The 57,671-nt window shown below is 44.5% G+C and carries 48 protein-coding genes and 1 tRNA gene (1 of these 49 running past the window's edge); 26 read left to right on the forward strand and 23 right to left on the reverse strand.

Going from position 1 to position 57,671, the window contains the following annotated elements; all coding sequences use genetic code 11:
* The 8 genes from GVO62_RS02320 to purF all read left to right on the forward strand — a co-directional run.
* Nucleotides 1-1,359: FimV/HubP family polar landmark protein (locus GVO62_RS02320; RefSeq protein ID WP_308469230.1), on the forward strand; the 1,359-nt coding region annotated here is incomplete at its 5' end.
* A 179-nt stretch (nucleotides 1,360-1,538) separates the two neighbouring features.
* Complete coding sequence (gene truA / locus GVO62_RS02325) at nucleotides 1,539-2,327, forward strand: tRNA pseudouridine(38-40) synthase TruA (protein WP_159117570.1); 789 nt, start codon at nucleotides 1,539-1,541, stop codon at nucleotides 2,325-2,327.
* 169 nt (nucleotides 2,328-2,496) lie between these two features.
* A complete protein-coding gene (locus GVO62_RS02330; protein ID WP_159117571.1) occupies nucleotides 2,497-3,297 on the forward strand; it encodes a substrate-binding periplasmic protein in 801 nt (266 codons plus the stop codon).
* 295 nt (nucleotides 3,298-3,592) lie between these two features.
* A complete protein-coding gene (accD, locus tag GVO62_RS02335; protein ID WP_159117572.1) occupies nucleotides 3,593-4,438 on the forward strand; it encodes an acetyl-CoA carboxylase, carboxyltransferase subunit beta in 846 nt (281 codons plus the stop codon).
* Nucleotides 4,438-5,769 carry a bifunctional tetrahydrofolate synthase/dihydrofolate synthase gene (gene folC, locus GVO62_RS02340; RefSeq protein WP_159117573.1) on the forward strand — a complete coding sequence of 444 codons (1,332 nt, stop codon included), beginning with the start codon at nucleotides 4,438-4,440 and terminating at the stop codon, nucleotides 5,767-5,769. Before accD ends, folC begins: the two co-directional genes overlap by 1 nt.
* Nucleotides 5,770-5,814: 45 nt before the next feature.
* The gene (locus GVO62_RS02345) at nucleotides 5,815-6,429 is read left to right on the forward strand and encodes an SPOR domain-containing protein (protein ID WP_159117574.1); all 615 of its coding nucleotides are present in this window, start codon (nucleotides 5,815-5,817) and stop codon (nucleotides 6,427-6,429) included.
* A 130-nt stretch (nucleotides 6,430-6,559) separates the two neighbouring features.
* A complete protein-coding gene (locus GVO62_RS02350; protein WP_159117575.1) occupies nucleotides 6,560-7,048 on the forward strand; it encodes a CvpA family protein in 489 nt (162 codons plus the stop codon).
* Between the two features lie 14 nt (nucleotides 7,049-7,062).
* Nucleotides 7,063-8,586 (forward strand): amidophosphoribosyltransferase, encoded by a 1,524-nt coding sequence (gene purF, locus GVO62_RS02355; RefSeq protein ID WP_120958931.1) that lies wholly within the window; start codon nucleotides 7,063-7,065, stop codon nucleotides 8,584-8,586.
* An 88-nt stretch (nucleotides 8,587-8,674) separates the two neighbouring features.
* Here the strand turns inward: purF and GVO62_RS02360 are convergent, their stop codons facing one another.
* Together GVO62_RS02360 and miaE are read right to left on the reverse strand one after the other, a co-directional pair.
* Nucleotides 8,675-9,274, reverse strand: coding sequence for a Yip1 family protein (locus GVO62_RS02360; RefSeq protein ID WP_105929391.1), 600 nt, complete (start codon nucleotides 9,272-9,274; stop codon nucleotides 8,675-8,677).
* Nucleotides 9,275-9,481: 207 nt separating this feature from the next.
* Nucleotides 9,482-10,264: a tRNA isopentenyl-2-thiomethyl-A-37 hydroxylase MiaE gene (gene miaE / locus GVO62_RS02365; RefSeq protein ID WP_159117576.1), complete on the reverse strand. Its 783-nt coding sequence runs from the start codon at nucleotides 10,262-10,264 to the stop codon at nucleotides 9,482-9,484.
* Nucleotides 10,265-10,429: 165 nt separating this feature from the next.
* Here miaE and GVO62_RS02370 point away from each other — a divergent pair, with 165 nt between their 5' ends.
* From GVO62_RS02370 to GVO62_RS02385, 4 genes are all read left to right on the forward strand, one after another.
* Nucleotides 10,430-11,026 (forward strand): acyl carrier protein phosphodiesterase, encoded by a 597-nt coding sequence (locus GVO62_RS02370; RefSeq protein WP_159117577.1) that lies wholly within the window; start codon nucleotides 10,430-10,432, stop codon nucleotides 11,024-11,026.
* A gap of 271 nt (nucleotides 11,027-11,297) precedes the next feature.
* Nucleotides 11,298-12,806, forward strand: a complete 1,509-nt coding sequence (locus GVO62_RS02375; RefSeq protein ID WP_373995999.1) for a S10 family peptidase — start codon at nucleotides 11,298-11,300, stop codon at nucleotides 12,804-12,806.
* Nucleotides 12,807-12,979: 173 nt separating this feature from the next.
* Nucleotides 12,980-14,233 (forward strand): nidogen-like domain-containing protein, encoded by a 1,254-nt coding sequence (locus tag GVO62_RS02380; protein ID WP_159117579.1) that lies wholly within the window; start codon nucleotides 12,980-12,982, stop codon nucleotides 14,231-14,233.
* Nucleotides 14,234-14,289: 56 nt separating this feature from the next.
* Nucleotides 14,290-14,769, forward strand: a complete 480-nt coding sequence (locus GVO62_RS02385; protein ID WP_159117580.1) for an invasion associated locus B family protein — start codon at nucleotides 14,290-14,292, stop codon at nucleotides 14,767-14,769.
* Nucleotides 14,770-14,797: 28 nt separating this feature from the next.
* Here GVO62_RS02385 and GVO62_RS02390 read toward each other — a convergent pair whose 3' ends face one another.
* Nucleotides 14,798-15,715, reverse strand: coding sequence for a LysR family transcriptional regulator (locus GVO62_RS02390; protein ID WP_173360173.1), 918 nt, complete (start codon nucleotides 15,713-15,715; stop codon nucleotides 14,798-14,800).
* Between the two features lie 99 nt (nucleotides 15,716-15,814).
* Here GVO62_RS02390 and GVO62_RS02395 point away from each other — a divergent pair, with 99 nt between their 5' ends.
* A complete protein-coding gene (locus GVO62_RS02395; RefSeq protein WP_159117614.1) occupies nucleotides 15,815-16,825 on the forward strand; it encodes a zinc-binding alcohol dehydrogenase family protein in 1,011 nt (336 codons plus the stop codon).
* Nucleotides 16,826-16,906: 81 nt separating this feature from the next.
* Here GVO62_RS02395 and GVO62_RS02400 read toward each other — a convergent pair whose 3' ends face one another.
* Nucleotides 16,907-17,902 carry a YhdH/YhfP family quinone oxidoreductase gene (locus GVO62_RS02400; protein ID WP_159117582.1) on the reverse strand — a complete coding sequence of 332 codons (996 nt, stop codon included), beginning with the start codon at nucleotides 17,900-17,902 and terminating at the stop codon, nucleotides 16,907-16,909.
* Nucleotides 17,903-18,100: 198 nt separating this feature from the next.
* Here GVO62_RS02400 and GVO62_RS02405 point away from each other — a divergent pair, with 198 nt between their 5' ends.
* Nucleotides 18,101-18,520 (forward strand): winged helix-turn-helix transcriptional regulator, encoded by a 420-nt coding sequence (locus GVO62_RS02405; protein WP_159117583.1) that lies wholly within the window; start codon nucleotides 18,101-18,103, stop codon nucleotides 18,518-18,520.
* A gap of 145 nt (nucleotides 18,521-18,665) precedes the next feature.
* On the opposite strand, the gene gtfA is transcribed toward GVO62_RS02405, so the two are convergent.
* The 9 genes from gtfA to GVO62_RS02450 all read right to left on the reverse strand — a co-directional run bounded on the left by gtfA (nucleotide 18,666) and on the right by GVO62_RS02450 (nucleotide 29,578).
* Nucleotides 18,666-20,162 (reverse strand): sucrose phosphorylase, encoded by a 1,497-nt coding sequence (gene gtfA, locus GVO62_RS02410; RefSeq protein ID WP_159117584.1) that lies wholly within the window; start codon nucleotides 20,160-20,162, stop codon nucleotides 18,666-18,668.
* A 346-nt stretch (nucleotides 20,163-20,508) separates the two neighbouring features.
* Nucleotides 20,509-20,676 (reverse strand): oxidoreductase-like domain-containing protein, encoded by a 168-nt coding sequence (locus GVO62_RS02415; protein WP_159117585.1) that lies wholly within the window; start codon nucleotides 20,674-20,676, stop codon nucleotides 20,509-20,511.
* Between the two features lie 265 nt (nucleotides 20,677-20,941).
* Complete coding sequence (locus GVO62_RS02420; RefSeq protein ID WP_236547045.1) at nucleotides 20,942-22,711, reverse strand: flotillin family protein; 1,770 nt, start codon at nucleotides 22,709-22,711, stop codon at nucleotides 20,942-20,944.
* Nucleotides 22,712-22,730: 19 nt separating this feature from the next.
* Nucleotides 22,731-23,345: an OB-fold-containig protein gene (locus GVO62_RS02425; protein WP_159117586.1), complete on the reverse strand. Its 615-nt coding sequence runs from the start codon at nucleotides 23,343-23,345 to the stop codon at nucleotides 22,731-22,733.
* Between the two features lie 169 nt (nucleotides 23,346-23,514).
* Nucleotides 23,515-24,294, reverse strand: a complete 780-nt coding sequence (locus GVO62_RS02430; RefSeq protein ID WP_159117587.1) for a hypothetical protein — start codon at nucleotides 24,292-24,294, stop codon at nucleotides 23,515-23,517.
* An 85-nt stretch (nucleotides 24,295-24,379) separates the two neighbouring features.
* Nucleotides 24,380-26,302: an alkaline phosphatase gene (locus GVO62_RS02435; protein ID WP_159117588.1), complete on the reverse strand. Its 1,923-nt coding sequence runs from the start codon at nucleotides 26,300-26,302 to the stop codon at nucleotides 24,380-24,382.
* 14 nt (nucleotides 26,303-26,316) lie between these two features.
* A complete protein-coding gene (locus GVO62_RS02440; protein WP_159117589.1) occupies nucleotides 26,317-27,900 on the reverse strand; it encodes an alkaline phosphatase in 1,584 nt (527 codons plus the stop codon).
* 320 nt (nucleotides 27,901-28,220) lie between these two features.
* Nucleotides 28,221-28,946 carry a UDP-2,3-diacylglucosamine diphosphatase gene (lpxH, locus tag GVO62_RS02445; RefSeq protein ID WP_159117590.1) on the reverse strand — a complete coding sequence of 242 codons (726 nt, stop codon included), beginning with the start codon at nucleotides 28,944-28,946 and terminating at the stop codon, nucleotides 28,221-28,223.
* Between the two features lie 140 nt (nucleotides 28,947-29,086).
* A complete protein-coding gene (locus GVO62_RS02450) occupies nucleotides 29,087-29,578 on the reverse strand; it encodes a peptidylprolyl isomerase (RefSeq protein ID WP_159117591.1) in 492 nt (163 codons plus the stop codon).
* Nucleotides 29,579-29,743: 165 nt separating this feature from the next.
* Here GVO62_RS02450 and cysS point away from each other — a divergent pair, with 165 nt between their 5' ends.
* The gene (gene cysS, locus GVO62_RS02455; RefSeq protein WP_159117592.1) at nucleotides 29,744-31,126 is read left to right on the forward strand and encodes a cysteine--tRNA ligase; all 1,383 of its coding nucleotides are present in this window, start codon (nucleotides 29,744-29,746) and stop codon (nucleotides 31,124-31,126) included.
* Between the two features lie 79 nt (nucleotides 31,127-31,205).
* On the opposite strand, the gene GVO62_RS02460 is transcribed toward cysS, so the two are convergent.
* The 3 genes from GVO62_RS02460 to gloB all read right to left on the reverse strand — a co-directional run bounded on the left by GVO62_RS02460 (nucleotide 31,206) and on the right by gloB (nucleotide 34,791).
* Nucleotides 31,206-32,237 (reverse strand): ion transporter, encoded by a 1,032-nt coding sequence (locus GVO62_RS02460; RefSeq protein ID WP_159117593.1) that lies wholly within the window; start codon nucleotides 32,235-32,237, stop codon nucleotides 31,206-31,208.
* 33 nt (nucleotides 32,238-32,270) lie between these two features.
* The gene (locus tag GVO62_RS02465) at nucleotides 32,271-33,935 is read right to left on the reverse strand and encodes a lytic transglycosylase (protein ID WP_159117594.1); all 1,665 of its coding nucleotides are present in this window, start codon (nucleotides 33,933-33,935) and stop codon (nucleotides 32,271-32,273) included.
* Between the two features lie 64 nt (nucleotides 33,936-33,999).
* Nucleotides 34,000-34,791, reverse strand: a complete 792-nt coding sequence (gene gloB / locus GVO62_RS02470; RefSeq protein ID WP_159117595.1) for a hydroxyacylglutathione hydrolase — start codon at nucleotides 34,789-34,791, stop codon at nucleotides 34,000-34,002.
* An 84-nt stretch (nucleotides 34,792-34,875) separates the two neighbouring features.
* Here gloB and GVO62_RS02475 point away from each other — a divergent pair, with 84 nt between their 5' ends.
* Nucleotides 34,876-35,736, forward strand: coding sequence for a class I SAM-dependent methyltransferase (locus GVO62_RS02475; RefSeq protein WP_159117596.1), 861 nt, complete (start codon nucleotides 34,876-34,878; stop codon nucleotides 35,734-35,736).
* A gap of 197 nt (nucleotides 35,737-35,933) precedes the next feature.
* Here GVO62_RS02475 and metG read toward each other — a convergent pair whose 3' ends face one another.
* Entirely contained in the window at nucleotides 35,934-37,961 is a 2,028-nt protein-coding gene (metG, locus tag GVO62_RS02480; protein WP_159117597.1) for a methionine--tRNA ligase, read from the reverse strand.
* Between the two features lie 108 nt (nucleotides 37,962-38,069).
* Here metG and apbC point away from each other — a divergent pair, with 108 nt between their 5' ends.
* The 9 genes from apbC (at nucleotide 38,070) to GVO62_RS02530 (ending at nucleotide 48,992) form a co-directional block, all read left to right on the forward strand.
* Nucleotides 38,070-39,176: an iron-sulfur cluster carrier protein ApbC gene (gene apbC, locus GVO62_RS02485; protein WP_159117598.1), complete on the forward strand. Its 1,107-nt coding sequence runs from the start codon at nucleotides 38,070-38,072 to the stop codon at nucleotides 39,174-39,176.
* Nucleotides 39,177-39,371: 195 nt separating this feature from the next.
* Nucleotides 39,372-39,965: a dCTP deaminase gene (dcd, locus tag GVO62_RS02490; protein ID WP_105929416.1), complete on the forward strand. Its 594-nt coding sequence runs from the start codon at nucleotides 39,372-39,374 to the stop codon at nucleotides 39,963-39,965.
* Nucleotides 39,966-40,104: 139 nt separating this feature from the next.
* Nucleotides 40,105-41,541, forward strand: coding sequence for an SLC13 family permease (locus GVO62_RS02495; RefSeq protein ID WP_159117599.1), 1,437 nt, complete (start codon nucleotides 40,105-40,107; stop codon nucleotides 41,539-41,541).
* A gap of 146 nt (nucleotides 41,542-41,687) precedes the next feature.
* A tRNA-Pro gene (locus GVO62_RS02500) sits at nucleotides 41,688-41,764 on the forward strand.
* 335 nt (nucleotides 41,765-42,099) lie between these two features.
* Complete coding sequence (locus GVO62_RS02505) at nucleotides 42,100-42,690, forward strand: hypothetical protein (RefSeq protein WP_105929783.1); 591 nt, start codon at nucleotides 42,100-42,102, stop codon at nucleotides 42,688-42,690.
* 4 nt (nucleotides 42,691-42,694) lie between these two features.
* On the forward strand, nucleotides 42,695-45,118 hold the full coding sequence (gene hsdR, locus GVO62_RS02510; RefSeq protein WP_105929782.1) for an EcoAI/FtnUII family type I restriction enzme subunit R: 2,424 nt from the start codon (nucleotides 42,695-42,697) through the stop codon (nucleotides 45,116-45,118).
* A gap of 39 nt (nucleotides 45,119-45,157) precedes the next feature.
* Nucleotides 45,158-46,648 (forward strand): N-6 DNA methylase, encoded by a 1,491-nt coding sequence (locus GVO62_RS02515; RefSeq protein WP_105929781.1) that lies wholly within the window; start codon nucleotides 45,158-45,160, stop codon nucleotides 46,646-46,648.
* Nucleotides 46,648-48,384, forward strand: coding sequence for a restriction endonuclease subunit S (locus tag GVO62_RS02520; RefSeq protein ID WP_167390607.1), 1,737 nt, complete (start codon nucleotides 46,648-46,650; stop codon nucleotides 48,382-48,384). The genes GVO62_RS02515 and GVO62_RS02520 overlap by 1 nt, the downstream gene beginning before the upstream one ends.
* Nucleotides 48,385-48,509: 125 nt before the next feature.
* Nucleotides 48,510-48,992, forward strand: a complete 483-nt coding sequence (locus GVO62_RS02530; RefSeq protein WP_159117600.1) for an HNH endonuclease — start codon at nucleotides 48,510-48,512, stop codon at nucleotides 48,990-48,992.
* Nucleotides 48,993-49,312: 320 nt separating this feature from the next.
* On the opposite strand, the gene GVO62_RS02535 is transcribed toward GVO62_RS02530, so the two are convergent.
* From GVO62_RS02535 to GVO62_RS02560, 6 genes are all read right to left on the reverse strand, one after another.
* Nucleotides 49,313-49,651 (reverse strand): type II toxin-antitoxin system RnlB family antitoxin, encoded by a 339-nt coding sequence (locus GVO62_RS02535; RefSeq protein WP_105929778.1) that lies wholly within the window; start codon nucleotides 49,649-49,651, stop codon nucleotides 49,313-49,315.
* A gap of 5 nt (nucleotides 49,652-49,656) precedes the next feature.
* On the reverse strand, nucleotides 49,657-50,736 hold the full coding sequence (locus GVO62_RS02540; RefSeq protein WP_105929777.1) for a type II toxin-antitoxin system RnlA family toxin: 1,080 nt from the start codon (nucleotides 50,734-50,736) through the stop codon (nucleotides 49,657-49,659).
* A gap of 453 nt (nucleotides 50,737-51,189) precedes the next feature.
* Complete coding sequence (locus tag GVO62_RS02545) at nucleotides 51,190-52,044, reverse strand: alpha/beta fold hydrolase (RefSeq protein ID WP_159117601.1); 855 nt, start codon at nucleotides 52,042-52,044, stop codon at nucleotides 51,190-51,192.
* Nucleotides 52,045-52,160: 116 nt separating this feature from the next.
* Nucleotides 52,161-53,513: a sensor histidine kinase gene (locus GVO62_RS02550; protein ID WP_159117602.1), complete on the reverse strand. Its 1,353-nt coding sequence runs from the start codon at nucleotides 53,511-53,513 to the stop codon at nucleotides 52,161-52,163.
* Nucleotides 53,513-55,039 (reverse strand): response regulator, encoded by a 1,527-nt coding sequence (locus GVO62_RS02555; protein ID WP_159117603.1) that lies wholly within the window; start codon nucleotides 55,037-55,039, stop codon nucleotides 53,513-53,515. Before GVO62_RS02555 ends, GVO62_RS02550 begins: the two co-directional genes overlap by 1 nt.
* Nucleotides 55,040-55,286: 247 nt before the next feature.
* Nucleotides 55,287-56,789, reverse strand: a complete 1,503-nt coding sequence (locus GVO62_RS02560) for a catalase (RefSeq protein ID WP_159117604.1) — start codon at nucleotides 56,787-56,789, stop codon at nucleotides 55,287-55,289.
* A gap of 233 nt (nucleotides 56,790-57,022) precedes the next feature.
* On the opposite strand from GVO62_RS02560, the gene GVO62_RS02565 reads away from it, so the two are divergent.
* Nucleotides 57,023-57,671, forward strand: the 5' portion of a protein-coding gene (locus tag GVO62_RS02565; RefSeq protein WP_159117605.1) for a nitroreductase. Its footprint extends 23 nt past the window's final position; 649 of the gene's 672 nt are visible here — the first part of the coding sequence; it begins with the start codon at nucleotides 57,023-57,025; the stop codon falls past the right edge of the window.

The raw sequence follows: 57,671 nt of genomic DNA on the forward strand, positions 1-57,671 counted from the left end.
TCCGATGCAGAATCAGAAATAGCGCCTGCCGATGAAGACGAAAACGATAGTGACGCTAACGCTGAGGCAAACGAAAGTGCTTTAACTTCTGAAGACCCCCTTGATGACGCTATTGAAGCGTTTGAAAAGCAAATGATGGATGATATTCCATCGTTTAGTCAAATGGGTGTGGATGAAGAACTTCAAGCAGAAGAAGCATTAAAAGAGAATACAGATTCGACGGATGAAAACACTTCAATGGGGTCTGAAGAGTCTCTATCTAGTGAAGAATCGAGTAGCGATGATGAATATGACGACAGTCTTCTGAATGACGCTTTCGACGAAATCGAAAGCTTCGAGTTAGAACAAGAAATTGATGGCGTTATTGACAGTGAAGATAACGAAGAAGAAACGTCTTCTGAAAATGAGGCGCTATCGGAAGAAGATAGTTCTCAAAAAAGTGCCAATAAAGATTTTGAAGAATTAGACGATGTCCCCGGACTTGATGATTGGCTCTCTGCTTCTGATGATGACACTGTTGACGACAACGAAATTCTTGACGATTTAGACAGTGCGGAATTCGATGAGTTACTTCAAAGCCTAGAGTCTGACGATGTGATGGATTCTAGCGAACTAGTAAGTGATGCAGAAGATAACCATGATTCTCTGAAAGAAACTAGCGTTGAAGCGAATGCCTCTAGTGATGAAGTAGAAGAAACCGCTAATCTTGAACAAGACGACGGTGAAGACGAAACGTTCGAACTTGAGCAAGACGAGGATGCTGATGCGAGACTTGAGCTCGAACAAGATGACGAAACGTTCGAACTTGAGCAAAGTGATGACAGCGAGCTCTTTGAGTTAGATGAGGATGAAGGGGCAGAGGAGTTAGACGAGCTTGAGATTCCAGATGATCTAGACATAGCCACGCCATCAGAGATTGAGGAAAGTGAGCCAGTAGTAGACGACCCTGCAGCTGACGATAACGGTGATGAACTTAAGCTAGATAATCCTGACCTTGACCTTGCTGCATTGTTGAGCGACATAGAGTCAGATGATGAAGGAGAGACGAGCTCTGCGTCACAAGATTTCCTCGATGTAGAATCGCTCTTAGATGACGGTGACGATGCAAATGCTATTGATCCTGACAGTCAGGCGCTTGATCTTGACGTGAGTTTATCTGATTTTACCGGCGTTTCTGATGACGATACGGTTATAGATATCGATAAAGATGCAGGCCAAAACGCAAACCTTGATTTAGCTCGTGCTTACATTGAAATGGATGATGCAGAGGCAGCAAGAGAGTTGCTAGAAGAAGTAATGAATGAAGGTAGCGAAGAACAAAAGCAGGAAGCTGAGTCAATACTAGCAAAAATCGTTTAGCGTTTGAGCGTTACTTTTTGAAATAAATAAACAGCCTGCCTTTTTAACGCAGGCTGTTTTTGTTTAAGTTACTGCGCGGTAACGGGTCATTCCGTTAGTGTTTTTTACGCATATGTGGCATTGCATGTTGCCCACAGGATGACTAAACTTAGCGCCTTTTTAGCGAAGGGGTAATGTAAATGGGGCGAATTGCCTTAGGGATTGAATACGATGGTGCGGCAGTTTACGGCTGGCAACGCCAGCGCGAAGTTCCCAGTGTTCAAGAACATCTCGAAAAGGCACTGTCGACAGTGGCCAATCAACCCATTGAGGTGCAATGTGCCGGGCGAACCGATGCAGGTGTGCATGCCACAGGGCAGGTGGTTCACTTCGATTGTGATGCTCCTCGCTCCGAACGCGCATGGACGCTCGGTGTAAATGCGAACCTACCTAATTCTGTAGCTGTTACCTGGGCGAAGAACGTCAGTGATGACTTTCACGCGCGTTTTTCTGCTACTCATCGTCGCTATCGTTACGTCATTCACAACGCAAAAATGCGTCCCGCTATTTTGCACTCAGGTGTTACGCACATTCATCGTGAGCTAGACGAAAAGAAAATGCACCTTGCTGCACAGGCGTTATTGGGAGAGCAAGATTTTACCTCATTTCGCGCAGCGCTATGCCAGAGTAAAACGCCATTTCGAAACGTTACCGATGTGAGCGTGAGCCGACAAGGCCGCTATGTCATTATTGATATTCGGGCAAACGCGTTCTTACACCACATGGTTCGCAACATTACCGGTGCGCTTGTTGAAATTGGTGCAGGGGAGCAAGATGTTAATTGGATTGCACACTTGCTAAGTCTAAAAGACAGAAGTAAATCAGCTGCAACGGCTAAGCCAAACGGTTTGTATTTGGTTGACGTAACTTATCCTGAGGAGCATGACTTGCCCAAAGGGCCTTTAGGACCTTTGTTTTTGCCAAATTGACATGATTTAGCACGCTAATAGATTGTGTGAAGCTACCCCAAGGGTTTTAAGCATTATGCTTTTTTTAGTGTTCTGCAGGGGAGTAAGGATGGTGAAGTAAACCGACGTATAATCGTGATTTTAGTGGTTCGTTCATAATGCGCTGTCGATAAATATACAAGGAGGTAATGTGCCTATTTTTCACTTCAGCTTAACACTACTTTGCTCGTTACTGTGTCTAACGACATTTTACTGCCGTGCTAATACACAAGGTCATATCCCTAGCGTGCGTTTTGCCGTTAACACACCCGGCTCAGCTCCTTATTTGTACTATGATGAGAGCGCAAAGAGCTACCAAGGCGTCGTTGTCGATTTTTTTAATGCTGATGAACTATCAAGTCAGTTTCGCGTCGTCTATTTAGATTCAAATCGCGCTAGAAGTGAAGATTTATTAAAGTCGTCGTCCGTAGACTTGTTTTTATCTTCCGAAAGTTGGATAAGTAAACCGAGCAGCTTTCTCTTTAGCGAAGAGTTGATTAAGCATGAAAGTTATATCTACTCCACTACAAATTTCGAAGGACCATTTGTTCCAGAGGAGAACGTATCCTCGAGTATCTGTACACGATACGGTTTTGTTTATCCTGCCTTAACACCGTATTTTGATAGGGAAGAAAATAATATTGATAGGGTTGACTCAAGTAGCCAATCTACAATGGCTATGATGCTGTCGAGAGGACGCTGTGACTTTGCGATAATGAATGAACACAATGCCCGTTCAGTCATGTTTGACCCGAAGTTCTGTTCTACAGAGTTTTATCAGTCGCCTAATGTTATTAGTCGGGTGAGTTTAGTGTTCGTTATTCGTTCTGGTTTCACTTCTCTTAAAGATAAAATCGATATCGCACTTAAGCATTTTGTTGAAAGCGGCCAAAGGCAACTATCTTTTGAGCGTCATTCAGGTGTTAACCAGTTTCCAAAGGCTAAATGCTAGAGACGTCTATTTAAGCCAGTACATACTGATACCTTTATATACTAATTTAAATGCAGGAATAACAGAGGTAAGCGTCACTAATCCCGACCGCCAACTTCTAAGACCAGTTTTGTTTTTTCCATTTCGTTGTATTGTGGTCTAATAGCGCGCTATATTAGGTAGCTGTTCTGTTGTATTACGTATTTTTTCTTTGTAATACAGCATGGAACTTAAAAATTTAATGTGTTGTTGGCCTCAAGTATGAACAAATATTAATCGTCATGGTCGGCAAACAAAAACAAAGGATTCAATTTCCATGAGCTGGATTCAAAAAATTCTCCCGCGCACGCAAACATCACACAAAGGTAATGTACCTGAAGGTATTTGGACAAAATGTGGTTCTTGCCAAGCTGTGTTGTACAAAAGCGAACTGGAAAAACTTCAGGAAGTTTGCCCTAAGTGTGATCATCATATGCGTATTACGGCACGCCGTCGTATTGATGCGTTTTTAGACGATGGCGATCGCGTAGAATTGGGTGCCGAGCATGAACCTCAAGACGTACTAAAGTTTAAAGACTCTAAGCGCTATAAAGACCGTATCGTTGCTGCACAAAAGGCGACAAACGAGAAAGATGCTTTAGTGGTAATGCAGGGGAAGCTGAAAGGCATGCCTGTGGTCGTCGCTTGTTTTGAGTTTGCGTTTATGGGCGGTTCAATGGCATCGGTGGTAGGTGCACGTTTTGTTGCGGCTGTTAATGCATGCTTAGAAAACGACATGCCACTCATTTGTTTCAGTGCAAGTGGCGGAGCGCGTATGCAAGAAGCGCTTATGTCGTTGATGCAAATGGCTAAAACATCTGCAGCTCTGGCTAAAATGAGCAAAAAAGGCCTGCCTTACATCAGTGTGCTTACCGACCCTACGATGGGTGGTGTATCAGCAAGTCTGGCAATGCTTGGTGACGTGAATGTGGCAGAGCCGAAAGCGCTTATCGGTTTTGCGGGTCCTCGTGTTATCGAACAAACAGTAAGAGAAAAGCTGCCTGAGGGTTTCCAGCGCAGTGAATTCCTTGTTGAGAAAGGCGCAATTGATATGATTGTTGACCGCAGAGATATGCGTGATAGATTACACAGCCTGTTGGTTAAGTTGCATCATAAAAATTAGTGAATAACGAAAACAATTTAAATACTGGCTCAGCGGAAAACGAACAAGACACTTCTGTGTCTTCAACTTCGCAAAAAAGCTTGAGCCAGTGGCTATCCTACCTAGAATCAATTCATCCTAGCGCCATCGATATGGGGCTAGACAGAGTGAAAGCGGTTGCCAATGCCATGGCACTATCGCTTAGCCAATCGCTGGTTATTACCGTAGCAGGCACAAATGGTAAAGGCACCACGTGTCGCTTGCTTGAGCAAGCCATGCTATCGCAAGGCAAAAGTGTTGCAGTGTACAGCTCACCACATTTAATCGATTACCGTGAACGGGTGCGTTACAACGGCGAGTTACCGCCTGCCAATGAATTTGTAGATGCTTTTGAGTTTGTTGAAAACGCACGAAAGGACACGGGTGGTGAGCCTATCACCTTGACGTACTTTGAGTTCGGTACGCTGGCTGCAATGAAAATGATGCAGTTATGGGCTGTAGATGTGGTGATTCTTGAAGTTGGCTTAGGTGGGCGTTTGGACGCCACTAACATTATTGATCCCAATCTCGCCGTTATTACCACAATCGACCTTGACCATCAGGATTGGCTTGGCAATACCCGGGAAAAAATCGCTCGCGAAAAAGCGGGCATTATGCGCAAAAACGGCAGTGCAGTAGTGGGTGAACTGTTCCCTCCATCGTCGCTTTATGATGTGGCTAATGAATTGCAAGCGAACGTACGCTGGGCAACACAAGACTTTGTAACGGAAGTGGCAAGTGATTACAGTGAGTGGAGTTGGAAAGGAAAGAGCAGTAGCTTCGCCTCGCTACCTTATCCTAAAATTCCACTTCAAAATGCGAGTACAGCGTTGGCTGCGCTAGAATTGCTAGACTTGCTACCCGAAGAAAGTGTGGTAAGAAACATTATTGAAAATACCACGATGCCAGGACGTCAGCAAACGATCAGTGAGTCGCCTCTCGTTGTGGTGGATGTTGCTCACAATCCGCAGGCAACGACGGCCATGCAGAATTGGCTAAATCGTTATGATGTAAGCAAAATGCGTATCGTCGTGGGCATGCTTAAAGATAAGTCAATTGCAGAAACTTTAGCGCCACTCTCTGCGCTTAATGCTGATTGGTATGTGTCGTCAACAAGCGGCCCTCGAGGCTGCAGTGCAGAAGTACTTGAAAATGCACTTGTTAATGCTGGTACAACCATAGAGAATATAAAGACGTTTAAAAACGTAACCTCGGCATATCAGCGCGCGCTTGCAGATTATCAAACTGGCGAACTTATTCTCGTTTTTGGTTCTTTCGTTACCGTAGCAGACGTGCTTGCTGAGCATAACTAACACGCGCATTGTAGAGAAAAACGTGTATTCAAGCAGGAGAGCACAGTGACATCGGCATTAAAGAATAGACTTGTGGGTACGATCATTGTCGTTGCCCTAGCGGTCATTTTTTTACCAGACTTTCTTGATGGCAAAAAGCAAACTAACAGAGAACCATTTGTTTCTGTACCCGCTAATCCACCAAAGAAGCCTATTGTAGAGCCCGAGCCATTTCCATCGGAACGAGTGGCAAAAGCGGCAGTTCCTGCGGTTGAAATAGAAGATGAAACCGCCATAGACGATGAGCCTATGGTGTCGTCACGTGATGAGGATTCAGGTGCCAGTGTTACTCAGGCGCCAAAAGAAAAAGTTTTCGAAGAGCAGGATAACCTCGCCAGCCAAACTGTGATTGATAACAAAGGCGCGGCGGCAGATGACGATGCGGGTTGGGTTATTCAGCTGGGAAGCTTTCGTCACGAGAAAAATGTTAAAGCGCTGTTAGCCAAACTCGAAAGGGCAGGCTACAGGGCCTTTAGCCGTAAAATTCAGACTAGCTCTGGGCCGCTTAATAAAGTTTTTGTTGGTCCTGATCTAGATAAAAACAAGCTAGAGTCGGCACTACCTCATCTAAAAGAGCTCACGAGCCTTAAAGGCAAAGTTACAACGTTCAAAGTAGAGTAGCGCGTATTCTTACCTTTATTGATTCGTATTACAGACTAGTAATATTTCTATCTTCTGTTAGAATGCGCGCCATCTCGCCAAAGGCTCGTTGCTTCATCACAAAAAGCAACATCAACGCAATAAAGAGACGATGAACTGGGTAGACTTTTCCATACTGGGTATCATTGCGGTATCTACCTTAATAAGCCTAATCAGAGGGTTTGTTAAAGAAGCCATCTCGTTAGTGGTATGGTTTGCTGCACTCTTTATTTCAAGCAATTTCTACGCAGACCTCGCCATTTATTTTACAGCCATTGACGACCCCTATTTAAAAAATGGCGCAGCTATTGCCGCGCTCTTTGTCGCAACGCTTATCCTCGGCGGCATGATAAATTACGTAATCAGCCAGTTGGTACAAGCCACGGGGCTGTCAGGAACCGATCGTGTCTTAGGCATAGTTTTTGGTGCATTGCGTGGCGTTTTGATAGTTAGCGCATTGCTCTTTTTTATGGATACCTTTACTCGCGCAGCCTCAGCAGCATGGTGGCAAGCGTCGGTACTCATTCCCGAGTTTGGTGTCATCATTGAGTGGTTTTTCAGCTATGTGAAAGACTCCTCCAGTTTCTTAAATCCCGCTTGAAATAGGTAACGCACATGTGTGGTATAGTCGGAATAGTTGGTAAAACGCCCGTAGCTCAGTCGCTGTACGACGGTCTGACGGTTATTCAGCACCGAGGACAAGATGCCGCAGGCATAATGACTATCGACCAAAATATGTTTAATTTGCGCAAAGCAAATGGCTTGGTTCGAGATGTTTTCCATACACGCCATATGAAAAGATTGTCAGGCAATATGGGTATCGGTCACGTGCGTTATCCAACGGCTGGGACGTCTAGCTCGGCAGAAGCACAACCATTCTATGTGAACTCACCGTTTGGTATTGCCTTTGCTCATAACGGCAACCTAACTAATGCCCACGAGTTGCAAGAAGAAGTATTCCGCATTGCTCGCCGTCACATTAATACTACCTCAGACTCTGAATTACTCCTTAACATTCTTGCTCATGAACTGCAGCAAGTTGCGGGTTTAAGTGTAAGTGCTGAACATATTTTTGAAGTCGTAACGAAGGTTCACAAAAAAATTCGTGGTGCCTATGCAGTAGTAGCAGCCATTATTGGCCAAGGTATCGTTGCGTTTCGTGACCCTCACGGTATTCGCCCTCTAGCGCTAGGTAAGCGTATGAGCGAGCTAGGCGAAGAATGGATGGTAGCCTCCGAAAGCGTAGCGCTTGATGCGGTAGGCTTTCAGTTTGTTCGTGATGTTATGCCAGGTGAAGCGGTATTTATTACTGAAGAAGGTCAGCTTCACACCAGACAATGTGCTGAAAACCCGGTAACTTCGCCGTGCATATTCGAGTTTGTTTATTTCGCTCGCCCCGACAGTTTTATCGACGGTATTTCAGTGTACGCGTCGCGCGTAAACATGGGCCGTAAACTGGGTGAAAAAATCAAACGGGAATGGGCAGACCTGGATATCGACGTGGTTATTCCTATTCCTGAAACATCGATGGACGTAGCGCTTCAAATAGCCAACACCCTTGAATTGCCATACAGACAAGGTTTTGTAAAGAACCGCTACATTGGCCGTACCTTTATTATGCCCGGCCAAACCATGCGTAAAAAGTCAGTACGCCGCAAGCTAAATGCAATTTCATCTGAATTCAGAGGCAAGAGCGTATTACTTGTTGATGACTCAATCGTACGTGGTACTACATCAGGTCAAATTATCGAAATGGCTCGTGAGTCAGGCGCGAAGAAAGTGTACTTTGCGTCAGCCGCGCCGGAAATTCGCTTCCCGAATGTTTACGGTATCGATATGCCATCGGCTAATGAGCTTATTGCTTATGGCCGTGAAATCGACCAAATAGCAGAGCTTATTCAAGCAGATGGCCTTATCTTCCAAGATATCTCTGATTTAGTAGATGCAGTTCGCGAAGAGAACGAAACCATTCAGCGTTTTGAAACGTCTGTTTTTGATGGAAATTATATTACTGCAGATATCGATCAAGCGTATCTTGAACGTATCGACTTGTCTCGCGGTGAACAATCGAGAAAAGCGCCGGTTGTACAGGCGGAGCTAAGTAATCTTGATGTGCACAACATGGATGCCGCTGATTAGTATTGCATTAGCTTTTAGATAAGCAGTGTTCACAAAAAAGCCGCTTTTAGAAGCGGCTTTTTAAATGGTTTAATCTTTTAAGAAGACGCTAGTGAACGAATACCGGTCCACCAGTAAGCCCCCATACCAATACAGAACCTGTCATTAGGATAACCAGTAACACCAGACCGCATGTCACCACTGAACTTGAATAAATAAAGCCTTTATCTTCCGGCATGTGCATTAAAATTGGAACGCCAGAGTAAAGTAGGTATACCGAGTAGCTTATGCCGACCAACAAAGCTGTCATCACTACCCATAGCTCAGGATATAGACCCGCAAAACCCACCATAAACAGCGGTGTAGCTGTATAGGCTGCTAACTCTAACGATTGCGTGTACGTTGGCGTAGCATCGAAAGCTTTAGCGAGTTCATGAATAAGTACCGCTAATGCTACTACTCCGGCTATCAAGCCAAAATACATGCCTATGCCCATCATAATGGCGGTATTTTCGCTAAGTCGTATGATGTCACCTGCACCAATACTCCAGCCGGTGTGGGCACTGGAGTAGTAAGCTACAAGTGAGGGAATGAGTGCTATAAATGCAATATGAGTAAGCGCGTAAAAATAGGTTTCGTGCTTGGTATCAATGGTTTGCCACTCTTCTCTTGGATGAGTGTAAATACCAATTAAGTGATTTAAAATCATAAGGTCCTGCCTTGTTCACCAACATTATTATTAGAAGATTGTTGTGAGGCAGTAAAAACACACGAATTAGCCGAGAATACAAATAAACTCGGACACAGCGGCAAGCGCTAAAGAACTGCCATTAACAATACGTTTACAAATTCAGTGTGCAGCAGAAAGTCAGAGGCGTCAATATAAATAGTTTAATTTATGAGCACCTCTAAATGGCTAGTTGATATTCGGCGCCCCAGAGTGGAAACGAAGCTCTTTGTCGTCACTTTCTATCAACGATTTTTCAACGTGACCGAAGTGAGCTACACGTTCAGTGATATCCGTGTCGGATATTTGTCCAGCAAGCGTGAGGTAATCCTCAAAGTGTCTGGCTTCAGAGCGTAATAATGAAACGTAAAACTTGCCTAAATCTTCAGACACAAAGGGAGCGAGCTTCGCAAAGCGTTCGCAAGAACGGGCTTCAATATAGGCGCCACAAATAAGCTTGTCGACAAGCTTTTCAGGTTCGTAGGTGCGTACGTGACGTAGTAAGCCATTGGCGTAACGACTAGACGTTACCGATTTATATTCAAAGCCCAGTTCGTGCATAATCTCTAGCACTTGATAAAAATGATGTAGCTCTTCTTTTATTAGCATCACCATTTTATCTAGCATATCTTTTTTGAAAGGCTCAAGCCCTTTAACGTCAAAAACGCTTTTTGAAAGGTGCTTAGTGTTAAGCGACTGCCAATCGCCTTCATGTCTATACGTGAAGTCCTCATAGGGTTTTAACCAGCCTAAAAGCACTTTACTTGTTTCCTCATCAGCAACGTAGCGGCGAAGCAAGTACATGGCTGACTGAGCCGCTTTCAATTCGCAAATCAAGTGATCGGTAAGGATGACGCGAAGGTTTTCTTCTTTTTGGGCTTCGTCTATCCACGACTGTGGGGTTTCGCAGTGCAAAAAAGCGTTAACTGGAGTAAGTAGTGAGGTGACTTCAGAGGTGGAAATTACAGACATGTTGAAACTCAATTTTAAGTGCTACGATGTTTCAGTAACATTTGAATTTGGCATCTGGCAACCTACGTTTCGGCGAGCCCACATTCAACGTTTCTGATCGAAGCGTGATTTTACTTGATACCTACAAGCCCTTACAACTTAAAAAAGAGGCCCTTAAATTACAAAATGAACTACCTAGCTCACCTTTTCCTGGCACGACCAACCGCAGATTCTCATTTTGGTAACTTATTGGGAGATTTTAGGCGAGGCGTGGATATCAACAGATTTGGAAACGCAGTTCAGCTAGGCCTTAAAAATCACTACGAAGTTGATCGATTCACCGATAGTCACGAGAGCGTTTTAGCTGCAAAGGTGCTATTCGATAAAAGTCGCCGGCGCTTTGCCCCTGTAGCATTGGATATCTATTTCGACCATCTACTCATTAAACACTGGACAAAATTTTCAACCCAATGTTTCGATGATTTTCGCGAGCAAAGCTTCGCTTTGTTAGAACAGCGGTTGCCTACCATGCCAAGAACGATGCAGCACAGTGTAGGGCATATGATAACCCATGATTGGTTTGAGGATTATGCTGGAGAAGAAGGCATTGCCAAAGCGATTTCTGTTGTCGCCAAACGCATTCGTTTTCCCAATACTTTCCATAATGCTGTAGACGATATAGGCAAACACCAACAGGAAATAGAGGCGAGGTTTTTAGCGTTTTTCCCAGACCTCATTGCACATATAAACGATAACGGACCTGAAAATATTGATAAAACGTAGCCCGTGTTACAGAAATGTATCGAAGAAATTGGTGGTTTTGTCGTTGATTGCTAAGCTGTCGTACAAACAGCGCTATAGTCTGACTAGGGTGTGTTGCTCATCTGTATAAGTTACAGGTTGGCAGGCTCTAAGAATACTAAAACGATAAAACTAACGACACACAAAGACAAGAGTAATGATGAATAAACAAGCCTTAAACCTAGTAACATCACTTGTGTCATTTCGCCACGATGATAACAAACATAAAGCGCTGCCCTGGCTAATGGCCGCTATGCTTGCTTTTGTAACTTTGAACGCGAGTGCTTCTGAAGATGAGAGAAGCCCCTCAGCACACGCTCGCGCTATGAAAATTGATAGCAGTGTAGTGACAGAACACGAAACTAAAATTCTTGGCAAGCGCGTGAAATACAGTGCTACTACAGGTACGCAACCCGTATGGAATAGTAAAGACGAAGCGGTTGCTACCTTATTCTACACGTACTATCAGCGAACTGACGTTAAAGAGAATACGGAGCGCCCGCTTATTATTTCCTTTAATGGTGGCCCTGGATCTGCCTCAGTATGGATGCACGTAGCGTACACTGGCCCTCGTATTCTTAATATTGACGATGAGGGTTATCCTGTTCAGCCCTATGGTGTTCAAACTAACCCTTATTCTATTTTAGATGTGGCAGACATCGTATTTGTAAACCCGGTAAACACAGGGTACAGCCGTGTACTACCCAAAGCCGATGGCAGTATGCCGTCGCAAGACGAACAACAAAAAATGTTCTTTGGCGTTAACGCCGATATCAGCTATTTAGCGGAGTGGGTGAATACCTTTGTAACGCGCAATAATCGCTGGCGCTCTCCTAAATATTTAATTGGTGAAAGTTACGGTACTACGCGTGTTTCAGGTCTTGCTCTGGAGCTTCAAAATAGACAATGGATGTATTTAAACGGCGTTGTTTTGGTGTCGCCAACCGACATCGGTATTGAGCGCAATGGGCCTGTAAAAGCCGCTAACCGCTTGCCATATTTTGCGGCTGCAGCGTGGTATCACAATAAACTTGAGTCCGAACTTCAGAACAAAGATCTTACTGAATTACTTCCTGAAGTCGAAGACTTTACCATCAATAAACTCATTCCTGCGTTGGCTAAAGGCGGCTTCATCGGCGAAGCGGAAAAGCGTGATGTGCTTAAACAAATGGCGCGTTACTCAGGGTTAAGTGAAACGTCAATTGCTCAAAACAACTTAGACGTAAGCACAGCTTTTTTCTGGAAAGATTTATTGCGAGATGAAGGGAAGACCTTAGGCCGGTTGGATAGCCGTTATTTAGGTATAGACGCGAAGCAAACTGGTGATCGCCCTGATTATTGGGCAGAGTTAACATCATGGTTGCATTCATTCACGCCTGCCATTAATTACTACCTGCGCGAAGAGTTAAATTACAAAACCGATATTAAATATAATATGTTTGGCAACGTGCATCCTTGGGATAGAAGCAATAACCAAACAGGAGAGAACTTGCGTTTGGCAATGGCGCAAAATCCGTATCTGAATGTGATGATTCAAGCTGGATACTACGATGGCGCAACTAACTACTTTGACGCCAAATACACCATGTGGCAACTTGATCAAAGTGGCAACCTAAAAGACCGCCTAAGCTTTAAAGGGTATCGCAGCGGACATATGATGTACCTGCGTCGCGATGACTTAAAACAGTCAAACCAAGACTTACGTGAGTTTATTCAAGCTAGCACACCAGGCAAAGGTGCGCCTGCTGAATACAAGAGATAGCACAACTAAAAGGCAGGACAAGGATGTCAGTTTCTTTTACATATGATTTGTTTTATGAATTGAAGTTGGTTTATGTTATTGATTATTATAGGTAAAACCATTTGGCCTGGAGTTTGCTAACGTTTTACTGACATATAAAAAATTTCATTAACAATAATTACAAGGACGTACCCGTGAGTAAACCTTCGCGTTTTAAACTATCTCTGCTTGCAAGTGCTGCGCTAGCATTTTCTATCTCAAGTACCACTGCCAATGCTTCTGTACTCCTCTCCGGTTGGGAAGGCTCTACAGAAAGCGGATTTGGTAACCTAGCGATGAATAGTAACGATGATAGTTCTTCGGGCCCTATCGTATTTAACTCTTACGAAGCGCTCGGTTTTGATAGCGGCGTAAATTTCTTTGGTACTTCATACGATCGATTCTTCATTAACAACAACGGTAATATTACGTTTAATGGCACCGTAAGTAGCTATACGCCTGTACCGTTTCCAAACTCTAGTCAGCCTATGATAGCGCCCTTTTGGGGGGACGTTGACACTCGATGTGGCGATTGCGGTGGGGTATTTATTGGCTCGCCGAACGAAGACACGCTAGTAGTGACATGGAATGATGTTGGCTATTACGACCAAAATAGTAACCCTACCAACACGTTTCAGTTAGTGTTGATTGACAGGGAAGACACGGGCGCAGGTAATTTTGACGTTGAGTTTAGATATGAAGATATCGGCTGGACTTCAGGCAGTGCATCAAATGGTACTCCTGCTCAGGCGGGATATGACGCCGGCGATGGGGAAAACTTCTTTACCGTACCTGGTTCTCGAACTGCCGCTATTGCTGATATAGACGAAAGTAATAGCAATACGGGCACGCCAGGTATTTGGAAATTTGCTATTCGCGACGGCGTGCTACCGGGTAATAATCCAGAAAATCCGATTCTACCAATTGTTAATCCAGAAACACCGACGGACTATGAATTTGAATTTTCTATCGATGATCCAGACGAGCTTGTTTTCATCGACCCAGATGTAGCCGTAGGCTATGACTATATCGTAAATAGTGGCCCAAATATCGCGTCAGTCCTTTTGCCAGAAGGTTATGATGACAACATGTTTGACTTATTCCTTTGGGATAATGGCCTTATGGATTGGCTAGATACAGGTACAGATATTACAGGAGGTGTAGAGTACGACTTCACTTCACCCGTAGACCGCTTCAGAATAATGGGAATTGATGTTTCGAATATGCTTGAACCAACGCCTGATGCGTTTGTGACTGGTTTAACGTTCGATGGCTCTGGTGTTATTAATATGAACCAAAATGCGGTTACTGTATTCGTACCTGATCCAACCCAGGTTCCTGCGCCCAGCATTTTGTTTCTTATGCTAGGAGCGCTATTTAGCACTTTCCTTATGAGAAAACGTAAGTAGCAGTAATAAATAAGATAGGGGGAGCATAAGCTCCCCATTTTTGTTAAGAGGTAGATGTGAAATATTTAGTAATAGTTAGTTCGATACTCGCTTCATTTTCTTCGTGGGCTGTCACAACGAGCGATTTTGGTAGTTGGAGTTTGCTGTGCAACGATTCTTCAGTTTGTACACTTAGCCAGCTTGTTGCTAAAGATGAGAAAGCAACTAAAGTATTGTTAGGCGTTAATGTTGATTATTCTTATTCGAAAGATTTTCCAGTTTTAAAAATAAAGCTACCTAAAAATACGCTAACAAAAAATGGGGTCGGAGTAAAAATAGATAATTTCGCGCCCTTACAAGTGCCTTTTTCTGGGTGTGACGAAAAGGCATGTCAAAGTATTATCAAAATCGATAGCCAGCTTCTAGAGCAATTGCATAACGGTGAAACCATGCTAGTTGCATATCAGAAGTCTGAAAGCCAGCAGGTTACCTTACCCGTATCATTAGCGGGTTTTGACGTAGCATACGCGCAGCTTAACAAAAAAGCTAAACGTTAAGTCTAACGTACCTCTACCAAGCTGGATTTCAATATACGCCGGCTTCCTTAAGGCGCGCTAAACATTCAGCGCAGCGCGCTTTTAACATGTCTCTTAATAACCTAACCGCTGGGGTGATCGATTGGCGGCTCGGGCAGATTAACCAAAGCTGCGTTGGTTTTGGTTGGTAGCCCGGCAATAATGTAACAAGACGCCCACTTAATATATCGTCACAGGTATCTAAACTTGATTTAACGGCAACCCCTTTGCCAGCTACGGCCCACCGTCTTACCATTTCACCATCGTTCGCTGTCCTGTTTCCGAGCATTTTTATCTTAAGTGGTTTTTCGTCGCGCACGAATTCCCATTCGTTATACACTTTGTCATGAAGTTGATAAAAAAGCCCGTTGTGCGTTTTTAAGTCTTCAAATTGTTCTGGGGTGCCGTGGTTGTTGAGATAAGAAGGGGCGGCGACAAGAAACCGAGGTACGTCGCAAATTTTAAATCCGTAAACGCTTGCATCATCAGGTGAACCATAACGCAGAGCTAAATCGATAGGATCGCGGTAGAAATCGATATTGCTGTCGTTTAAGTTGAGCTTTACGCTTATTTTCTCATGCTCTTCCATAAAATCATCAAGCCACGGCGCTATTACATTTCGTCCTAAGTCAGATGATAAGCCTAGTCGCAGTTCACCTTCAATAACGCCAGTATCGCCTTTTAAGTTCTGCTTAGCATTTGCAAGCATCGCCATGGCTTGCTCACATGTTGGCAAGAAGCGCTCACCGGCAGAGGAAAGCCTAAGCGATCGAGTTGTGCGTATAAATAACTCAGCGCCGAGGGCTTGCTCAACCCGTTTAACTGCAGCACTCGCCGTAGCGGTGCGCATATTTAAATGGGTGGCGGCGGCGGTGATATTTCGAAACTCGGCTACTTTTATTGCTACGTTGAGGTCATCTAGTAACATGGTTTTCAAATTTAATTTGATAATGTTTCTTGTATTGTGATGTTTATCCAAAATTAATCAAGAGTATGATGAACGTATCAATTAAAGGAGAGCACAATGATGAAAGCAGTCGGCTATACCCAGTCACTAGAGATTAGTGAACCCAATGCGTTAATGGATTTAGAACTCGCTAAGCCCAGCGCGTCTGGCAGGGATCTATTAGTTAAAATAAATGCCATTGCCGTGAACCCCGTTGATTACAAGATTCGTCAGCGTGTTAACCCTGAAGGCGAAGCGAAAGTGATAGGCTGGGATGCCGTAGGTGAGGTGGTTGAAATTGGCGCTGATGTCACCGAGTTTGCCGTTGGCGACAGAGTTTATTATGCCGGAGACCTTACCCGATCAGGGTCGAATGCCGAGTTTCAGTTGGTTGACGAGCGCATTGTCGGAAAAGCGCCGAAGTCTTTATCAGATAGCGATGCAGCGGCTCTTCCGCTAACCACAATTACGGCTTATGAATTGTTGTTTGATCATCTTGCACTAAAGCAGCAAAGTGAAAAAAGTGACGAAGTAGTACTTGTCGTTGGCGCAGCAGGAGGTGTTGGCTCAATAATGTTGCAACTACTTAAGAGTTTGACGGGCGCAACCGTGATCGCTACTGCATCTCGGGAAAGTTCAAAAAACTGGGTGCAAGAGTTAGGGGCCGACTACGTAGTTGACCACAGTAAACCTATGGCCGAGCAAATCAAAGTCTTGAATGTTGGTGAAGTGACTCATGTAGCGAGTTTAAACAACACACACCAATACATTGAAGATTATGTGGAAGTCATGAAGCCGAAGGGTAGATTGGCGTTAATTGACGACCCAGAAAGCTTGGATGTGGCAAAGCTTAAGCAAAAAAGTCTGTCATTACATTGGGAATTTATGTTTACCCGTTCAATGTTTGAAACTGATGATATGGTTGAGCAAAGTCGTTTACTTACTCATGTTGCATCACTTATTGATGAAGGAAAAATAAAGACAACTGTAGGAAAACACTTAGGTAAAATTAACGCTGAAAACTTGATTGAAGCGCACAGAATTTTAGAAGAAGGGCGGGCTATCGGTAAACTCGTCTTGGAAGGCTTCTAATTAAGAGAAGGTTAGTCGCAGGCAATATTATTGCCTGCGACTATTAATGGTGAATAGGAGAGAATAAATTGACGCCAAGGCCTATGCTTGCAAATTCACTAACGTACGGCCTGAGATCTGCCCCTCTAAAATGGCATCTATTTTTTCATTCACGGCTTCTAGGTTTACTTCCTCTGTAAGGTCATCAAGACAATCGAGCTTCCATTCACTGGCAAGCTTGTCCCACAATCTCAATCTAGGCGGCATAGGGCACTGCACAGAATCAATGCCAAGCAACGAAACGCCTCTCAAGATAAATGGAAATACGCTAACATTTAGATCGGCAGAAGCGGTAAGCCCGCAGCATGTCACTGTGCCGCCGTATTGCGTAGCCTTAATGGCTTGCGCTAAGTATTCACCACCCACCGTATCGACAGCGCCCGCGTATTGTTCTTTCAACATGGGGCGCTCTTTATTTTCTAACAGCTCATCGCGAGTTATTACTTTGCTTGCTCCGAGGTTTTTTAAGAATGACTCGTGTTTCTTTTTCCCTGTGCACGCCACCACTGAGTAACCCGCTTTGGCGAGCAATGCGACCGCGACAGAACCTACACCACCCGTTGCACCTGTTACTAAAATATCACCTTTTTGCGGTGTAACACCGTGTTCAACTAAACCTTGAACAGATAGCCCAGCAGTAAAACCTGCAGTGCCTATCACCATAGACTCCCTTAACGATAAACCTGCGGGTTTAGCCACCGCCCATTCGCTCGGAATTCGAATATATTCGCCAAAGCCTCCCGCCGTGTTCATACCCAAGTCATAGCCGGCTACAATGACTTCATCGCCTTCTTTGAAGCTCTTGTCATCGCAGGATACAACTGTGCCTGCAGCGTCTATACCCGGGGTATGGGGAAAGTTTCTGCTAACGCCGGGATTTCCTGTCGCTGACAGGGCGTCTTTGTAATTAAGTGACGAATACTGCACCTTAATGAGCAAAGTACCCTCTGGCAAATCATCAAGTGAACGCTGTTTGATACGGCGAGTGAACGATTTATCTTCCTGTTTTTCTACTAGCAACGCTTTAAACGATGTCATACCTGTCTCCATTGGTCGAAAATAACGCTACCATTGTGACAATATATATACTTTGCGCAAGTATGCACTTTTTAGTAGGGTAGTACCCTAAAAGATACTAATGGAAATGGTCGCTAGTTTCTCTAAATTATCTTAGTGAAGTTTACATTGGTGAAAAACAAGAGCAGCAACGGCTGTGTTGCTTTTTAAGGAATTGCTATGACGGCGAATTTAACCAGGGTTGAAGCAGAAAAGAACGACGGTATTGTTACCGTAGATTCTATTAATGCCAAATCAGCGAAAATTGGGGAAAAAGAAAATGACGCGGCTCAGTATGTTTGTGGCGTAGCCGTATCGTTAGAAATAATTGGTGGAAAGTGGAAAGGCGTTATTTTATGGCATTTGTGCCATAAAACGCTGCGCTTTAGTCAATTGCGTAGGCGTTTGCAGGGCGTTACACAGAAAATGCTTACTCAGCAGTTAAGAGAACTAGAACGTGATGGGTTGGTCAATCGCAAAGTGTACGCTGAAGTGCCTCCACGGGTTGAATACTCACTTACAGACCTAGGTCGTACGCTAGAGCCAACTTTGCGCCAACTATGTGATTGGGGCAGAACCTACCATGATGAACATAGGTAATTTAAGGGGCAGCGATAAAGTGCATTAGGCGCTGCGTATTACGCAATGTGAGGAAAACAAAAAGGTGAGTATAGGAAAACTTACCCACACGCACCTTTTTCGAACCACAACTATTACAAAGGTTAAATACTTATCTATTTACGGTTTAGGCAAGCAAAGAACCGACAGACAGCGTACTTTCTTCGCCGTTAGCGACAGTGTTTACTGTGGCACTCATATTGTTAAAATCGACGGTCAATGACGCCATATCGCCGTCTTTATTCCAGGTAAGTACCAGTGTGTTATTACTGTAGCTTACGTCGAAAACGCCATTGAAAGCTTGGCTTTCGTTTCTAAGGTTAATTAGCTGCATTAAGCCTTTTACGACCGGCTTTTGCACTGCCTCTTCAACCATTGCAGATGTTAGGTATGGACGGTTGATGTCGCGACCTACGTTGGTTCTAGCAAGTAATTCCATATCGTTTTGTGCAGCGAGTAAACCACCGTAATAAACCTGAGGAATACCTGGGCTAAAGAACTGAATGGCACGCGCCACCAAATAAGCGAAGTCATCTTTGCCAAGCGCATCATAATAGGTACAGTTAACCTGATAGAGATCGACGTTATTGGCGGCAGCGCCTGTTGCTTTTTTGGACTCACCATTAGAGTTAACGTGAATTTGCTCCACCAACGCATTAATCGCCTCGGCGTTTAATAATCCCGGCTTGTCACCGCTTGCGCCCACGTCAACAATGCCGATGCCGTCGTGCGTATCTAGAACTGTAAAGCAGTTGCGAGGTGAAATTGATAACCAATGTGCCAGTGCGCTTGCATCTTTAGTAAATAGCGTATGCAGAACCAGAGGTGGTAGTGCAAAGTCATAAACGCTGTCACAACGAGCAGCAATATCAATCTGAGTTTGGTAGTGGCTGTGAATTTCTACTAGACACTGCATACCCATCGAACGTGCGCGCGTTGAAAGTTCTTCAATAAACTCGAAGGTTTCTTCAAGCATAAAACAGTTGGTGCCTATGCGCTTAATTGCATAGCCTGCCGCGTCAAGACGAATGAGATCAACGTTGCTTTCAGTGAATGATTGTAGGATAGAAGATAAATAATCTTTACCTAATTGCGATTCAACATCAATATCGATTTGGTTGGAAGTAAAGGTAGTCCAAAACGGAACCGTCTCTGGAGAATCAGTTTCTGCACCTACCTCATAATCGCTGAAAAACGGTGTTGGGCGAGGGCGGAATACTTTCGCAATTTGTTCGTCGATTAACGCTTGGTCACTACCTTTAAACACATCTTCTTTAGTAAGAAATAGTGGCCAATAGTCAGACTCGCGACCTTTTTTCAACACATCTTTAAACGCTTCACTTTGGCCTGACATGTGATTAACAATCAGGTCGGCCATAATGTCAACCGACTCTCCCAGCTTCTTGATGTTGTCCCAGTCGCCCAATCGCTCATCGACAGAAGTGTGATCTATAGGGTCGAAGCCAGCATCTTCACCATCATAGGGATAATAGAAGGGTAGGACGTGAACACCTGTAAATAAGCCATTTAGCGGGCCTTGAAGAAGGCTTGTAAGGCTCTCGATGTTGCCATCACCTAGTCGGTCTGCATAGGTGATTAATTGAACGCCATTGCGTATAGACATGATAACTCTCCAAAATTCAGCATGTGCTAACTCGTACTTCAAATATATCGCGAGCTTGCATTACCTTAAATTAAGCGCTACCAGTCTTGAAGGTTCATAGCAGAACATATAACGGGCTTTGCTTAACTCTTTAACTTTTACTAACAGTTTATTAATGATAACTGAAAATAGTAAAATTATTTCTTAATCGATTAAGATAGGTTATCAGCCGAACGGGAAATTGTAAATGAGAAGTTCAAAAGTGATGCTTGTTATAAAAATGTGGGCTTGGTGTTAATTTTAGAATTTGTGTCAGTGTAAAATGCAAGTTATCGCCGCTAGTTCTTATTATAGCTTGTATCGTATTTCAGTTACCGGTGCTATTCGACGCGGTTTCATCTTCTTGTTTTTGCTTAGCCTCTTTCCACTTAGCCAGCTTTTCATAGTAAACATCCCAGATACAGGGGCAGCATGAGCCTCCACCACAGCAGTCGTCTCTTAGGGGCTTTTCAGGTTCTTCGGGAATGGATGACATGAAAATTCTCCTCTAATTTCAGTGACCCCTTCGCTGCGGGTGTAAATATTATGTTGATAAGGCCGGGAGCGTAATGGTAACCATCATGTTACTACTTACAAATAATTTTTGCAGCTTGTGAGTAATGATCTATGCGGACTGATATAAAGGAATAGTGTTCGCAAAAAACGCCCTCAACAAGTGGAATGTCCTAATGTTGAGGGCGCTTTTAATAGCGGGTACTGTGTAGTAACGTAAATTCTTAAACGGTTTCTAAATTTAAGTCTTATTCCGCGGGCGACGCCTCAGGCGCTTTGTTATCTTTTTTCTGTTCAACAGGTGTTGCAATCGTTTTTGGTTTTACAGCGCTAGCCTTAGTGAGCAGATCGCTGTTGCTTGTCACTAAATCGCTTAACGTACCCGTGTCGGCGTCTACCAAGCCCACTTCACGTAACATAGAATCTACCAAAGGGGCGTTAGCGCGATAGCTTAGCGCGGCTTGCGTTACTTGTTCAGCTAAACCACCGCCTGCTGTGGCAATAGTGTGCTCACCTTTTGCGCCGCTACCTTGACCGTAGCCTTGCAGTATTTTGATGCCTTCAATATTTTCGAGAGGCTTAACTGCGTTTGCCACAAGTTCAGGCAATACTTTAAGCATTGCAAGGGCTTTCTGCAGTTCAATCTGTTCAGTTTTAAGGGTGTTCTCAGCTTCGTAAAGCGCCTGTTTACCTTGGGCTTCAACGGCGAGCACTTTTTCGTCAGCCGCAGCTTGAAGCATTTTGGCATCAGCACTGGCCTTCGCTTCAGTAAGAATAGCGGCAGCAGAGTTTTCTGCAGCTTCTCTCTTAGCCTGTGCTTCAACGGTGATACCAACCGCCTCACGTTCCGCTTCTTTGCGTGCATCTATAACTTCAATTTGTTTCTTACGCTCAGCTTCAGCTACAGATCTAGCAGTCAGTACCGCTTCTTCTTTTTCTACTTTTTGTTTTTCAGCTTCGGCCGCTTTCGCACGGGCGGCAGACTCTTCTTCTGATTTAGTTGCAACAGCAATCTGCTTGATTTGTTCCGAAACCTCTACTTCTTGCTGCTGGCGAATGCGTGCCTGTTCTAACGCTTGGCGCTTGGCGATTTCTTGCGTTTCAATTTCTCGTGACTTTTCAATTTCAGCAGCCTCAATTGCCCGTTCTTTCGCAATTTCCGCTTCCCGTTCTTCACGCTCTTTCATTTCACGCTGCTTGGCGATCTCAGCTTTTTGTTCCTGACGTTTAAAGGCCAGCACCTGCTCTTGGGCTAGGCGAGCCTCTTCTTCATCGCGCTTCACATCAAGAGATTGTTTTTCAGCCGCTAAGTTGCGTTGTTCGATATGAATACGGTTTTCTTGCTGAATATCGTTAGTTTCTTTGCGCTTCTCTTCAATGATCTTGGTTAAGCGAGCACGACCTTCAGCGTCGAAGGCGTTGTTCTCGTTGAAAAACTGAAGATCTGTCTGATCGAAGCCTGTTAAACTTACCGATTCTAGCTCAAGACCATTCTTTTCAAGATCGTTAGCCACACTTTGTTGAACTTTTTGAACAAAGTCAGCGCGCTGTTCATGCATTTCAGTCATGGTCATTTCAGCCGCTACTGCACGAAGTACGTCAACAAACTTCGACTCCATGAGTTTTTTAACTTCTTCAGCACGTGTGGTACGTGTACCAAGGGTTTGCGCAGCCATTGAGATGCCGCTCGCATTCGGTGCGACGCGCAAATAAAAATCAGCTTTTACGTCAACGCGCATGCGATCCTTGGTAATAAGCGCGTCTTTCTGGATTTTCTCCACCTCAATACGAAGTGTGTTCATGTTCACCGGAATAATTTCGTGAACAACAGGCAGTACTAAGGCACCTCCATCTTTTATTACTTTTTCGCCGCCTAACCCCGTTCTTACAAAGGCGGTTTCTTTGGTAGCACGGGTGTAGAGTTTTGCGAAAATAAGGCCAATAACAATGAGCCCTACAACAATGGCACCGGCAATAAAGAGTATTGACGGCAAGCTAGATGGTTGAATTGTATCCATACTTTTATCTCTTTTTAGGTTATTGGTAGCGTGTTGCTAACCAGCTGTGTTTATTTTTTTGAACTAAAATTACGCGCTCTCCTTGCGAGAAAAGCTCATGGTCTTCAAATGGCTCTACTAATACAAAATGAGGTTGCGAGTAATGATCGGTGAACTTTGCCTCTGCGGGGTTTCCCCGACTTGCTTTTCCAATGGTTATCTCAGCAACAGAGCCAAGAAAATCGTCGCTAGTAAGGGCGCTGGATTGGACGCTGGGGAGTAAGTTTGAAATCAGCCGAACGATTTTTGCCGTGATAAACAACCCAAGCGCAAAGGCCAAAAGAACTGAGACAAGTGAAGGGAATGTTGTATTGAGTATACTTGCACTCAAACCGTTGATGATTAGCCCTGAAAGGCCAAAAAAGGTCATCAATACAATGAGGTAAACAAGAAAAGGAACTTTGTTTATATTTAGCCAGCTGGCAAAAGATGTACTAAGGAATCCTTCACCATCGAATTCGGCAAAGTCGTCGCCTAATCCCAAAAGACTCATACCAAAAACGGTGCTGATAAGCTCAAGAATAAAAACTAAGAAAACGGCGAATAGCGCGATGCTGAACCAAAAGTTTGCAGGGGAAAGAAGTACATCTGTCATTTACACCATCCATGATGAGTCGCTCATTTTGCTCTTTTATACCATAGAACAAAAATTAAGCCAGTGAATAACTTATGTACTTTGGGATAGTTTGTAACAAAACCTTTTGGCATCGTCATTAAATGGCCATGTAAGCCTCATGGCCATTCATTTATTAGGCAGTATATTCTCAGTGAGAATGGCTTTCACCAATGCTGTGGCCATGTTCGTCGTAATAGCCACTAGCTCCGGCTTCAATAAATCCCTGCGTGACCATTTTAGTTAAAAACGGGTCAGTGTGATCATCGCCAATATCAGCGTAGTCTGTACTTTGATAGTCACGTCGTTTTGAAAAAAAGGCCTCTGTATTAGCATTTAAATCAATGTTTTTTAATGTCCATTCTCTGGTTAAACCGTTTTTATCAACGCTAAAAAATGCGACCAACTTGAGATGGGGAAGCCACTGGAGTGTAAATTTACCTTGGGTGTTTTCAAGTGAGTAGTATTCCACGGTGTCGCACCCGTTACCGTCTTTTTTGTCTAGCGACATAGCATTAATGAGTTTGTCGCTTATTAGCTGATAGCGGTAGGAAAAATCCGTCTCTTTTTTACCGTGGATAGTTTCTCCAGGCTGATATTCTATAGCGCGTTCGTGAGCATCGAAATATCGTGTAGGTTTGATAAAGCGCTCGCGAACCAGTGTCCAAGACTCAGTAACGTTTGTCGCAGGATATTCATGCGCCACATTATTGGCATTTCGCCACAAATGAAGTGATGTGGTCTTTGGGTCTTTTGATGGGCTTTTAATGCTTATCTCGTAAGTTGCGTGAAGGTTTGTGTCGTTTTTCTCGCAAACAAGTTCAGGTGATACGTCTATGGCAGAATGGCTCTTTGTATCTTGAGCAAAGCCATGCGTACTCAAACTAGAAAAAAGTACAAAAGCAAAGATAGGGGCTTTGTGTGATTTCATTCATTAAATCCTACAGTGAATGATGTTGCTTACTTACATGGAAAAAGGCGACCGAAGGCCGCCCTTGTTTTAACTTCTAAAAAACTTATTCCATTGCACTTTCTGCTTGAGAAACGAAGTCTCCCGCAAAGTCCATAACATGGAAAATAACGCTTTGTTCGTTAGTACCGTTGACTAGGAAAGCGCCTGGGCCTTTCGCATAAATGCCTACGTCTTCACCCGAGTGGGTTTCAGAGCTCAACGGAATTAATGCTTCTTGGTGATAACCTGGTGTTGTTGTGTCAACATCAGTTATATCTTTACGACCTGTATCTGGGCCTGCTAAATAAGACGCGTCTGAATTGGTAACGTCTCCCAGGTTTCTAAAGCCTAAACCATTGGTGTAGCCAAGAGTGGTATATGGCGTACCGTCAGCAGCTGTAGCAGCTTCATCTGAACCTACGTTTACCACTTTACCTAAAATTGGGTTGCCGCGCTTGGGGTAACCCGCAATGGTAAATACGTGCCCGTGGTCAGCAGTTACGATGATCAGCGTATCTTCATCATCAGTAAGTTTATCAGCAGCGTCAACGGCTTCAGCAAAGGCGATAGTGTCGTGAAGCGCACCATAGGCATTTCCTGCGTGGTGAGCGTGGTCAATACGACCAGATTCGACCATAAGGAAGAAACCTTTCTCATTGTTATCCAATACCTTAATTGCTGCGCTTGTCATTTCTGCGATAGACGGTTCACCAGCAATATCGTTACTGCGATCGGCTTCGTATTGCATGTGTGATTCGTTGAACAGAGCAAACACTTTTTCAGTGGTTTCAGTATCTAAGCCGTCGAAACCAGACTGATCGAAGACATACACACCGTTTTCATACATTGTCTGCCATTCTGCAGTCAGGTCACGTCCATCTGTACGATCTCCCTCAATGCTGCTCGCTGCATCCGGGCTGTTAAACGCTTCGTCGCGAGGTAAGAAGTGACGACGTCCGCCTCCCATTACCACCTCAATGCCATCAACGTCTAAGCCTTCGAAGTTTGCTTCCAAGTTAGCTTCGAAATTAATTAGCTGGTCGGCTATATCAGAGCAGCCTGCAGTAACCGCTGCTTCTGGCATATCCGAAATGTCTTCCCAGTTGCGGTCAGCAGATTTAGCGTAAGTTGCAGCAGGTGTTGCGTGTGTAATACGGGCAGTTGAAATGATGCCAGTAGACTTACCTGCAATTTCTGCAAGTTCAAGTGCCGTAACTAACTCATTACCCGCAACCGTTGAACAATCGCCGCGCTCAATATCTTCGTCAACCCCGATAACACCGACATCGGTTTTTATACCGCTCATCATCGCGGTCATAGTGCCCGCTGAATCTGGTGTTTGAGCATCGACATTATAAGTTTTTGAAAGGCCAGAGAAGGGGAATTTGTCGAAGCTAAGCTGGTTTTCTTCGCCGGCAAGACCGTTCATTTGACCGTCTAAAATTCGAGCTGCGGTAACCGTTGAAACGCCCATGCCGTCACCGACAAACAAGATAACATTTTTCGCTTTACCGCGAAGATTAGCAACCATAGCGTCTAATTCTTCTCGAGAATTAACCGTGGCAGTAAACGCCGCATTTGATGAAGCAGCACTTTCACCCGAAGTTGCATTCATCCAAACCGCTTTATTGTTTTCCACTTCGGTTTGAGCGGCTACGAACCACTCGTTATTTAAGCTAGTCAAAAGCTCACTGCTACTAACGCTGTTAACACCAGGAACACAAACATAGCTTGTTGAAGTGATTTCAGAATCGACAAGGGTGCCGTCAGCATCTGCATCTAAGCCAGAGTCGATGCGCACGCCTGAATTAGGACAATTAGCATCGCCCACCGCCAACTCAGTTTGAACGGTAAGGCTTGTTAAACCGTTTTGGCCATCAACGCCATCAACACCTGGTGCGCCGTCGTTGCCATCATCGCCTTCCAAGCTACACGCTGAAAGACCTGCTACTGCTACCGCAATTATACTTAATTTAAAAAGGTTCATATTCTTATCTCTACTTACTCGTTTACAAGGCCAAGCGCTTGATTAATCAAGTGGAAAACAACGTTTTGCTCTATTACGCCTTGCGCAAGCTGGCTTCCCGGTCCTTTGGCATGCAGTGCAATGTCTTCGCCAGAGTGTGTCTCTGAACTAAGTGGAATAAGTGCTTCTTGGTGATAGCCAGGCGTTGTTGTGTCGATATTAGTGATATCAACGCGGCCTGCTGCGTTTTCCAGTGCGTAGGTGGCATCAGAATCCGTTTCATCACCTAGGTTGCGGAAACCTAGACCGTTGGTGTAGCCAAGGGTGGTATAGGGTGTGCCGTCTGCCGCTGTTGCCGCATCATCAGAGCCCACATTCACTACCTTGCCAAGAATTGGATTACCGCGCTTTGGATAGCCAGCAATGGTAAACACGTGACCATGGTCGGCAGTTACAAGAATAAGCGTCTCTGACGGGTCGGTATTTTCAACCGCAGTCATTACCGCTTCTTCAAATGCTAAGGTGTCGGTTAATGCGCCTGCTGCATTACCTGCGTGGTGAGCGTGGTCAATACGACCTGATTCAACCATTAAGAAAAAGCCGTTCTCGTTGTTATCAAGAATATTGATTGCCGTTTCTGTCATCTCTGCAACTGATGGTTCGCCCGCAATGTCGTTTCCGCGGTCTGCTTCGTATTGCATATGAGACTCGTTGAAAAGACCGAAAACACGTTCTACACTTTCAGTGTCTATCGCGTCAAAACCTGCTTGGTCATAAACGTATACACCATTTTCGTACATGGCCTGCCATTCAGCTGTAAGGTCGCGCTCGTCGGTTCTATCGCCTTCAACATCGCTCACTGCATCAGGGCTATTGAATGCGGCGTCTTTTGGCAAGAAATGACGGCGACCACCGCCCATAGCGACATCGATACCGTCAACATCAACACCGGTGTAGCGTGCTTCTAAATACGTTTCAAAATTGACGAGCTGGTCAGCAATGTCACTACAGCCAGCAGTTACAGCAGCTTCAGGCATATCGGAAATGTCTTCCCAGTTACGATCTGCTGACTTTGCGTAGGTTGCCGCAGGGGTCGCATGGGTGATACGAGCAGTAGAAATAATACCTGTTGAAAGGCCTTTAATTTCTGCAAGTTCTAGCGCGGTAATAACTTCGTTGCCAGCAACAGTTGAACAGTTACCGCGTTCGATGTCTTCATCAACACCAATTACACCCACGTCAGTCTTAAGTCCTGACATCATCGCTGTCATGGTGCCTGCAGAATCCGGAGTTTGCGCATCTACATTGTATGTTTTAACTAACGCTGTATGAGGAAAGCTTTCAAAACTTAAGTAACCTTCTTCACCAGGGTTGCCTGCTAACTGCCCCTTATGAATTCGTGCTGAGGTAAGGGTAGAAATACCCATTCCATCGCCAACGAATAAAATAACATTCTTCGCTTTAAACTGATTGTTTGTTTGGAGCTTTGTAGATAGTTTGGCTTGAGCGTCAGTAAACCAAGCGCTGTTTGATTGATGCTCTGGTAACACAGCCGCGTGAAGACTAGCAGAAACCGCTAGAGCGACTGCGGTGCATGCCACTTTCCAGGTACGATTCATGATTTTTTCCTAAACGTATTGTTTGTATTGGTTGTGGTGTTGTCTAGACATCTCATCACTACCCATCATTATTCCTTGCATGGGGAGTGAATCGTTAAATCACGGAGAGCGTATGGAGAAAAGGTGACAATTCTTTGACACTTATATTGCTGAACTGTCATAAATGTCACAAAACTGTATTATCGAAGGAATTTTACGGTCGTCGTAAATTTGATAAAGCTTACGTTTTATAGTGAGTTAGCGGTAAGGAAATGCACACATTAAAATTTTATTAATGGTAATAAAAAAGTGGTAAGACCACGTGTAAGTGTCAGATTTTCTTACCTAAAGTTGTGATGTTGTAACATAACTTCGGAGGCGGTAACCTTCAACACACTGCCTTGGTCATACCAATCGCCAAGAACAATGCGCGTCGCTGATTTTCCATTCGCTTTGAGGCTATGAATGTTTGGTCTGTGCGTATGACCATGGATCATGCGCTGTACGCCCCACTTTTCCATCACCTTAACCACTTCTTCTGGCGTTACATCCATAATCTCAGGCTTTAGGTTCTGTTGCTTTTCTTTACTTTCGGCACGGCCGTTATCTGCTACACGCTGTCGATACCACAAGGGCAGGGCCAGCATTAACCTAGGCCACCACCAGCCACGTGATTTCTTGCGAAACTTTTGGTAGGCAACGTCACGGGTGCATAACTCGTCTCCGTGAGTAAGTAGCGTCGGTGTGCCATATAAATCGACAACTTCCTGTTCGTTTAGCAACGTCATGCCCGCTTTAGACAGCCATTTATCTCGAATAGCAAAGTCGCGGTTGCCGTGTATAAAGTAAACAGGGCAGTGCTCGCTCACCGCTTTAAAAGCTGATGCTATAGCGGTGTTAAAGGGGGTTACGTTGTCGTCACCAATCCACACTTCAAACAAATCGCCAAGTACGTAAAGTGCATCGGCATTAATCGCGTCTTCTTGTAAAAAGCGCATCAAACAGTCAGTAATATCCGGACGGTCTGCACTCAAATGTAAATCGGCAATGAAGTAGGTAAACGACATAGATCTTCTTAACGTGGTTTAAAAAGCCGCGTTACATTAACGCGGCTTGTACTTAACTGAAGGCCGTGAACTTGTCTCGACAGTTACGCCGGCCAAGCCATTGTTCTGGAAGTTGTAAAATCAGTTGTTGAGAGAGTTATTTAAGCAATAACTGCTTTTTCAATGATCACTGGCTCAACAGGTACATCCTGGTGGTAGCCGTTGTTACCGGTTTTAACCGCTTTGATCTTCTCTACCACGTCCATACCTTCAACCACTTTACCGAACGCGCAGTAGCCCCAACCGTTTACAGACTTACTAGTGTGGTTAAGGAAGTCGTTGTTGTTCACGTTAATGAAAAACTGCGCAGTAGCTGAGTGTGGGTCTTGAGTACGCGCCATCGCGATAGTACCAACTTCATTGGCAACACCGTTGTCGGCTTCGTTTTCGATAGGATCTTTGGTGTCTTTTTGGTCCATATCTGGCGTAAAACCACCACCTTGGATCATGAAGTTGTTAATTACACGGTGAAAAATAGTATTGTCGAAAAAACCGTCTTCAACGTAAGAAAGGAAATTCGCTACGGTTTTAGGCGCTTTATCTTCAAAAAGCTCAAGGGTGATGTCACCGAAATTTGTTTTTAACGTAACCATTGTGGGTTGTCCTGTGTGTTAGCATATAAAATGAGTGCGCGGATTTTAGCGCAAAACAGGGCAGTAGCGCAAAATAGTGCACCAACGCAAAAGCCTTGTACCATTTAAATGATGACGGTGCTAAACTTTGCGGCCCAAAAATTATGACAAATAGGAAATATAGACATGCTACATCTTTACAATACCCGAACCCGTGAAAAAGCGAAGTTTGTTCCGCTTCAAGAAGGGAAAGTGGGTTTGTATGTGTGTGGTATTACCGTTTATGACCTCAGTCATATGGGTCACGCCCGTACCTACCTAAGTTTCGATATTTTAGTACGCTACATGCGCCACCTTGGTTTAGATGTGAAGTATGTACGTAACATTACAGATATTGACGATAAAATTATTGCTCGCGCCAATGAAAATGGTGAAAGCTTTGAGGCGCTAACTGCACGCACTATCGCCATGATGCATGAAGACTTTGCGGCAATTAATTTACTCGAGCCAGATGTGGAGCCGACAGTAAGCGGCCACATGGACGAGATCATCGAAATTATTCAGCGCCTGATGGACAAAGGTTATGCTTATCAAGCGGCAAGCGGTGATGTGCTATTTGACGTAAGTAAGTATGAAGATTACGGCAAGTTGAGCAAGCAAGACCTAGATCAACTTAAAGCAGGTGCCCGTGTTGAAGTAGCGGCAGGAAAAGACGACCCGCTAGATTTTGTATTGTGGAAAACCACTAAGCCAGGTGAGCCAGCATGGCAATCTCCATGGGGAGAAGGCCGCCCGGGTTGGCACATTGAGTGTTCAGCCATGAACCACAAGCACCTTGGTGCGCACTTTGATATTCATGGCGGTGGTTCAGATTTAACCTTCCCACACCATGAAAATGAGGTGGCTCAGTCGTGCTGTGCATACGACACGCCCTATGTAAACGTGTGGATGCACGCGGGTATGGTTCAAGTTAATGATGAAAAGATGTCTAAGTCATTAGGCAACTTCTTCACCTTGCGCGATGTGCTTAAAGAGCACGATTCAGAAACCTTGCGTTTCTTCTTAATGTCGGCGCATTATCGTAGTCAGTTAAGTTACTCACAAGACAACATCACCCAAGCAAAAGCGGCCCTAGAGCGTTTGTATACAGCTCTTCGTGGCGTTGAAGTAGATGAAAGCACTGATCTGAGCTACGGTGGCTACCTGACGCGTTTCGAAACAGCAATGAACGACGATTTAAACGTGCCGGAAGCCTTTTCAGTGTTGTTTGATGTGGCCCGTGAGCTTAACCGCCAAAAGGGCAACGCCGAAGAAGCGGGTAAACTGGCAGCAGTTCTTAAAGGCTTAGGCGCAATTTTGGGTATGCTTCAAAGCGACCCAGACACCTATCTTAAAGGTGGTGAGGGCAATGATGACGAAGCGGCTGAAATTGAAGCGTTAATTAAACAACGTAACGATGCCCGTGCCGCGAAAGACTGGGCAGCAGCAGATGCTGCACGCGATGCATTAAACGCTAAAGGCGTAGTGCTAGAAGACGGCCCAAGCGGCACAACGTGGCGTAAAGCCTAACTAGCAGCCTGTGCTATTTGACAGTAAGAAAGCCCGCAATATGCGGGCTTTCTTTTTATCCTTCGACTAATAGCATCACTTATATTTCCGGTTTACCAGTGGGTATTGCCGATTCTTTTTCAGTTAAATGTGATTTCCAGCGCTGCTGCGCAACATGGGCTTTTACCAGTTCTAAGCATTCATTGACAACGTTAAGTACTTCTTTATCAAGTGCATCGGCGGTAGGGGTATAGTCGTGCATACCTACTGAAATGAAATGGTCGATGCGCTCTGCGTCTAGGTCGCTTAACAGGTTTACCAGCGATGTGGTAACAATATCTGTTACCGATTCCTCCAAGGTATTTTCGATAGTTCTACCAATTACCGGCAGATAGTGAAGAGAGGAAACTTGTGCGTTGCTTCTTACCGCTTTACCCACGCTTTTTCTCACGTGCTCTCGAATCACCTCGCCGTGATCTTCGCTTTGAATAGACTGGCCTAAATGGTTGATTACACCTGCCATCCATTGAGTAATGACAGGACGGCGGGGGGCAAGCACTTGTGCGTTGATATCATCTAATAAAGGAGAGCCCGCTGAGATATCTTTTTGCGCATCGCTCAGTACTTTAACAACAATCCGGTCGCTCAACTCTTCAACAAATACATCGTAGTAAAAGGCAAAAAAGCGAAACACTGCGGTTTGGTTTAAATCGATGATTTCGAATTTGTGCAGACGGTGCAAAATAGAAAATATGCGCAAGAAACGAAAGAGGCGGGTAGGTCCAGTAGGAATAAGGCCTATGATGTCGTACCAATGTAAAAACGGAAAAAAGTACCAACGTAAGTGTTCTTTACGCACAATGGCTACAGCCCAACGAAAACAGAACTCGGTAAAGAATATGGCAATAAAAACTAAATCGACCAACAAAAAGTTGGCGTGAATTGGGTCGTAAGCGTTAAGAAAGGTGGGGAAGTATGTACCTAAAAGACCGTATACAAAGTCTGTGGCATACAGCGCATCAAAAATGAGCCATGCCAGGTTTATGAAAAGTATACCCAGCATGACTAAGTCTAAAATTAACCAAGGCGTTTCGTGACTGTTTCGCAAATTTTCTCGGTTAATTCTTAGCATTTCCGTATCCTGTATAGTCTTTTTAAACCATCATCAGCCCGAGGCGCTTAAACTTGTTACATCCACGTGAAGTTTAAGACGCTGACCTGGCTGTAAATAGCGTTTAGTATTAAGCGAATTCCACTTGCCTATGTCGCTTACTTTAACATTGAACTTACTGGCAATACGAGAGAGAGAATCACCGTTTCTCACCGTATAGGTGAGTGTTTTAGTAACCCCAGTTTTTGCGCTGCCTTCTTGCCAAACAACCAGCGTTTTGCCCGGGTGCAGCATATCGCCTGGAGCCATGCCGTTCCATTTTGCAAGCTGCTTGGTGCTTATCTTGTACTTACGCGCAATATCCCAAAGCGTATCACCCGATTTCACGGTGTGACTAACTTTCTGCTTAGAACTATGGCTATTTTGCAAGCTTGCGAGACGTTGTTCCTGCGACAAGGTATAGCTGTTTAGCTCTTGAAGCGCGACAGGTACCATAATAGCTTGACCCACGCGGATCATAGATGAATCCAGCTCATTGATTCGTTTTAGTACCTTTACCGTAGTGTGGTACTGCTTGGCAATTTTGCTTAAGCTATCGCCGGGCTTAACGGAATGTCGCACCCAGTTTAACCGCTCCTTTTGATCAATATTGGCAAGGGCCTGAGAAAACGCCGCCGCCTTTCCGATGGGAAGAACCAGCCGATGTGGGCCATCCGGAGAGGTTGCCCAGCGGTTGAAGCCTGGGTTTAATCCGTGCAGCTCTTTTAACGACATGCCTGCTAGCTCGGCTGCGAAGGCTAAATCGACCTGTGAGCCTATATCGACGACTTCGATAACCGCCACATTTTCAATTTCCGGCCAAGAGTAAGCGTATTCATCTTTGTTTTTGAGAATATCCGCCAATGCGAGAAGCTTTGGTACGTAGGCCCGAGTTTCCCTTGGCAAGTCTAAATTCCAAAAGTCAGTGGGTTTCCCCGCTCGCTGATTTGCTTTAATTGCTCTTTGTACTCGGCCTTCGCCGCTGTTGTACGCGGCAAGCGCGTGCAGCCAGTTTCCATCAAACATTTCATTTAAATAGGTAAGGTAATCAAGCGCACCTTGGGTTGAAGCAACTACATCACGGCGCCCGTCATACCACCAGTTTTGTGGCATGCCAAAGCGTTTACCCGTGCCGGGAATGAACTGCCACATTCCCGCAGCGCGTCCGTGGGAATAGGCAAAGGGGTCAAAAGCACTCTCTACAATAGGCAAAAGCACAAGCTCCATAGGCATATCGCGCTTTTCAATTTCTTCAACAATGTAATAAAGAAAAGGCTTTGCCCGTTTCACAACACGCGCCATATACTCGGGGTGCTTTAAGTACCACTTTCGTTGAGAACTAACTCTTCGGTCATCTGGAATTTCAAGCGCAAACTTGGCGCTAGCTCGCGCCCACACATCCGTAATTACCGCCTGTGTATGTACATCAGGAGTATCGGTGGTTTCCGCGCCTTCTTCTAGGGTTTGGTCGTTCGGGTGAATAACGTCGATAACGCCGTCCCGTGCAATCTCACAATCTGCGACGGCTTCTTCGGTATTATGAATTTCACTACAGGCTTCCAAAGAAGCGCTTTCGTTATTTTCTATCTGTGCATTGTCGTTATTATTATCGGTTAACTGACAACCCGTTAAACCTATCGCCAATATCAAGGGCGATAGAGGGAAAAACTTCAACTGCATATATGAAGAAACCTCTTGGAGCACTGCAAACCGTCAATATTACGATAAACGGCTTAATAATGCATCAAAACTCATCTTTCCAGCGGCGAACTGCAGCAAAGACTGCCACATCGTCGGCTAGGTTATTTTCGCAATACGCTTCGGCAGCAGTTTTTACAGAAAGTTCATGGGCGCGTAAAAATGGGTTTATATTTTTCTGCTCTTTAAGGTTACTTGGCAGCGTGGGTAGGTTTTGTCCACGCATAGAAGCTACCCAATCTGCATACTCATTCAGCGCTATATTGTTGGGCTCAACTGCTAGCGCAAACTTAACGTTCGCCTGGGTGTACTCATGGGTACAGTAAACTTTTGTGCTATCAGGCAGGCGCTTGAGCTTGTTTAGCGAGTGATGCATTTGCTCCGGTGAGCCTTCAAATAATCGCCCACAACCGGCAGAAAACAAGGTGTCGCCACAAAACAAAGCGCCATGTCCAAAGAACGCGATATGGTCAAGGGTGTGTCCAGGAACTTCCATCACCTGCAATGACAAATTCAGAACAGGAAGCGATACCGTATCTCCCTGAGACACCGATTTGGTGATGCCGCGAATATGATTACCTCGCGGACCAATAACAGGAAGGTCGGGCACAGCCGATACCAACTTTGCAATACCACCTGTGTGATCTCTGTGGTGATGCGTTATAAGTACGGCGCTAAGCGTTAATCCCTTTGCTTTGATAAAAGCTAACACTGGCTCGGCATCACCCGGATCCACAACAATAGCATTAGCATCATCGTGTAGGCACCAAATATAGTTATCAGTGAATGCGGGAATAGGGTGAACGGCTATGTTTGAAGGAAATGTTTCTGACGTCATTTTTGTACCTGCTTGTGTAGGTAGAATTATGCGTTACTATAGGGGCTTGTGGACAGCAGAGCAACCAAAGAGCGCGCAGTGATAATGAAATCGGCGTTTAAAGCCAAACCACCTCGCTACCCCACAAATTGGGGAGATTTTCCCGCTGGCGAACATATACGTACTGCGGTCAACAACGTATGCAGCGATTATGCAGAGCGCATTTTTGGCTATCACTTTGCAAAATTAGGTACGCTTAGCGCCGAAATTAACCTAGATAGCAGCCCAATACGGCATCATATTAACCATGTTCCATTCGACAGCGAGCTAAGCGGACAGTGTGAGCTTAATGGGGCGGATACAAACACATGTGAAAGTAAAGCGTCGAGCCACGCATTTAAAGACTGCGAATATGGTGACGTAAAGAAAAGTAGAGGTAACACCATAGTGGGGCAGTCACATCGACTGCCTTTCTCGGAAAACAGCATTGATGGCTTTCTATTGGCTAATGAATTAGATTTCGCACAAGACCCCCACGAAATCTTAAGAGAAGTAGACCGCGTTATTACGCAAAACGGGTACGTCATTATAAGTGGCTTTAATCCACTGAGCCTGGCAGGCATTGCTAAGTACTTACCGGTAAAGCGTGGCAACGTACTTCACGATGCACGCTTTTTCACCTCATATCGAATTAAAGACTGGTTACAGCTACTTGGCTTTGAAATAGTAGAACAGCGCCAAGTATTGTTTTCAACGCTCTTTTTTCAGCAACGGTGGAAGGGGGCGGTTAAGCTTCAAGAGTATTTAGCGTCTTATTTACCTTGGTGCAGCGCGGTCTATGTGATTTTAGCGAAAAAGCGGGTTATTCCCATGACCGCAATCAAACCCAAGCGGAACTTAAAACCCAGCTTTTCTGCAGTAGGCGCCAGTGTGAGAGCCTCTACCTTAAATCACTCACGTCGTTAAGAATACCGAGCATTTTTCCACAGAGTGTGAGGAGCGAGCAGACGACTAAACAAACGAAGTGACGAAGTGAAAAAGCACAAAATAAAAAAGCACAAAATAAAAAAGCCACGACATTTGAAACTCTCGTGGCTTTTATTAATGGATGGGCAAGGGCGCTCTTGATAAAAGCCCAAACGCTATATATTTCTTAAAGTACCTTACTTAACGCGCATACCAGGCTTTGCACCTTCGTGCGGCTCAAGAATGTATAGCTCGTCGCCGCCAGGACCAGCGGCTAATACCATGCCTTCACTCATACCAAAGCGCATTTTTCGAGGGGCCAAGTTCGCAACCATCACCGTATGCTTACCGATAAGCGCTTCTGGTGAGTAGGCCGACTTAATACCAGCGAAAACTTGTTTAGTTTCGCCGCCTAAATCTAGCTCTAAGCGCAGAAGCTTGTCAGCTTTTTCTACGTGCTCAGCGTTAGCGATACGTGCAATACGCAAATCAACCTTTGCGAAATCATCAAACGAGATAGTGTCGCTGATAGGATCTTTAGCTAGCGGGCTTTCTGGGTCGATAGCGGGTGCAGCTGGCGCTAGGCTTTCTTTTGAATCTTCAACCATGGCGTCAATTTTCTCCATTTCTACACGCTGCATCATTGGCTTAAACTTATTGATGGCGTGGCCTTTTAATAGGGTTTGCAGTGAATTCCAGTCGAACTTATCGTTTAAGAATTCTTCTGCTTTTTCTGCAAGAACAGGAAGCACAGGCTTCAAGTAAATGACCAACAGACGGAACATGTTAATACCGAGCGAGCACACATCGTGTGTAAATTGCTGCTTGGTTTCGTCTTTAATGGTTACCCAAGGTGCGTTGTTATCAATGAACTGGTTTGCTTTATCTGCAAGGGCCATAATTTCACGTACAGCTTGGTGATACTTACGCTTTTCGAAAAGGGCAGCAATACTTTCAGACGCGTTTTGGAACTCAACAATCAATTCAGGTTCTATCACGTTGTCAGATAATTTGCCGTCGAAACGCTTGGTAATAAAGCTTGCACAGCGGCTTGCTATGTTAACCACTTTACCTACAAGGTCTGAATTCACTTTTTGTGCAAAGTCAGTAAAGTTTAGGTCGATGTCGGTAACACCGTCGCCTAACTTAGACGCAAAGTAATAGCGCAGATATTCTGGATTAAGATGGTCAAGGTAAGTACGGCCTTTAATAAAAGTACCGCGCGACTTTGACATTTTCGCACCGTTCACGGTGACGAAGCCGTGAATGTTTACACCAGTTGGTTTGCGGTATCCCGCGCCTTCTAGCATGGCAGGCCAGAACAGACAGTGGAAATAGGTAATATCTTTACCAATAAAGTGGTAAAGCTCTGCTTCAGAGTCGGCCTTCCAGAAGTCATCAAACTCTAGGTTGTTCTGGTCGCAGAAGTTTTTGAAACTCGCCATGTAGCCAACCGGCGCATCTACCCATACGTAGAAGAACTTGTTAGGCGCACCTGGAATTTCAAATCCAAAGTAAGGCGCATCACGGCTGATGTCCCACTGCTGAAGACCTTCGGTGAACCACTCTTGTAGCTTGTTTGCCATTTCTTCTTGAAGGGCACCAGAGCGGATCCACTCCTTAAGCATGCCTTCAAATTTTGGTAGGTCAAAGAAGAAGTGCTCAGACTCACGTAGTACCGGTGTCGCACCAGATACAACGCTGCGCGGGTTTTTCACTTCAGTTGGGCTGTAAGTTGCACCACATACGTCACAGCTGTCACCGTTTTGATCTTCTGCGCCGCAGCTTGGGCACGTACCCTTAACGAAACGATCCGGCAAGAACATTTCTTTTTCAGGGTCGAACAATTGGTTAATGGTGCGCTTACTGATGTAGCCCGCGTTATCTAAGCGTGTGTAAATTTCTTCACACAGCGCCTTGTTTTCTGGCGAATGGGTTACATAGTAGTTGTCGTAGTTAACGTGAAAATCAACAAGGTCTTGGTGATGTTCAGCACGGGTTCTTGCCACCATTTCTTCTGGTGTAATGCCAAGCTCCTGGGCTTTAAGCATAACCGGCGTACCGTGTGCATCGTCTGCGCAAACACTGTAACATTCGTTTCCGCGAAGGCGCTGAAAACGAGTCCAGATATCGGTTTGAATGTGTTCTAGCAAGTGGCCTAAATGAATAGAGCCATTTGCGTATGGCAACGCACTGGTTACCAGAATTCGGCGTTTTTCTGACATAATGACGTTATTGATTCTTTGCGTTTCAAAATGGCTGCAAATACTAGCGGAAAACCGCGTTTTTTGCATTACGTAATTCACACAATTCTACTACTAGTAAGGCATTTTATGTTCTTTTCTCGCAAAGCAGAGCCGTTAACTAAAAAAGTTGCTGCTATTTTGGCCAAGTATTTTTCATTAGATGTTGACGATACTTTGTCATGGTGTGCTTTTAGTCAGCCAGAAAAAGAAGATGCGGGCGTTACAGTTACCTTGCCATTTTGTATTGCTACCCAATTAAACACTCTTAAGCAAGAAGTGCTCACGCAGCTAAAAGGGAAGCTCGGTGCTGACCAGCTCACGTTTAAACAGGTGGTGGCAAGTGGCGAAACTGAAGTAGCACCGGTTACCAATATTAAAAACATCATTGCGGTAGCCTCGGGCAAAGGTGGGGTAGGTAAGTCCACAACGAGTATTAATTTAGCATTTGCACTTATGCAGGAAGGCGCAAAGGTGGGTATTTTAGATGCCGATATTTATGGGCCGTCTATTCCCATTATGTTGGGCAACCCTGATGCACACCCTGAAAGTGAAGACAACAAGCACATGCAGCCACTTATGGCACATGGGCTGGTGGCGAACTCTATTGGTTATTTAGTTCCTCAGGAAGATGCCGCAGTATGGCGCGGCCCTATGGCAAGCCGAGCGCTCAAGCAGTTATTAGATGAAACGTTGTGGCCTGTACTCGATTACTTAATTGTCGATATGCCGCCAGGTACCGGCGATATTCAACTTACTATGGCTCAGCAAGTGCCGCTAACTGCATCTGTGGTAGTTACTACGCCGCAGGATTTAGCACTGGCGGATGCTCAAAAAGGCATAAGCATGTTTGAAAAAGTAAACGTGCCGGTGCTAGGGCTTATCGAAAACATGAGCTATTACCAATGCAGAGCTTGCGGAACAAGAGATTACGTGTTTTCAAAAGACGGTGGCGAGGCGCTTGCCGAACGTCACGGCCTGCCTCTTTTAGGTCAGCTTCCACTTGATATTCATATACGCGAGCATGGTGATGCTGGAACGCCTTTATTAGTTTCCTCACCTGAAAGCGACTTGAGTGAAAGCTATCGCGAGGCAGCGCGAGCACTGTCTATGCAGCTAGCCTTGACCGTTGAGCCGCGAAAAGGGGCTGCTAAACATATAAAAGGCGATCCGATAGGTATAGTAGGGAAGGCATAGATTAAAAGATTAGTCATGAATGCCTAGTTTTTGAAGCAGATGCAGAAGGAACGAGCGCCTATTAAAGGGTGTAAATTCAAAATTAGCTAAAACTTTTTAAAAATTGCACAAAAGCAAGTAAAACAAGCCTTTGAGCAGTTGAATGCAAGCAGTGACATCCGCATAATAGCGGCCTAATGAAATGAGGATTACACCATGCGCTTGTGCGACCGCGATATCTACCAACATCTACAAGATGGAAAAATTAAAATCGACCCTACACCTGACTACGATCAGATTAGCGGTGTAACGGTGGATATCCGATTAGGTAACAAATTTCGAGTGTTTGAAGATCACCAAGCACCGTTTATCGATTTGAGTGGCCCAAAAATTCAAGTTCAAGAAGCGCTGGACCACGTGATGAGCGATGAAATTGTGTTAGAAGAGGGTAAAGCCTTCTTTCTACACCCAGGTGAACTAGCACTTGCAATAACACATGAATCAGTCACGTTGCCAGACAATATTGTCGGTTGGCTAGACGGGCGCTCATCGCTTGCTCGGTTAGGTTTAATGGTGCACGTTACCGCGCATAGAATTGATCCGGGTTGGTCTGGCAATATCGTACTTGAATTTTACAATAGCGGTAAACTGCCGTTAGCGCTTCGCCCTAAAATGAAAATTGGAGCGCTGAGTTTTGAGGTGTTATCGGCGCCAGCTGAAAAGCCTTACAATGCAAGGGTCGATGCTAAATACAAAGGCCAAGCTGGCGCAGTAGCAAGCCGCATCTCGTCGGATGACCAGAGCAAGTAAGAAATACAACCTGAAAAAACAAGATTTTTTTGGAAAAGCCTCGTGCGTTTCCCGTTAAATACTGATAGAAAATAGATAAGCGATAACAAGGGTTAAAGCCCGAGTACTTATAATAAAGCTATCAGTAGTGGGAAGCGCTATGCACACAAACCCTGAACCCTCTTCAGAAATTCAACAACGAAAGCCAACACGCAAGAACAGCATTATCCTATTTGCGTTGTTTGCCTCCGTCCTAAGTGGCTTAGGCTTGTGGGCTATTGACCAGCCAAGCGACATTATTTTTACTGCTGCCATCACGTTATTTGTAGCGGTGCTTTGGGTAACCGAAGCGCTTCCCATTCCAGCTACCTCACTATTACCTTTTGCACTGTTCCCCTTATTTGGCGTGTTGTCTCACAGCGAGGCTGCGTCAGCGCTAGGAAGTCACGTAATTATCCTACTTATGGCTGCCTTTATGCTGTCAAAAGGGCTGGAGCGCGCTAACTTGCACAAGCGATTTGCGATTTACATGCTACGTATAACGGGCAGCGGCAGCCCCCTTAAACTGGTGTTGGGTTTTATGTTAACCACTGCCGTATTGAGCATGTGGATCAGCAATACGGCCACAGTACTTATGATGCTTCCTATGGCCATTGCTATTATCAACGCTGTAGATAACCCGCGATTTGGGGTGGCACTCATTCTAGGTATTGCCTATTCGGCAAGCTTGGGCGGGGTAGGGACACCAATTGGAACGCCACCTAACATAATCTTTATGAGCGTGTATGAAGAGACTCAAGGTATTGAATACAGCTTTCTTGACTGGATGAAAACCGGTGTACCAATTGTAATTTTAGGTGTGCCTGTCATGGCCTTCTGGTTAGCGCGCGGTATAAAAGAAGTGGGCAACATAGATTTGCCCGTGCCAGGCACTTGGACGAAGGCCGAAAAGCGTGTGCTTGCTATATTTGGCACCGTAGCGTTGGCGTGGATTTTCAGACCTTTTTGGACAGCTTGGATTGGCGTAACTACAATCAGCGACAGCACTATTGCTGTAGCAGGTGTTGCTGCTATGTTCTTTACCAACAGCGGAAACGATAATGGCGAAGTAGACGCAAAAGGCAACAACGACAAGTTGCTTGATTGGGAAACGGCGAATGATATTCCATGGGGTATGTTGCTGTTGTTCGCTGGCGGTATTTGTATTGCCAAAGCCTTTATGTCATCGGGTCTAAGCGTTTTAATGGGTTCTTGGTTAACCGGTCTTGCCACCTTACCTGTGTTACTGCTTGTTCTTGGTATTTGCTTGTTTGTTACGTTTCTTACTGAAATTACCTCTAATACTGCAACCTCTACCTTGCTTATGCCAATCCTCGCCGCCGCTGGTATTGCGGTGGGCGTAGACCCCAAGCTACTTATGATCCCCGCTGCCATAAGCGCAAGTTGTGCCTTCATGTTGCCAGTAGCAACCGCACCTAACGCCATTGCATATTCGACAGAAAAGTTCGATATAAAAACCATGGCGAGAGAAGGCATAATGCTAAACGTGCTGGTGGCTTTAGTAGTCACTGCGGTGTGTTACGTAACGCTAGCCTGATAAAACGTGGCATTAAGAAAGTAGTAACTACGTGATTTGCCGTAGAAACAAGCAAAGATGGTTAGCATTTGAGCGCTTAAACAGGCTTATTGTTAATTCTCGTTGCATTGTGAACAAATATGAGTAGTATTACTCGCTCTTTCGGTCGGTGTGTAGCGCAGCCTGGTAGCGCACTGTCATGGGGTGTCAGGGGTCGGAGGTTCAAATCCTCTCACACCGACCAACTTCTCTGCTCCCCAGCGTATCTGTCCATTTCTCGTTTACTCATTTCAAGCGCTAGTAGCCAATTAGTAGCCAATTCAAAAAGATGTCTTTTGTGCCTCGTCGACTAACTTGTTGCCGCTTAATCGGAAGTCAAACTGCTCATTTTTTTCAATAAATAGTTTGCAATTAGCCTAAAGTGTTATATCGTGCTCTAGCGTTGATGGGCGCCTACCGCTTGCACGGGTAAAGCTTTGCACCATCATATACATATACTTCCGACTGTATCATTAAGCTGAGGCGCGTCGGGTTAGCAAGCTACCATCCGCAAGGTGACGCGTCGTTAGGTATGATGATATGTCTAATTACTCGTTTTTAAATATCCTAAAGTCACAATCTAAATCCCTACAACGTGCTTATGGTCTTTCAAGAGCCCAAGCTCTAGAGTTGATTGCCGGCCAGCATGGCTTCAGTAATTACCACGAATTACAAACCGTCGCTAAACGTAACCCCACAGATGCTCGGTTGATGAAGGCTGCATTGGGTACATCAGACTTAGCAGAAGTTATTTATGAAGATAATGTGTTTACACACTTCGAAGAAGTATTAGAATCTCACTTATCAAGTGAAATAGCGATGACCAATGCATCAAATTTCACGGTAGAAAATCTTGAGGTACTCGACGCCGCATATGCCGATTCTAAAGGCGACCTCTTTATTGAGATTGCATTCGAATATGATGGAGAGCAGGACCCAAATCGTGTTTACTCTGGAAAGAAGTTTTACGTAAGCGCAACCCTGATGTTGTTGCGCCGCAATGGAGAATGGGTCCCCTATGACGCGTTTGACGGTTTAGAAATTCATGAAATAGAAAGCGACACTGAATTCGAGTATCGTCTTGAAATGGAAAACTCACGGGCGGTAACGCCAAGTGATGCGGAGGCATAAGGAAATGATTGATAAAAAAGTACTCTCAGAAACCGACATCATCACTAAGTTCTTGCTGCCTGCAGTTAAAAAAGCAGGGTGGGACGATATGACCCAGATCCGCCAAGAGGTCAAACTACGCGACGGTAAGGTTATTGTTCGCGGTATGGCTGCAGCACGTAAAACAGTCAAGTCTGCTGACATTGTCTTGTATCACAAACCATCCATTCCACTGGCCGTAATTGAAGCAAAAGCGAATAAGCATGAAGTGGGCAAAGGTATTCAGCAAGGGCTGGATTATGCCAGGTTACTCGATGTGCCTTTTGTGTTTGCCAGTAACGGTGATGGGTTTGTATTTCATGATAAAACCAATCCCAACCAACTTGAATCAGAACTGTCGTTAGATGCGTTTCCTTCGCCTGCTGAGTTGTGGGCAAAGTATTTAGCATTCAAAGGGTTTAACGACGCACAGTTGCCCATCATTACCCAGGATTACTATGATGATGGCAGCGGTAAGTCACCTCGCTATTATCAGCTTCAGGCCATCAACAAAACAGTTGAGGCAGTATCTGCAGGACAAAACCGCATCTTGCTCGTCATGGCAACGGGTACCGGTAAAACCTACACTGCCTTTCAAATCATCTGGCGATTATGGAAGGCTAAAGCTAAAAAACGCATCTTGTTTTTGGCAGATCGTAATGTCCTCGTTGACCAAACACGCATTAATGACTTCCAGCCCTTCGGTCAGGCAATGACCAAAATAACAGGCAGAAAAATTGACCCTGCTTATGAAGTGCACCTTGCTTTATATCAAGCGTTAACGGGCCCTGAAGAATCTCAAAAAGCATACAAACAAGTCGATCCAGACTTCTTCGACCTGATTATTATCGATGAGTGTCACCGTGGTAGTGCAGCAGAAGACAGCGCGTGGCGTGAAATCCTTGAGTACTTCAGTGGGGCAACCCAAATAGGCTTAACCGCAACACCTAAAGAAACCGAAGAAGTTAGTAATATCGACTACTTCGGCGAGCCGGTATACATGTACTCGCTTAAAGAAGGCATTGAGGATGGCTTTCTTGCACCATACAAAGTGGTGAGAGTGGACATTGATGTTGACCTTCAGGGGTGGCGACCCACTAAAGGACAGGTGGACAAGCTGGGTAATGAAATTGAGGACAGGGTTTACAACCAAAAGGACTTTGACCGCACCATGGTTATTGACGAGCGCACGCAGTTGGTTGCGCAAACCATTACTAATTACCTTAAGCGCACCGACCCAATGGCTAAAACAATCGTCTTTTGTAACGACATTGACCATGCCGAGCGTATGCGTCGTGCTTTGGTGAACTGCAATCCAGAGCAAGTCGCAAAAAACGAAAAGTATGTGATGAAAATAACCGGCGATGATGAAGTGGGCAAGGCGCAACTTGATAACTTCATAAATCCCAAGAAAGCCTACCCAGTTATTGCCACCACATCAGAGCTCATGACAACCGGCGTGGACGCCAAAACCTGTAAGCTGGTGGTACTGGATCAGAACATTCAGTCCATGACCAAGTTCAAGCAAATCATTGGGCGGGGTACACGTATTGATGATAAATACGGCAAACTCTGGTTCACCATATTAGATTTCAAAAAAGCCACCGAGTTGTTTGCCGATGAACGCTTTGACGGTATTCCCGAAAAAATCATCACAACCAAGCCTGATGACATTAATGATCCGGATTCTGGCTTTGACGACATCATCGATGACATCGATAACGATAATGAAGATGGGCAAGGGTTTGATGAACAAGATGGTTACCCTAATGACTCTGGGCCCATTGACGGTGGCGACTGGACTGGCGGTGATGACGATGGGGGTGAAGCGGTACGCAAGTATCACGTAAACGGTGTCACGGTTAGTAAAGTTGCGGAGCGCGTTCAGTATTATGATACCGATGGCAAATTGGTCACCGAGTCTTTTAAGGACTATACCCGAAAAACCTTATCCAAACAGTTTGCATCGCTGGATGATTTTGTGCGCAGATGGAACGACACGGAACGCAAGCAAACTATTATCGATGAGCTTGCCGGTGAAGGCATTTTGTGGGAAGCACTGGAACAAGAAGTTGGTGAGGGTATCGACCCCTTTGACATGATATGTCACGTTGCATTTGACCAACCGCCACTTACGCGCAAAGAGCGAGCAAATAACGTCAAAAAACGTAACTACTTTACTAAGTATTCTGAACAGGCACAGCAGGTTCTGGATAAGCTGCTAGATAAGTATGCCGATGCAGGTGTACTGGAAGTCGAGAACCTGCAAACTATCAAAGTGCAGCCATTTACCGACATTGGCTCGGTCACTGAAATTGTCAAAAAAGGCTTTGGTGGTCGCAAACAATACGACGAAGCTATTACCGAATTAGAGCAGGCTATTTACCGTGCCACCGATAAAAGTGCCTAAGCTTTTTGCCTGCTAACCAAATAAAATAAGAGAGAAGAGATGTCAGTCAGTACAGTCATTAAATCGATTCAGGACATTATGCGCAAAGATGCTGGTGTCGACGGTGATGCGCAGCGTTTGGGGCAAATGTCCTGGTTACTGTTCCTTAAAATATTTGATGCCCAGGAAGAAGAGCTTGAGCTTGAATTGGATGATTACCGTGAACCTATCCCAGAACAGTATCTTTGGCGTAACTGGGCCGCAGATGAGCAGGGAATAACTGGTGATGAGTTGATGGAATTCGTAAACGATGATTTGTTTCCAACGCTGAAAAACTTAACCGCCCCGATTGACAAAAATCCACGTGGTTTTGTGGTACGTGAAGCATTTAGTGATGCCTTTAATTATATGAAAAACGGCACACTGCTTCGCCAGGTGATTAATAAACTCAACGAAGTGGATTTCACTGACTCAAAAGAACGACATCTGTTTGGTGATATTTACGAACAAATCCTTCGTGACTTGCAAAGCGCAGGCAACGCAGGTGAGTTCTATACACCGAGGGCAGTCACGCGCTTTATCGTTAATCGAGTTGACCCAAAACTGGGCGAACAAGTGTTCGACCCTGCGTGCGGTACAGGCGGGTTTCTAGCATGCAGTGTTGACCACATTAAAACTAACTACGTTAAAACCGGTAGCGACCATCAAACGCTACAAAAACAAATTCATGGAGTGGAAAAAAAGCAGTTACCACACCTGCTGGCAACTACCAATATGATGCTGCATGGTATTGAAGTGCCAGTTCAAATTAAGCATGACAATACGCTCAATAAGCCATTATCAAGCTGGGACGCTGACTTTGATGTCATCGTGACCAATCCACCCTTTGGTGGTACAGAGGAAGATGGCATTGAGAAAAACTTTCCCTCTGAGATGCAAACCCGTGAAACTGCAGATTTGTTCTTGCAGTTGATTGTAGAGGTGTTAAAAGACGGAGGACGCGCTGCAGTGGTGTTACCTGACGGTACGCTATTTGGTGAAGGTGTAAAAACTAAAATTAAAAAGCTGCTCACTGAGGAGTGTAACTTGCATACCATTGTGCGGTTACCTAATGGCGTATTTAACCCCTATACAGGCATTAAAACCAACCTACTGTTTTTCACCAAAGGTCAACCCACTAAAGACATCTGGTTCTATGAGCATCCGTACCCCAAGGGTGTGAAAAACTATTCCAAAACCAAGCCGATGAAGTTTGAAGAATTTCAGACCGAAATCGACTGGTGGGGCAGTGAAGAAGATGGTTTTGCCAGCCGCGTTGAAAATGAGCATGCGTGGAAAGTATCGATTGAGGAAGTCATCCAGCGTAACTTTAACCTGGACATAAAAAATCCGCATGAGGATGAGCAGGTCAGTCATGATCCAGAAGAGTTGCTAGCACAATATCAAACCCAACAAAATGAGATACAAGCACTGCGTGACCAGCTTAAAGGCATCTTGTCTGGGGCACTATCATCTGGCGGTTCAGTAACAGGCAAAGAGGGTAATGTCTAATGTCAGTTGAACAGCTAATTACCGATAATATTGATATTTGGACCTCGGCTATAAAAACCAAATCGGCGTCAGGTCGAGGCAGTTCAAATAAACTTGAGTTGTATGGCATTAAAAAACTGCGTGAGCTGATTTTGGAGTTGGCGGTGCGCGGTAAATTGGTGCCACAAGACCCCACCGACGAACCCGCATCAGAGCTTTTAAACAGATCAAAGAATGTAAAAGCGGAGCTAATTGATAGCGGGGTTCTAAAAAAATCACGTTCAAAGAAAAATATTCAACCTGAGCGATTCTTCGAATACCCGCCAGAGTGGATGGAAGCAAGCTTAGAAGACTTAATTCACGTGATAAACGGTAGAGCATACAAGAAAAATGAAATGCTTGAGGAAGGTACGCCGATACTGCGAGTTGGTAACCTATTCACTTCAAATGATTGGTACTACTCTGATCTTGAGTTGGAACCAGAGAAATACATAGATGATGGCGATTTAATCTATGCATGGTCTGCTTCATTTGGACCATTCATCTGGCAGGGTGGAAGGGTGATTTATCATTACCATATTTGGAAGATGGACATATTTTCCGAGGAGTGTTTGGACAAGCATTTTTCTAAGATTTTTTTGCAAGCTATATCAGAAAGAATTAAGGCAAGTGGAAGTGGTATTGCCATGATTCACATGACTAAGGAGCGAATGGAAAAAATAGTTCATCCGCTACCACCTATTGAAGAACAAAAACGCATCGTCGCCAAAGTCGATGAGCTAATGGCCCTGTGTGACCAGTTGGAGTCAAAAACCAAAAGCAGTATTGAAGCACATCAACTACTGGTCAAAACGCTGCTAGAGACGCTTACAAACGCCAAGGATGCCGATGATCTCAATGATAGCTGGCAACGCATCAGCGAACACTCCGATGTACTGTTTGCAACCGAAGACAGCATCGACCAGCTAAAGCAAACCATCCTGCAGCTCGCCGTAATGGGCAAACTCGTCAAACAAGACCCTAACGACGAACCCGCATCAAAACTGCTGGAGCGTATCGCGGCTGAAAAAGAACAGCTCATCAAAGATAAAAAAATCAAAAAGCAGAAGCCATTGCCGCCAATTGCTGACGATGAAAAGCCGTTTGATCTGCCTGATGGGTGGGAGTGGTGTCGACTTGCTGATATTGCATGTTTCGAAAATGGCGACAGGAGCAGTAAATATCCAAGCGGAAGTGATCTGGTTGGCAAGGGGGTTCCATTTTTTGGTGCACCAGACATTGAAGATGGATTTTTAGCATTTGGGTCAGACTTGAGATTCATTACGAAAGAAAAGTTCGAGTCACTGAATAGTGGAAAGTTGCGGCACGAGGATATTGTAGTTTTATTGCGAGGTAGTGTTGGAAAAACAGCAATGTTTTTGAAGAGTGATGAATACAATACCGGCTTTATAAATGCTCAGATGTTAATAATAAGAGCAATTAATTCTAACATTGTGTCGTTCAAGAAGGTGTTCTTTGATAGTGCAGCCTATTGGAAACAGGTCGCTGATGAAAAGTCGGGTGCAGTTATTCAACAGATGCCTGCATCCGCTATTGCCAAAATGTTATTCCCATTGCCACCGTTACCTGAACAAGAGCGTATTGTAACCAAAGTCGAAGAGTTAATAGCGTTGTGTGATGCTCTCAAAAGCAAGCTAAAAATGGTACAGAAGGTACAACTCGATATTTCAGAAGCTTTTGTTAAGCAAGCAAGCTAAGTTTTTGGTCACTGAATGGCTACTTTGTCGAGGCTGTTAAAGTTAAAAATTAATGAATACAGTTAGTTAAGTTGAGTATGGCCGGTCTTATTAGGAATGGGTGCTTATGTTAAGTGGGGATGATTATGGCTAAAGACACTCCATCAATGGCCAAAAATAAAATCAAGAGATGCCTTTGGGCTATCTATGACCAACACCCAAAGAAAAGTGAAGTTGATTCGTTGTGGACATATTTTGAGTCCAAGTGCGCTTACTGCGGGGTTGAAATTGAGCGCAGTTCAAGAACTGGTCACGTTGACCACCTGATACCGTCGGCAGAGGGCGGAAGTAACAGTATTCATAACCATGTATTGGCGTGTGCTCGTTGTAATGGTGATGAAAAACGAGAAGAGGACTGGTTAACTTTTCTCAGCAAAAAGTCAGGTAAGAGCTCGATATTTGAGCAGCGTCGTTCGAATATTGAAGAATGGTTGTCGCTAATGCCACCAAATGGCACTAATACAGCCTTGAAATCTGAGGTTGAAAAAGTTGTCGATAAAGCTTTGAAGGACTTTGACTCTGCTGTTGCTCAAGTGCGTTCACTGATTAATGTGAATGACAGAGGTTAATAATTATCTGTACATAATTATCTGTACTCGATTATGTCTGATCTGACATTAATAGTTCAGAGGAGGCAATCTAACCTGACTGACCGCTATGAGCAATTTGCAGTCACTTTTTAGCTAAGTCGCAATAGTCTGCATAAGGAGCGGACATTTAGATATAGCCCGTTTATGTCCCCTTATGAGTTACAACCTAAAGTTCAAACACCTCTGTTTAGGTGATTTTGACATACAAATGCAATGAACAGTAAGAAGTAAGACCTGTCCCCTAACTTCTCTTTACGGGGCGACGGGTTGTTATGTGAGCAAGAACGAACACGCAAAAATCAGTGAGTAAATTTTTCAACTTCTTCGGATGAGAGGACGCTGCCAAGTAGGAAAGTTTGATCCTGTTTGGCCATGGTGTCTTGTTCGTCTTTGATATTTGCGTTTACTTCTGATTCAAGCGCGAAGGAAGAGCGATCGAATTTCCGTTCGGAGAATTTCATGGATGCAAAGCGATTCTCTGCCAAGCCGTTGACGGCTAGCAAATCGAATAAAACCATACCCTCGAACTTTAAGTTATCGAGTTCTACGGTTAGCTGTTTTAACTGACGCAAAGGGTGAAAGTCTGGGGTAGCAGTAACCACAGCAATATCACCTATAATGCGTATCTTCTTGATCATAATTGTTATGTTCTAGCGGTATACAAATTATCAATGGCATTGTAAGCATCGTTTGAAAGACTAATAGCCATCTCCAAATTTGATATTAAACGGCTACCGCCGTCGAACTCCTCCATATGAAATAAGGTATGCCGATGTTTCCTATAAAAACTATAGCCGACATTGAAAGCGCGTTCCATTGCACCATTACCGATTTGGGCGCTGAAATCCGACTTAATTGTACACTGTCCACTTTTTGTGTCGACATTAAAAAAATCACCAAAACCATGTTCGGCGTTAGCAACAGACATACCATAGCTGTCAAGAAGTAGCTTCAATACTCCTTCTAACGCTCTGAGATCTGGGTATAGCAGAAGGCAATAATCGGGAAGCTGAGGCGATGCAAGTTTTACACAGCAACTCGAAATCAACAGCTTTTTAACCTGCGCAGGTAATTGTTCGTAACTATTCACAAAAAATCGCTTTAGGTGATCTTCTGCCATTTCAGTCCGAACTATCTCTGCACTATTATCGTCCTTTTTGTAGAGAACTTGAGCAAGCGCTTTAAGATCTAACAGATCGGTTAGCATGAAAATCACTCGCCGATAGCAAGATAAGGGCTTCCCCTGTATTTGCATATTTCTAGTGGTTCTATGGCTCGTTAATTTAAGTTGGTCTTGGTGCGCAATGCTTTTAAGCGTGATTTGCTTGCACGCAGGCTCATCACGATTGATTTCTATTTCAAACTCACCTGAATCATTGATGAAAGCAATTACTGAATCGAAATCTTCTGCCCTGATTCCATCAATAGACAGATTTACAGATTCAAATTCTGCTGGATTGATAGTTGCCTTCAAGTAATCAGCAAAATGTTCACCTAGTTCCTGATTGGTGCCAATTTTGTGGTTAATGGTTGTCGTACCATCTTGGTTGAGATAAAGGTCTACCATTGCGAACTTCGATCCAGCAGAACCGAATTTATATCGCTTTGCTTTTCCGACTACTGTTGGCTCCCCATCTTGTACCATATTGTTGCATTCTAAAAACTTGGCTACGTGAGCATCAATTGCATCTCTATCGAGATTTAGATTTTTGTAGTCGGACATTAATCACTCCCTGTGAGCGTAGCTGGGCTCAAATGCGAGCATATTATATGAAAGTGACACAATAGTAAAAAAGCCAGAAACCTTGTGGCTACGGGGTTGACATGCTGGCCATCAGGACTTGAATCAGAGAGTTGGCGATTTTGAGTCGCAAATTAAGAATAATGAACAGACTGCGTTTTTCGACTTCATTTGCCATACTCAATATAATTCAAATAGTCAGAGTGCTTTATGTGCCGTAACTCGGAAATGTCCAAAAAACGAGCGAGAGCGACAGTCTGCTAAACGTACAATCATGCCGGATAGAAATAGAGTCTTGACTAGCAGTCCATGGCACAAAGACGTTTGTCAGGTTTGGTCAAAATTTATATTTATAAAGTGTGAGATTGGGTTATAGATCAGGTTCAAATCCTCTCACACCGACCAACTTCTCTCTTCGAAGCGACACCCAAGCATTCAATTTCCAAGAAATTCAAAAACAGATCCCAACACCATCTCAGCACTTTCGATCTGCGGATAATGCCCGATATCAGCAAGCTCAACTACCTCAGCATTCGGAATAAGTGCTCTGTATCGTGCCACCATGTGTGCGCCAGAAATTGGGTCTGCTATGCCGGCGGTGAGTCGCATAGGAACGTTGGCATTTTGTAAGGCACCTACCCAGCGCTCTCGGTACTGCTTCCGCTGTTTCATATAGTCTAAAAGTAAATGCATATATTTGTGACCATTGTTTTCAGTAATAAGCGCCCAAAAGTCATCGATATCTCTATTTGAAGGCGGTGTGTTTCGGCCAAAAATATTGTGCATGCTTTTTCTAATTGCGTTTTTGTTTAAAAAGCGAATGAGTAGCCCACCAATAGGAGAGAGCAGTAGTTTCTGAATAGGTAAGGCGCGATGTGTTTCAGGAAATAGGCCGCCGTTGAGAAGGTGCAGTGAACTGATGCTAAACGAAAGGCTTTTTTCCAGGTGTTGCGCCAAAAGTTCTTGCGCTACGGTATCACCGTAATCGTGGGATAGAACGTGGGCATGGCTAACTTTTAAATGCTCCATTAAAGCGCTTATCACGGCGGCTTGTTCTTTAATGAGGTATTTTTTAGGTGCTTTAGTGCTAAAACCAAACCCCAGCATGTCGAGTGTTACACAACGAAACGCCTTTGTGAGTGCAGGCCATAGCTTTATCCAGTCGAAGCTAGCGGTGGGGTAGCCGTGAATGAGCAACAGCACTGGGCCCTTTCCCTCAGTTTGATAGAAAACGCGCTGATGGTTAATATTTAAAAACTGACCATTATCACGCCACTGGTTAAGCTGCATCTTTACTCACTCAAATTCCTTAAATGTGCCTAGCTTGGCCTGCTGGTGAATAAAAAACTGTCGCAAACACGACAGTTCTAGAATCAACCGAAATATTTGAGTGAGTCGTTGAAAGCTCAGTCCTCAGCGGGGATACATACGGTTACCGTAGTACCGTCTCCAGGTGTCGATAAAAGGCTAATATCACCATTAAATTTTTGCCGAACTAGATTATATAAAATATGAAGGCCCAGTCCTGTGCCGCCCTTATCTCTAGCGGTGGTATAGAATGGTTCAAAGACTTTTCGGTGAAACTCTTCGGCAATGCCTTTGCCGTTGTCCCTTACGCTTATAACAATATCGTTGTCTTTTTTACTGCAAGACACGGCGATTTTGTTTCCACCGTTATTTACAGACGGCCCAAAGGCGTGACGTTGTGCATTTGAAATCAGATTCGTCAGTATTTGTGCGATAACCCCAGGGCAGGTTGTAATCACCAAGTCGGGTGTTACATCAATTGAAAGTTCCACTTGCTCTTTGCGAAGCATAGGCTTAAGCGGGTTGCATACCCGCGGAATGTATTCATCTAGTGCTATCTTTTCAATTTCCAATGAAGTTTGGTCGGCAGAAGTTCGTTTAAAATCCTGTACCAAATTCGCTGCACGCATAAGGCTATTTTCGGCAAGTGTAAGGCCTTCAGAGCAGACTTCCTCAAAGTCTTTAAAGCCCTGTTCTGTCAGTTCACCCTGTTCAAAATCGCGAAATATTGCTTTAAGCTCTTCTTTACAGTTGCTAACAGACGTTAATGCTATTCCTAGCGGCGTATTGACCTCATGAGCAATACCTGCCACCAAATTACCCAATGCCGCCATTTTTTCCGATTCAATCAGTTTTTCTTGCGCAGCTTCTAATGCTGCCGTGCGGTCTTTTACGTTTTGTTCTAGCGTCTGGTTAGCTTGTATAAGTTTCGCTTCATATACTGCACGCTCGTTCGCACTTATTGCTCGTCCGTAAAGGTCAGCCAGCGATGCAGCGAACACTACCTCATCATCTTCCCATGTTCGGGCTTCACCCTGGTGTTCACAACAAATTATGCCAACCATTTTTCCACGATGGCGAATAGGTACATCTAACATCGAGGAGATGCCAAGCGGCTTCAAATACACATCGGCAAATTCAAAAGTTGCAACGTCTGTAATTGCGTCGTGCGCCGCAATCGTTCTTTCGCTATCTAGCGCCTCGAAATAGTGAGGAAAGTCTTTTCGCGTTAAGACCAGGCTTTCCTGCTCAAGGTTATTGCTTTTATCAATCAGCAGCGCACACTCAACGAGGGTCTGTTCAGCATCGTAAAGCCAGATGCCCGCTCGGGTGATTTGCAGGCCCTCACAAACAGAATTAATAATAAGCCTAAGAGCAGGGCTTAATTCTCCCTTATCAATGTCAGCACTTTGGCTAACACGCAGTAATATAAGTTCTAAAGACTCTTTCATTACTCTTCATCCGGTTCCAATGCGCGAATTTCTTGAATTTTGTCGAAATGCTCCAACATGATATGCGTAATAAGCGGGTCGAATTGTTTACCTGCATTTTCACGCAAATAAGCTTTTACCTCTTCTTCACTCCATGCAGGCTTGTAACAACGCTTAGATAAAAGCGCATCAACTACATCAACAATCGCCATAATGCGCCCCTCAAGAGGAATTTCGTCCTTTGACAGACCATCAGGATAACCCTTTCCATCCCAGCGTTCGTGGTGCGTTTTAGCGATGATAGCGCCCATCTTAGCCACAATACGGTCAGAGCCCGCCAGAAGGTCGTAACCTCGTTGAGCGTGTGTTTTCATTATTTCCCACTCTTCTGGATCAAGCTTACCTGGCTTATGCAAAATCGTTTCTGGAATACTTATTTTACCCACGTCATGAAGGGCTGCAGCATATCGAATGGTTTCGATAAATTCTTTACTCAAGTGCAGTTTTTCTGACAAGAACTCTGTCATAAGAATAACGCGCTTTACGTGGCCCCCCGTTTCTTTGCTACGCATTTCAATTGCGTCGCTCAGCACCATGATGAGTTCTTTTTGCGTTTGCTGAATATCCTCTTTTTGCGTGAGGTTTTGAAAAATTATCGCCACGTTTGAAGCAAACATTTCAAGGGTTTTACGCTGTAGGGCATCGAGAGGGCTGTTGAGTTTAACGTATAAAATATTGTGTGTGCTCTCTCCGGTAGGGTAGTAGCCGATAAAGAGTTCTTCAGATTGATAATGGGTTTTACTCGCAAGTACTTCTTTGACTTTTTCCTCAATAGACTCTGGTATTTTTTTAGAAATACCGGGTTCACACAATCCTACTAGATCGCCACTAGCGCCTAATACCGTCATTGTGGTGTCGCCATAGAGATCTGTGTGTTGAGTCGATAGATAAAGCACTGAGTTATCTAGATTTAAAAGCGTGAGTGTCTGTTTTAATACGGCGCTACCAAACTGAGACAATGACTGGCTCGCCAGTACGGATGAGGACGACTTCAGTACATCCTCCATACCGCGTTTACCCTTTTCGATGGTTTGAATGTCGCGATAAGACCTTATTGCGGTATACACGCAAGACTTTAGTTTTAATGAAGAAAGTTCCGTTTTAGCTTTGTAATCGTTGATGTCGTATCTTCGTATAACTTCTTCTTCGGGTGCTTGGCCGGGTTGTCCTGTTCGTAGTATGAGACGTGACGTGTGGTTGTCTAAATCGTTTCTTATGGCGTCAACAAGCTTTAAGCCTGCGTCGTCAGTTTCCATCACTACATCTACAAACGCCAGTGCAATATCAGGGTGGGCTTCGAATAATGCAAGGCCCTCCTCACCACTATATGCAGACAAAAACTCAACGCCCCGTTCCTCGAAAGTGAATTTCCGCAAAGTCAGTTTAGTGACTTCGTGTACGCCTTCTTCATCGTCTATGATGGCAATCTTCCAGGGCGCTTTACGAACAGAAACAGCTTCAGTTATTGATTTTTTAAATAGCGACATAGGTTTTAAAACAAGACTGGATATGATTTAAAAGTACGTCACAATTTCTATTGTCGCAATTAAAGCAAAATTAAATTGTTCTAAAGTTCAATGTGTTTGAATATTTACATTAAAAAGGTTTGCCGCGATTTATAGTAAATAAGAAGGGAAACAGGATAATAGAGTAGAAGGGTTTATAGGGTTAATGCCCTTGTCGCTTAAATGCCAAGCGACAAGAGAGTATTAACGTAATCAGTGGTTTAACTAATTAACTGTCTTCAATCGGTGTGTTTTCGGTAATGGGCACGGTATTTACATCCGTATCTAAACTTTCTACCGCATTTTTCACGCCAGCAGCATAATCGGGATGAACCTTCTCTAAAACTGCATACCAACGCTCTTTTACACTATCAGAACATGGGCCCATTGCGGCAGCGTAGTTCTTATATAAACGTTCCTTTTGGTCGTCTGAGAACATTTCATAGAGCTTACGAGGCTGCACGTAATCAACGTCAGATTCGTCCTGATGATATCGGTCGGCATCTCCGTCTATACGAAGCGGAGGCTCTTTTACCGAAAAGTCTGCAACTGGCCCATCATATTGATTCGGCTCATAGTACGCATCAGGATTGCCAAAGTCGTTGGTAAAAAAGCGCATAGCACCATCTTTATGATAGTGATTCACTTTACTATTTTTGGGCGCATTAGCCGGAAGCGCTTCGTAGTGCGTGCCTAGGCGATATCTGTGTGCATCAGCATAGGCAAAAACACGAGCTTGAAGCATTTTGTCGGGGCTGAAACCAATACCTGGCACTACATTAGATGGACTGAACGCTGCGTTCTCAACCATTTGGAAATAGTTTTCCGGGTTTTTGTTCATTTCCAACTCGCCCACTTCTATCAGTGGATATTCCTCATGGGGCCAAACTTTTGTCAAATCAAAAGGGTTGTAGCTTTGCTGTCCGGCTTCCTCCTCTGGCATAGCCTGAATGTACATCTTCCATTTAGGGTAGTTACCTTCTTCTATGGCGTTGTACAGCTCTTCCTGATATTTCTCACGGGTACTACCAATGATCTTTTCAGAGGTCTCATTGGTGTAGTTTTTGATGCCTTGCTGCGTTTTGAAGTGAAATTTCACCCAGTAACGCTTGCCGTCTTTGTTCCACATGCTAAAGGTGTGACTGCCATAGCCATTCATATGCATAGGGGAAACGGGAATACCACGGTCTGACATTAAAATGGTCACTTGGTGAACACTTTCTGGTTGGCCGGCCCAAAAGTCGAACATAGCTTCTGGTGAGCGAAGATTGGTTTTCGGATGGCGCTTCTGTGTACGAATGAAATCTGGAAACTTATAGCCGTCTCGGATAAAGAAAACGGGGGTGTTATTGCCCACCATGTCCCAGTTTCCTTGCTGAGTATAGAATTTAAGGCTAAATCCTCGAACATCCCGCTCGGTATCTGCTGCACCTGATTCTCCCGCTACAGTTGACCAACGGCTGAGGACTTCGGTTTGTTTTCCTATCTCGGAAAACATATCCGCGCAAGTATAGTCGGTAATATTGTGGGTAACGGTAAATGTGCCTTGTGCTCCCCATCCTTTAGCATGAACAACTCGCTCAGGAATTCTCTCACGGTTTTGATGGGCTAGCTTTTCAATAAGTTGATAATCTTGCAAGAGTGCAGGGCCGCGCTCTCCTGCGGTTTTTGTGGTCTCATTACTTACTACAGGGGCACCTGCGGAGGTGGTTAACTGCGGTTTCTTAGCCATTTGTAAACTCCTTTGATTGCTTTTTTGCAAAGCCAAACTTCCATAAACACTATGCGTGTCTGACTCATGACTTGCTGTTGCTACGGGTTGCTGACCGAAAGGGTTTATAAACTTCTATATATATCTATAAAAACAAACAATCCTAATTTATTGATAAGTCTATTGAAGCGAGCACCACTCCTGTTTACTCTATTTTTACATTTCGAGAGCTATTTAATGTGTTAGGGAAGTTCATGAATTTTGCAGAGTTTGCAGCATCAAGAAAAAGCGTTCGCGGGTTTACAAATCAACCAGTTACCAAAGAAACGGTAGATAAAATAATTAATGCGGCCAAATGGGCGCCGTCTTCATACAACACGCAAACATGGAAAATACACGCAGTAACAGGTGAAGTGTTAGATAAGATTCGCGAGGGCAATACCAAAAATACACTGGAAGGTAAGCCCCACGTTCGAGACTTTCCCTACAAAGAAGACTACGAGGGCATTCATCGTCAGCGTCAAATTGATGTGGCTATACAATTGTTCGATGTAATGGGTATTTCCCGAGAGGACAAAGAAAAGCGCATGGATTGGATGATGCGCGGTTTCCGCCAGTTTGATGCACCGGTTTCTTTGGTGCTGACCTACGATAAGTCATTAGAGCCTGCGGGCATAACGCAATTTGGCTTGGGCTCTTTGGCCTACGGTATTGTTCTTGCTGCTTGGGATTTAGGGCTTGGCTGCGTAATAAATGGGCAGGGCATAATGCAGTCAGAAGTGGTACATAAGTATGCTAACATCCCTGATGATGAAGCTATTATGATTTGTATAGCACTGGGCTATCCAGCCCCTGATTTTCCGGCAAACGACGTTCGTTCGACTCGCGCCGATAACGAAGAAT

The sequence above is a fragment of the Alteromonas sp. KUL150 genome, from assembly GCF_009811475.1.
Classification (GTDB): domain Bacteria; phylum Pseudomonadota; class Gammaproteobacteria; order Enterobacterales; family Alteromonadaceae; genus Alteromonas; species Alteromonas gracilis.

Excerpts from the sequence above, each read along its gene's own strand:
- truA (WP_159117570.1), top strand. The coding sequence starts at position 1,539 with ATGGGGCGAATTGCCTTAGGGATTGAATACGATGGTGCGGCAGTTTAC.
- accD (WP_159117572.1), top strand. The coding sequence starts at position 3,593 with ATGAGCTGGATTCAAAAAATTCTCCCGCGCACGCAAACATCACACAAA.
- GVO62_RS02350 (WP_159117575.1), top strand. The coding sequence starts at position 6,560 with ATGAACTGGGTAGACTTTTCCATACTGGGTATCATTGCGGTATCTACC.
- purF (WP_120958931.1), top strand. The coding sequence starts at position 7,063 with ATGTGTGGTATAGTCGGAATAGTTGGTAAAACGCCCGTAGCTCAGTCG.
- GVO62_RS02360 (WP_105929391.1), bottom strand. The coding sequence starts at position 9,274 with ATGATTTTAAATCACTTAATTGGTATTTACACTCATCCAAGAGAAGAG.
- miaE (WP_159117576.1), bottom strand. The coding sequence starts at position 10,264 with ATGTCTGTAATTTCCACCTCTGAAGTCACCTCACTACTTACTCCAGTT.
- GVO62_RS02370 (WP_159117577.1), top strand. The coding sequence starts at position 10,430 with ATGAACTACCTAGCTCACCTTTTCCTGGCACGACCAACCGCAGATTCT.
- GVO62_RS02375 (WP_373995999.1), top strand. The coding sequence starts at position 11,298 with ATGCTTGCTTTTGTAACTTTGAACGCGAGTGCTTCTGAAGATGAGAGA.
- GVO62_RS02390 (WP_173360173.1), bottom strand. The coding sequence starts at position 15,715 with ATGTTACTAGATGACCTCAACGTAGCAATAAAAGTAGCCGAGTTTCGA.
- GVO62_RS02395 (WP_159117614.1), top strand. The coding sequence starts at position 15,815 with ATGAAAGCAGTCGGCTATACCCAGTCACTAGAGATTAGTGAACCCAAT.
- GVO62_RS02400 (WP_159117582.1), bottom strand. The coding sequence starts at position 17,902 with ATGACATCGTTTAAAGCGTTGCTAGTAGAAAAACAGGAAGATAAATCG.
- GVO62_RS02405 (WP_159117583.1), top strand. The coding sequence starts at position 18,101 with ATGACGGCGAATTTAACCAGGGTTGAAGCAGAAAAGAACGACGGTATT.
- gtfA (WP_159117584.1), bottom strand. The coding sequence starts at position 20,162 with ATGTCTATACGCAATGGCGTTCAATTAATCACCTATGCAGACCGACTA.
- GVO62_RS02415 (WP_159117585.1), bottom strand. The coding sequence starts at position 20,676 with ATGTCATCCATTCCCGAAGAACCTGAAAAGCCCCTAAGAGACGACTGC.
- GVO62_RS02420 (WP_236547045.1), bottom strand. The coding sequence starts at position 22,711 with ATGGATACAATTCAACCATCTAGCTTGCCGTCAATACTCTTTATTGCC.
- GVO62_RS02425 (WP_159117586.1), bottom strand. The coding sequence starts at position 23,345 with ATGACAGATGTACTTCTTTCCCCTGCAAACTTTTGGTTCAGCATCGCG.
- GVO62_RS02430 (WP_159117587.1), bottom strand. The coding sequence starts at position 24,294 with ATGAAATCACACAAAGCCCCTATCTTTGCTTTTGTACTTTTTTCTAGT.
- GVO62_RS02435 (WP_159117588.1), bottom strand. The coding sequence starts at position 26,302 with ATGAACCTTTTTAAATTAAGTATAATTGCGGTAGCAGTAGCAGGTCTT.
- GVO62_RS02440 (WP_159117589.1), bottom strand. The coding sequence starts at position 27,900 with ATGAATCGTACCTGGAAAGTGGCATGCACCGCAGTCGCTCTAGCGGTT.
- lpxH (WP_159117590.1), bottom strand. The coding sequence starts at position 28,946 with ATGTCGTTTACCTACTTCATTGCCGATTTACATTTGAGTGCAGACCGT.
- GVO62_RS02450 (WP_159117591.1), bottom strand. The coding sequence starts at position 29,578 with ATGGTTACGTTAAAAACAAATTTCGGTGACATCACCCTTGAGCTTTTT.
- cysS (WP_159117592.1), top strand. The coding sequence starts at position 29,744 with ATGCTACATCTTTACAATACCCGAACCCGTGAAAAAGCGAAGTTTGTT.
- GVO62_RS02460 (WP_159117593.1), bottom strand. The coding sequence starts at position 32,237 with ATGCTAAGAATTAACCGAGAAAATTTGCGAAACAGTCACGAAACGCCT.
- GVO62_RS02465 (WP_159117594.1), bottom strand. The coding sequence starts at position 33,935 with ATGCAGTTGAAGTTTTTCCCTCTATCGCCCTTGATATTGGCGATAGGT.
- gloB (WP_159117595.1), bottom strand. The coding sequence starts at position 34,791 with ATGACGTCAGAAACATTTCCTTCAAACATAGCCGTTCACCCTATTCCC.
- GVO62_RS02475 (WP_159117596.1), top strand. The coding sequence starts at position 34,876 with ATGAAATCGGCGTTTAAAGCCAAACCACCTCGCTACCCCACAAATTGG.
- metG (WP_159117597.1), bottom strand. The coding sequence starts at position 37,961 with ATGTCAGAAAAACGCCGAATTCTGGTAACCAGTGCGTTGCCATACGCA.
- apbC (WP_159117598.1), top strand. The coding sequence starts at position 38,070 with ATGTTCTTTTCTCGCAAAGCAGAGCCGTTAACTAAAAAAGTTGCTGCT.
- dcd (WP_105929416.1), top strand. The coding sequence starts at position 39,372 with ATGCGCTTGTGCGACCGCGATATCTACCAACATCTACAAGATGGAAAA.
- GVO62_RS02495 (WP_159117599.1), top strand. The coding sequence starts at position 40,105 with ATGCACACAAACCCTGAACCCTCTTCAGAAATTCAACAACGAAAGCCA.
- GVO62_RS02505 (WP_105929783.1), top strand. The coding sequence starts at position 42,100 with ATGTCTAATTACTCGTTTTTAAATATCCTAAAGTCACAATCTAAATCC.
- hsdR (WP_105929782.1), top strand. The coding sequence starts at position 42,695 with ATGATTGATAAAAAAGTACTCTCAGAAACCGACATCATCACTAAGTTC.
- GVO62_RS02515 (WP_105929781.1), top strand. The coding sequence starts at position 45,158 with ATGTCAGTCAGTACAGTCATTAAATCGATTCAGGACATTATGCGCAAA.
- GVO62_RS02520 (WP_167390607.1), top strand. The coding sequence starts at position 46,648 with ATGTCAGTTGAACAGCTAATTACCGATAATATTGATATTTGGACCTCG.
- GVO62_RS02530 (WP_159117600.1), top strand. The coding sequence starts at position 48,510 with ATGGCTAAAGACACTCCATCAATGGCCAAAAATAAAATCAAGAGATGC.
- GVO62_RS02535 (WP_105929778.1), bottom strand. The coding sequence starts at position 49,651 with ATGATCAAGAAGATACGCATTATAGGTGATATTGCTGTGGTTACTGCT.
- GVO62_RS02540 (WP_105929777.1), bottom strand. The coding sequence starts at position 50,736 with ATGTCCGACTACAAAAATCTAAATCTCGATAGAGATGCAATTGATGCT.
- GVO62_RS02545 (WP_159117601.1), bottom strand. The coding sequence starts at position 52,044 with ATGCAGCTTAACCAGTGGCGTGATAATGGTCAGTTTTTAAATATTAAC.
- GVO62_RS02550 (WP_159117602.1), bottom strand. The coding sequence starts at position 53,513 with ATGAAAGAGTCTTTAGAACTTATATTACTGCGTGTTAGCCAAAGTGCT.
- GVO62_RS02555 (WP_159117603.1), bottom strand. The coding sequence starts at position 55,039 with ATGTCGCTATTTAAAAAATCAATAACTGAAGCTGTTTCTGTTCGTAAA.
- GVO62_RS02560 (WP_159117604.1), bottom strand. The coding sequence starts at position 56,789 with ATGGCTAAGAAACCGCAGTTAACCACCTCCGCAGGTGCCCCTGTAGTA.